The 57,671-nt window shown below is 40.6% G+C and carries 50 protein-coding genes and 1 pseudogene (2 of these 51 cut by a window edge); 12 read left to right on the top strand and 39 right to left on the bottom strand.

The annotated features are described in order from the left end of the window. The 3 genes and pseudogenes from LI288_RS11145 to LI288_RS11135 all read right to left on the bottom strand — a co-directional run. Positions 1 to 165, bottom strand: the start of a protein-coding gene (locus LI288_RS11145) for a low molecular weight protein-tyrosine-phosphatase (protein ID WP_227090449.1). The gene continues 402 nt to the left of window position 1, outside the view; 165 of the gene's 567 nt are visible here — the first part of the coding sequence; the start codon lies at positions 163 to 165; the stop codon falls past the left edge of the window. A 178-nt stretch (positions 166 to 343) separates the two neighbouring features. After that, entirely contained in the window at positions 344 to 1,954 is a 1,611-nt protein-coding gene (locus LI288_RS11140) for a DUF4435 domain-containing protein (protein ID WP_227090448.1), read from the bottom strand. Positions 1,955 to 2,071: 117 nt separating this feature from the next. Then, positions 2,072 to 2,470: pseudogene (locus LI288_RS11135) on the bottom strand (tyrosine-type recombinase/integrase); the annotation flags it as partial. A gap of 93 nt (positions 2,471 to 2,563) precedes the next feature. On the opposite strand from LI288_RS11135, the gene LI288_RS11130 reads away from it, so the two are divergent. Further along, positions 2,564 to 2,848 carry a helix-turn-helix domain-containing protein gene (locus LI288_RS11130; RefSeq protein WP_227090447.1) on the top strand — a complete coding sequence of 95 codons (285 nt, stop codon included), beginning with the start codon at positions 2,564 to 2,566 and terminating at the stop codon, positions 2,846 to 2,848. Then, entirely contained in the window at positions 2,845 to 3,723 is an 879-nt protein-coding gene (locus tag LI288_RS11125; protein ID WP_227090446.1) for an IS3 family transposase, read from the top strand. Before LI288_RS11130 ends, LI288_RS11125 begins: the two co-directional genes overlap by 4 nt. 446 nt (positions 3,724 to 4,169) lie before the next feature. Here LI288_RS11125 and LI288_RS11120 read toward each other — a convergent pair whose 3' ends face one another. Next, positions 4,170 to 4,469, bottom strand: coding sequence for a helix-turn-helix domain-containing protein (locus LI288_RS11120; protein WP_227090597.1), 300 nt, complete (start codon positions 4,467 to 4,469; stop codon positions 4,170 to 4,172). A gap of 178 nt (positions 4,470 to 4,647) precedes the next feature. On the opposite strand from LI288_RS11120, the gene LI288_RS11115 reads away from it, so the two are divergent. Further along, entirely contained in the window at positions 4,648 to 6,120 is a 1,473-nt protein-coding gene (locus LI288_RS11115) for a restriction endonuclease subunit S (protein ID WP_227090445.1), read from the top strand. A 46-nt stretch (positions 6,121 to 6,166) separates the two neighbouring features. Here LI288_RS11115 and LI288_RS11110 read toward each other — a convergent pair whose 3' ends face one another. The 19 genes from LI288_RS11110 to LI288_RS11020 all read right to left on the bottom strand — a co-directional run bounded on the left by LI288_RS11110 (position 6,167) and on the right by LI288_RS11020 (position 29,580). Further along, positions 6,167 to 6,976: a tyrosine-type recombinase/integrase gene (locus LI288_RS11110; protein WP_227090444.1), complete on the bottom strand. Its 810-nt coding sequence runs from the start codon at positions 6,974 to 6,976 to the stop codon at positions 6,167 to 6,169. 41 nt (positions 6,977 to 7,017) lie between these two features. Next, positions 7,018 to 8,622, bottom strand: a complete 1,605-nt coding sequence (locus LI288_RS11105; RefSeq protein ID WP_227090443.1) for a restriction endonuclease subunit S — start codon at positions 8,620 to 8,622, stop codon at positions 7,018 to 7,020. After that, positions 8,622 to 10,145 carry a class I SAM-dependent DNA methyltransferase gene (locus LI288_RS11100; protein ID WP_227090442.1) on the bottom strand — a complete coding sequence of 508 codons (1,524 nt, stop codon included), beginning with the start codon at positions 10,143 to 10,145 and terminating at the stop codon, positions 8,622 to 8,624. Before LI288_RS11100 ends, LI288_RS11105 begins: the two co-directional genes overlap by 1 nt. 36 nt (positions 10,146 to 10,181) lie before the next feature. Next, complete coding sequence (hsdR, locus tag LI288_RS11095) at positions 10,182 to 12,521, bottom strand: EcoAI/FtnUII family type I restriction enzme subunit R (protein WP_227090441.1); 2,340 nt, start codon at positions 12,519 to 12,521, stop codon at positions 10,182 to 10,184. Between the two features lie 145 nt (positions 12,522 to 12,666). Beyond that, positions 12,667 to 13,665: a PDDEXK nuclease domain-containing protein gene (locus LI288_RS11090; RefSeq protein ID WP_227090440.1), complete on the bottom strand. Its 999-nt coding sequence runs from the start codon at positions 13,663 to 13,665 to the stop codon at positions 12,667 to 12,669. Between the two features lie 51 nt (positions 13,666 to 13,716). Next, positions 13,717 to 14,607 carry a Fic family protein gene (locus LI288_RS11085; protein WP_227090439.1) on the bottom strand — a complete coding sequence of 297 codons (891 nt, stop codon included), beginning with the start codon at positions 14,605 to 14,607 and terminating at the stop codon, positions 13,717 to 13,719. Positions 14,608 to 14,832: 225 nt separating this feature from the next. Beyond that, positions 14,833 to 15,582, bottom strand: coding sequence for a restriction endonuclease (locus LI288_RS11080; protein WP_227090438.1), 750 nt, complete (start codon positions 15,580 to 15,582; stop codon positions 14,833 to 14,835). Between the two features lie 332 nt (positions 15,583 to 15,914). After that, positions 15,915 to 16,139, bottom strand: a complete 225-nt coding sequence (locus LI288_RS11075; RefSeq protein WP_227090437.1) for a hypothetical protein — start codon at positions 16,137 to 16,139, stop codon at positions 15,915 to 15,917. A gap of 480 nt (positions 16,140 to 16,619) precedes the next feature. Further along, positions 16,620 to 16,877 carry a hypothetical protein gene (locus tag LI288_RS11070; protein ID WP_227090436.1) on the bottom strand — a complete coding sequence of 86 codons (258 nt, stop codon included), beginning with the start codon at positions 16,875 to 16,877 and terminating at the stop codon, positions 16,620 to 16,622. 130 nt (positions 16,878 to 17,007) lie between these two features. Beyond that, positions 17,008 to 18,705 carry an acyl-CoA dehydratase activase gene (locus LI288_RS11065; protein ID WP_227090435.1) on the bottom strand — a complete coding sequence of 566 codons (1,698 nt, stop codon included), beginning with the start codon at positions 18,703 to 18,705 and terminating at the stop codon, positions 17,008 to 17,010. After that, positions 18,702 to 19,982 (bottom strand): 2-hydroxyacyl-CoA dehydratase subunit D, encoded by a 1,281-nt coding sequence (locus LI288_RS11060; protein WP_227090434.1) that lies wholly within the window; start codon positions 19,980 to 19,982, stop codon positions 18,702 to 18,704. Before LI288_RS11060 ends, LI288_RS11065 begins: the two co-directional genes overlap by 4 nt. A gap of 152 nt (positions 19,983 to 20,134) precedes the next feature. Next, complete coding sequence (locus LI288_RS11055; RefSeq protein WP_227090433.1) at positions 20,135 to 21,388, bottom strand: type II toxin-antitoxin system HipA family toxin; 1,254 nt, start codon at positions 21,386 to 21,388, stop codon at positions 20,135 to 20,137. Positions 21,389 to 21,392: 4 nt separating this feature from the next. Further along, on the bottom strand, positions 21,393 to 21,710 hold the full coding sequence (locus LI288_RS11050) for a helix-turn-helix domain-containing protein (RefSeq protein WP_227090432.1): 318 nt from the start codon (positions 21,708 to 21,710) through the stop codon (positions 21,393 to 21,395). A gap of 64 nt (positions 21,711 to 21,774) precedes the next feature. Then, a complete protein-coding gene (locus tag LI288_RS11045; RefSeq protein WP_227090431.1) occupies positions 21,775 to 22,572 on the bottom strand; it encodes a hypothetical protein in 798 nt (265 codons plus the stop codon). Positions 22,573 to 23,001: 429 nt separating this feature from the next. After that, entirely contained in the window at positions 23,002 to 24,690 is a 1,689-nt protein-coding gene (locus LI288_RS11040) for an NADH-dependent [FeFe] hydrogenase, group A6 (protein ID WP_227090430.1), read from the bottom strand. Beyond that, positions 24,684 to 26,519, bottom strand: coding sequence for an NAD(P)-binding protein (locus tag LI288_RS11035; protein WP_320055239.1), 1,836 nt, complete (start codon positions 26,517 to 26,519; stop codon positions 24,684 to 24,686). Before LI288_RS11035 ends, LI288_RS11040 begins: the two co-directional genes overlap by 7 nt. A gap of 248 nt (positions 26,520 to 26,767) precedes the next feature. Next, positions 26,768 to 28,525 (bottom strand): threonine--tRNA ligase, encoded by a 1,758-nt coding sequence (gene thrS, locus LI288_RS11030; protein WP_227090429.1) that lies wholly within the window; start codon positions 28,523 to 28,525, stop codon positions 26,768 to 26,770. Between the two features lie 107 nt (positions 28,526 to 28,632). Continuing rightward, positions 28,633 to 28,779, bottom strand: a complete 147-nt coding sequence (locus LI288_RS11025) for a hypothetical protein (RefSeq protein ID WP_227090428.1) — start codon at positions 28,777 to 28,779, stop codon at positions 28,633 to 28,635. 75 nt (positions 28,780 to 28,854) lie between these two features. After that, positions 28,855 to 29,580 (bottom strand): hypothetical protein, encoded by a 726-nt coding sequence (locus LI288_RS11020; protein ID WP_022432077.1) that lies wholly within the window; start codon positions 29,578 to 29,580, stop codon positions 28,855 to 28,857. Between the two features lie 178 nt (positions 29,581 to 29,758). Here LI288_RS11020 and LI288_RS11015 point away from each other — a divergent pair, with 178 nt between their 5' ends. Beyond that, the gene (locus LI288_RS11015; protein WP_227090427.1) at positions 29,759 to 31,162 is read left to right on the top strand and encodes an MATE family efflux transporter; all 1,404 of its coding nucleotides are present in this window, start codon (positions 29,759 to 29,761) and stop codon (positions 31,160 to 31,162) included. A 101-nt stretch (positions 31,163 to 31,263) separates the two neighbouring features. Here the strand turns inward: LI288_RS11015 and LI288_RS11010 are convergent, their stop codons facing one another. The 4 genes from LI288_RS11010 to LI288_RS10995 are packed head-to-tail and all read right to left on the bottom strand — an operon-like array spanning position 31,264 to position 32,712. Further along, on the bottom strand, positions 31,264 to 31,719 hold the full coding sequence (locus LI288_RS11010; RefSeq protein WP_227090426.1) for a GNAT family N-acetyltransferase: 456 nt from the start codon (positions 31,717 to 31,719) through the stop codon (positions 31,264 to 31,266). Between the two features lie 42 nt (positions 31,720 to 31,761). Further along, positions 31,762 to 31,992, bottom strand: a complete 231-nt coding sequence (locus LI288_RS11005; protein WP_022432080.1) for a hypothetical protein — start codon at positions 31,990 to 31,992, stop codon at positions 31,762 to 31,764. 1 nt (position 31,993) lies between these two features. Then, entirely contained in the window at positions 31,994 to 32,497 is a 504-nt protein-coding gene (locus tag LI288_RS11000; RefSeq protein ID WP_227090425.1) for a DUF3990 domain-containing protein, read from the bottom strand. Further along, positions 32,494 to 32,712: a DUF3791 domain-containing protein gene (locus LI288_RS10995; protein WP_022432082.1), complete on the bottom strand. Its 219-nt coding sequence runs from the start codon at positions 32,710 to 32,712 to the stop codon at positions 32,494 to 32,496. The genes LI288_RS11000 and LI288_RS10995 overlap by 4 nt, the downstream gene beginning before the upstream one ends. 188 nt (positions 32,713 to 32,900) lie before the next feature. Here LI288_RS10995 and LI288_RS10990 point away from each other — a divergent pair, with 188 nt between their 5' ends. Both LI288_RS10990 and LI288_RS10985 read left to right on the top strand, forming a co-directional pair. Next, positions 32,901 to 34,229, top strand: a complete 1,329-nt coding sequence (locus tag LI288_RS10990; protein ID WP_227090424.1) for an MATE family efflux transporter — start codon at positions 32,901 to 32,903, stop codon at positions 34,227 to 34,229. 40 nt (positions 34,230 to 34,269) lie between these two features. Continuing rightward, complete coding sequence (locus tag LI288_RS10985) at positions 34,270 to 35,148, top strand: YitT family protein (RefSeq protein WP_227090423.1); 879 nt, start codon at positions 34,270 to 34,272, stop codon at positions 35,146 to 35,148. A gap of 105 nt (positions 35,149 to 35,253) precedes the next feature. Here LI288_RS10985 and LI288_RS10980 read toward each other — a convergent pair whose 3' ends face one another. Beyond that, positions 35,254 to 35,553 (bottom strand): ATP-binding cassette domain-containing protein, encoded by a 300-nt coding sequence (locus tag LI288_RS10980; RefSeq protein WP_331464631.1) that lies wholly within the window; start codon positions 35,551 to 35,553, stop codon positions 35,254 to 35,256. Positions 35,554 to 35,878: 325 nt separating this feature from the next. On the opposite strand from LI288_RS10980, the gene LI288_RS10975 reads away from it, so the two are divergent. Next, on the top strand, positions 35,879 to 36,412 hold the full coding sequence (locus LI288_RS10975; RefSeq protein ID WP_227090422.1) for a substrate-binding domain-containing protein: 534 nt from the start codon (positions 35,879 to 35,881) through the stop codon (positions 36,410 to 36,412). Here LI288_RS10975 and LI288_RS10970 read toward each other — a convergent pair. After that, complete coding sequence (locus tag LI288_RS10970) at positions 36,403 to 37,194, bottom strand: AAC(3) family N-acetyltransferase (RefSeq protein WP_227090421.1); 792 nt, start codon at positions 37,192 to 37,194, stop codon at positions 36,403 to 36,405. The genes LI288_RS10975 and LI288_RS10970 overlap by 10 nt on opposite strands. Positions 37,195 to 37,593: 399 nt before the next feature. On the opposite strand from LI288_RS10970, the gene pckA reads away from it, so the two are divergent. Continuing rightward, positions 37,594 to 39,198, top strand: coding sequence for a phosphoenolpyruvate carboxykinase (ATP) (gene pckA / locus LI288_RS10965; RefSeq protein ID WP_022432088.1), 1,605 nt, complete (start codon positions 37,594 to 37,596; stop codon positions 39,196 to 39,198). A 180-nt stretch (positions 39,199 to 39,378) separates the two neighbouring features. Here pckA and LI288_RS10960 read toward each other — a convergent pair whose 3' ends face one another. Beyond that, the gene (locus tag LI288_RS10960) at positions 39,379 to 41,028 is read right to left on the bottom strand and encodes a SulP family inorganic anion transporter (RefSeq protein ID WP_227090420.1); all 1,650 of its coding nucleotides are present in this window, start codon (positions 41,026 to 41,028) and stop codon (positions 39,379 to 39,381) included. A 317-nt stretch (positions 41,029 to 41,345) separates the two neighbouring features. After that, complete coding sequence (gene tig / locus LI288_RS10955; protein WP_227090419.1) at positions 41,346 to 42,515, bottom strand: trigger factor; 1,170 nt, start codon at positions 42,513 to 42,515, stop codon at positions 41,346 to 41,348. A 205-nt stretch (positions 42,516 to 42,720) separates the two neighbouring features. Between tig and LI288_RS10950 the strand changes: the two genes are divergently transcribed. The 4 genes from LI288_RS10950 (at position 42,721) to LI288_RS10935 (ending at position 46,615) form a co-directional block, all read left to right on the top strand. Further along, complete coding sequence (locus LI288_RS10950; RefSeq protein ID WP_227090418.1) at positions 42,721 to 43,716, top strand: FAD:protein FMN transferase; 996 nt, start codon at positions 42,721 to 42,723, stop codon at positions 43,714 to 43,716. A 100-nt stretch (positions 43,717 to 43,816) separates the two neighbouring features. After that, on the top strand, positions 43,817 to 44,536 hold the full coding sequence (locus LI288_RS10945) for a lysophospholipid acyltransferase family protein (RefSeq protein ID WP_022432092.1): 720 nt from the start codon (positions 43,817 to 43,819) through the stop codon (positions 44,534 to 44,536). 73 nt (positions 44,537 to 44,609) lie between these two features. Further along, positions 44,610 to 45,062, top strand: a complete 453-nt coding sequence (locus LI288_RS10940; RefSeq protein ID WP_022432093.1) for a hypothetical protein — start codon at positions 44,610 to 44,612, stop codon at positions 45,060 to 45,062. Positions 45,063 to 45,166: 104 nt separating this feature from the next. Then, positions 45,167 to 46,615, top strand: a complete 1,449-nt coding sequence (locus LI288_RS10935) for a nicotinate phosphoribosyltransferase (protein WP_227090417.1) — start codon at positions 45,167 to 45,169, stop codon at positions 46,613 to 46,615. A 35-nt stretch (positions 46,616 to 46,650) separates the two neighbouring features. Here the strand turns inward: LI288_RS10935 and LI288_RS10930 are convergent, their stop codons facing one another. From LI288_RS10930 to LI288_RS10895, 8 genes are all read right to left on the bottom strand, one after another. Further along, positions 46,651 to 46,941, bottom strand: coding sequence for a transcriptional regulator, SarA/Rot family (locus LI288_RS10930; RefSeq protein ID WP_320055238.1), 291 nt, complete (start codon positions 46,939 to 46,941; stop codon positions 46,651 to 46,653). A 157-nt stretch (positions 46,942 to 47,098) separates the two neighbouring features. Further along, complete coding sequence (locus LI288_RS10925) at positions 47,099 to 47,653, bottom strand: coiled-coil domain-containing protein (protein ID WP_320055240.1); 555 nt, start codon at positions 47,651 to 47,653, stop codon at positions 47,099 to 47,101. A 487-nt stretch (positions 47,654 to 48,140) separates the two neighbouring features. Continuing rightward, positions 48,141 to 49,166 (bottom strand): branched-chain amino acid aminotransferase, encoded by a 1,026-nt coding sequence (locus LI288_RS10920; RefSeq protein WP_022432097.1) that lies wholly within the window; start codon positions 49,164 to 49,166, stop codon positions 48,141 to 48,143. 146 nt (positions 49,167 to 49,312) lie between these two features. Then, complete coding sequence (locus LI288_RS10915) at positions 49,313 to 50,287, bottom strand: aldolase catalytic domain-containing protein (RefSeq protein WP_022432098.1); 975 nt, start codon at positions 50,285 to 50,287, stop codon at positions 49,313 to 49,315. A gap of 134 nt (positions 50,288 to 50,421) precedes the next feature. Further along, positions 50,422 to 54,036 carry a transcription-repair coupling factor gene (gene mfd, locus LI288_RS10910; RefSeq protein ID WP_227090416.1) on the bottom strand — a complete coding sequence of 1,205 codons (3,615 nt, stop codon included), beginning with the start codon at positions 54,034 to 54,036 and terminating at the stop codon, positions 50,422 to 50,424. A gap of 26 nt (positions 54,037 to 54,062) precedes the next feature. Beyond that, entirely contained in the window at positions 54,063 to 54,623 is a 561-nt protein-coding gene (gene pth / locus LI288_RS10905; protein ID WP_022432100.1) for an aminoacyl-tRNA hydrolase, read from the bottom strand. 511 nt (positions 54,624 to 55,134) lie between these two features. Then, entirely contained in the window at positions 55,135 to 56,856 is a 1,722-nt protein-coding gene (locus LI288_RS10900) for a HAMP domain-containing methyl-accepting chemotaxis protein (RefSeq protein WP_227090415.1), read from the bottom strand. A gap of 214 nt (positions 56,857 to 57,070) precedes the next feature. Beyond that, positions 57,071 to 57,671: the 3' portion of a hypothetical protein gene (locus LI288_RS10895; protein ID WP_227090414.1), read on the bottom strand. The gene runs 4,199 nt beyond the window's last position; only the last 601 of its 4,800 coding nucleotides appear in the window; the start codon falls outside the window, past its right edge; the stop codon is at positions 57,071 to 57,073.

Raw genomic sequence — 57,671 nt, 5'->3', positions numbered from 1 at the left:
GATTGGATTTCCTTTGCCGTTCCAGATTTCCTCTGTGCTGGTCGCCGCCGAAGCGATTTCAAATTGTTCTGTCAAGCCACGCTGTTCCACCATGTCTTTTAATACGAATTCTGACATTGGGGAACGGCAGATGTTGCCGTGGCAGATGAAAAGTACTTTTATCATTATTTTATTTCTCCTTGTTTTGCCCCGAAATGCCCTGTTTTACAAGGGTTTCTAGGATTCTTTTAGTTTGCTCTGAAATTACAGATTGTGGCAAATTAGGGCAGAACCCTGCAAGTTGTTACTACCTGTTAGTAGTAAAAATGGTAGTAAAAGGGAAATTCTTACTACTAAGGCATTTTTAGTCTCCCACTGTAACATAATTTCTAAATATATTACACAACTCCTCTGAAGTACTATCTTGGATTCCAAGCAACCTAATTACATAATCAATATAATTTTGCTTTTTCCATCCAAACGCATTTGACACATTTGTAAAAGGCAAAAGGCCTTTATTATTTATCACTCTAAGCGCTGCAAGATAATCTTTATCATCTACAATTTTCTGTAATTCCTTACATGCCTTACTGTACTCTTCTTGCGGTTTTACCTTATCTACTAATTCATCTAAAGATGTTTTATAATCATCAATTGTTTGTGTTGATTGGTTACAAATATTATTAATTGTATTTTGGCACCTTTTCTTTGTAAACAATAACGCTTGTTCTTCTAAATGTAACTTCAAAAATTCTATTGTTTTTTCTTTCGTTTGTTCTAACAAAACATCTACATTCTCAATACTTTGCTTTCTAGCAACCAGTTCAATAACTTGTGGAATCAAAAATAAATTTTCAATCTCCGCAACAGAAGGTACATATATTTTATCCTGCAATAGCGAGTTTATCTCACCTTCAGTTCTTCTATCTCTATCAACAATTCCTTTTATTGTCTTGTAATGTAGCATTGGTAGTTTATTATACGACTTTGTTGCCTGAATAACAGATGCACAACCTTCCAATGGCATGATACTATACTTCGGAAACAACCTAGAATACAGTTTTCTATCAATACTTTTATCTGGTGTTCCTTCTATAAACAATACTCCTTGCCTATTTCCCAATATTTCAAGTAACAAATCATCTGAGAATTCATCTGAATTTAGTAATTCAAAATCCCATTTCTGTTTATCCAACATATTTTTAATCCATATAATTTGGGCATTATTTCTGCTTCTTGCAAAATACAAATTGTGTGTAATGTATAAATATACACAATCCTGTCTCTCAGCCTCTATTTCATTCCAAAGTTTTTCTAATATTGAATTATGCAAATGATTCTCAGGTTCATCTATAATAATTAAGGAGTTGTCTTTTGCCGAAACAACTTCACCAATATAATGAAAAATCGCTCTTTCTCCATCACTCATCAAATTTCCATTGTATTTTTCTGTGTTTTCCCCTATACTCTCAACTTCTATTTTTCCAGCACATATTTTCAATTTTCTATGTGTTATTACTTTTTCCCATATTTTTTTTATCTTTTCTAGCTTTGTTTCATTGTCAAACTCCGGATTACCATCTTTATGTTTTTCTCGATATTCAATACTTTTTTCAAAATTTTCTGTCATTAAAAACTCCATAAGTGATTGATAATCATTTAACATATGAATTTCCGGCTCATTTCCCCATCTATTATTTTTCTTTCCATACCTTTTTAACCAATCTCTATCATCATTTGTAGTTCCATACAAAAAATTATCTTCTGCTTTCTTTAATTCGGTTGGACTAACATATTCTGGCATATTAAGAGATTTTTGTGCAGAAATTCTGTGTATATTTAATTCAGGATTATTCTCATCAATCCATACACTCATTCTAGTTTTTCCAGCTCCATTAGCTCCTAATAAAACTATTGACTGCCTATCTTCAATGAAACTTTCTTTATCATCTATATTGGGTATTTTAATTTTCACAATTGTACCTCCATCAAAGATCTATTTTCTTTATTAATTATTATATCGTCATTTTCACTTCTTTTCCATAGAAAAAAAACGCCCTAGCCTAAGCCAGAGCGTCATCCCATTTCCATATTATACAACTTTAAACATTTTCTGCGACATCGGTTTCTCTTTCTTCTGCTCAACCTCCGCCTGTGCCTTTCTAAACTCTTCCATTCGTTTCAATTCTTCCTCAGCGTCATCGAATCCGATATGCGTGTACACATTCATTGTAACCGATATATCCGAATGCCCCATGAGGTACTGTAGTGTCTTAGGATTCATTCCCGATTTTGCCATATTGGAGCAATAGGTATGTCGGCATACATGAGGCGTGATATTTGGCATCTGCACCCGGTAGATGTCATTGTATCTGCCGACCATATGATTAAAACGATGTTGCCAGTGCATTGCCACAAGTGGCATTCCATTATCATCGTAAAACAGGAATCCGCTATATCCATCTATGGCTTTCTCCACTTTCGGTGCATTTGGTGCTAGAATATAAATAGTACAAGCCAAAATGAGAAATTCCAAATACACATAAGCATAGTACAATAGAGACATGCTGAAGGAGGATATCATATGGCAACGCAACATGACAAACAATTTAAACTTGATGCAGTCCAGTACTATCAGGATCATAAAGGCCTCGGGGTACGTGGATGTGCAGAAAATCTTGGCATTGGATACAGCACATTAACAAAGTGGCTGAAAAACTTTCGGGAAGCAGGTGATATTCCTGTCCGCGGTTCCGGTAATTACGCATCTGATGAGCAGAAGGAAATTGCCCGCCTCAGATGTGAATTACGTGATGCACAAGATTCACTTGATGTATTAAAAAAAGCAATCAACATTCGGGGAAAATGACGGAAGCCATTTATCTCGAAGTGTCTGAGAAAACGGAAGCTGCCAAAAAGGCTGGACGCCGGTTTTCCGTCTCCGGAATGTTGAAATTTTTAGGTGGCTCACGCTCAGGATATCATGAATGGCTCCACCGCGTGCCTTCTGATACAGAAAAACGCCGTAAAGCCGTAAAAACAAAAATACAGGATATTTATGATGATTCCAGGCAGAACTACGGTGCTCCAAAAATCACTGTAGAATTGCGTAAAACAGGTGAAGTCATTTCGGAAAGAACCGTTGGTACATATATGCACCAAATGGGAATCCGTGCCCAGTGGAGCAAGCCATGGACAATCACCACTAAAGATTCTGATTTCAGCATTGAATTACAAAATATCCTTGATGAGCAGTTTAATCCTGACCGCCCGAACACCGTCTGGTGTTCGGATATCACTTACATCTGGACAATAGACGGATTTGTCTATCTGACCAGTGTTATGGATTTATTTTCCAGAAAAATCATAGCATGGACACTTTCAAAAACGCTGGAAGTATCCTGTGTGATTGATACTATAAACAAAGCCAAAGCCCGCCGAAATATCGGTCATCCATTAATTATCCATTCGGATCGTGGCAGCCAGTATGTTGCAAAGGAATATAAAAAAGCAACTGAAAACATGCAGCGTAGTTACTCGAAGAAAGCGTTTCCATGGGATAATGCATGCATTGAATCTTTTCATTCTATAATCAAACGGGAATGGTTGAACCGCTTTAAAATTCGCGATTACAAGCAAGCATACCGACTGATCTTCGAATATGTGGAAGCTTTCTACAATACTAAACGAATTCACAGCCATTGCAACTATATGTCACCAGATGAATTCGAACGCATAGTATGAAAGGACACACACTGAGACGGAACTTCTGGCAGGTTAAAATGGGGAGAAATTTCTCATTTTAACTTGTACTAAATCTTGACATAGAACCACATTTTTTACCTATCTTTACTGCTGCAAGATAGGTAAAAAGAGATAGGCTTCAGCCGAAAAAGTCAACTCTTGCCCGGAATGCACTTCCGTAATCTGCGAATGTGTTCAGACACGAGCCGATACCTTCGGAGAACGCACATACTGGGACGAAAGAACTGGTATAGAAGTGCGCCCTTATTTCCTAAATGATTTTCTCTTGTTGAAACATTCACGTTTTCCTGTCCCTTATACTTCAAATTTTAATTGCTGAAATAAAAAAGCTATGGACCTGTAATGCGCCTGATGTGCGCCAACTGTCCATAGACTAAAAAATACCGCCGTATGCTTTTTCACACACTGCGGTACTTTCTACTATTTTAATCTAATTTTTCTTTCATTTGCAAAAGTTTTTTTCTTTTGTTTTGCAACAATTCCATCATCTGATCAATCTGCTTGATTGCTTCTTCTCTCTGCCGTTTTTTATCTGTGGCTTCTTCCGAAGTGCCTATTACAATATAATGGAGCGATGTTTCAAAAAACTCTGCTAGTTCAATCAGAAAATCTACGGATGGTCTGCGCAATCCGCATTCAATTTTGGCGATCATATTCTGGCTGACATTCAATTTTTCTGCAAGCTGTTCCTGCGATAGATTCATCTCCTGACGAAGCTGTTTGATACGCTTTCCGGAGGCTTTTGTATCATTGCATAATCATTTTCTCCTTAGCAACGAGCTGTGATCCATAAACCGTAATTTCTATCATGTTCTTATATATCTCTGATTTCTGCTGTTCGGCTTGTCTAATGCTATCATCTGAAGCAGATTCATTTAAACCGCCAGATACAGCTAATTTCTTTTGAATCTTTCTCTTTATTATACGGTTTTTATAAAAAACTTCAATCTATGCCACAGACAAATTTCTCAATTTGGGGAGGTTGCTGTCACTACCGATAACTTGCCTTATGAGAAAGTCGGCAAAAATGAGCCGGTGTGCATTGCGGATGAGGTGCCGTTTGAGATTCCGGAGAGCTGGGAGTGGGTGCGGTTAGGAGAACTTTTTCAACACAATACAGGTAAAGCTTTAAATTCGTCTAATCGTTCTGGTGAATTACTCACATATATTACAACATCTAATCTTTACTGGAATAGATTTGAAATTGATAATCTTAGAGAAATGTATTTTTCTGAGGCAGAAATTCAAAAATGTACTGCTACTAAGGGAGACTTACTTGTTTGTGAAGGCGGTGATATTGGACGAGCTGCAATATGGTCATATGACACAGATATTAGGATACAAAATCATATTCATAGATTACGTTCCTATTCTGAGGTATGTGTGGAATACTATTACTATATCTTTTTCCTTTATAAACACGCAGGTTGGATTGGTGGTAAAGGAATTGGTATTCAAGGACTTTCATCAAATGCCTTACATTCTTTACTTTTTCCACTGCCTCCGTTACAAGAACAATGTAGAATTGTCACTAAAATAAAAGAGATTGTCCCTTTCTTAGACAAATATGAACAAATAGAACAACATCTGAATGATTTGAATGTTAATTTTCCAGAAATGCTCAAAAAATCCATTCTGCAAGAAGCTGTGCAGGGAAAACTTGTTACTCAAGACCCATCAGATGAACCTGCTTCTGTCCTTCTGGAACGCATCCGTGCTGAGAAGGAGCGGCTGATTCAGGAAGGAAAAATTAAGCGTGACAAACACGAATCCATTATTTATAGACGGGATAATTCTCATTATGAAAAGTTGGACGGTATTGAACGTTGTCTTGATGATGAAATACCGTTTGAGATTCCGAGCAGCTGGGCATGGATTAGACTGGGATCGTTGTTTACTATCAATCCAAGAAATAATATAGCTGATGATACGGTTGTTGGATTTATGCCAATGCCACTTTTAAAAGATGGATTTAACGACAGTCATACCTATGAAAAAAGACTGTGGAAAGAAGTAAAATCCGGTTTTACACATTTTGCAAATAATGATGTTGTAATTGCCAAAATTACACCCTGTTTTCAAAACAGAAAATCAGCTGTGATTCATGACCTTCCAAGTGGCTATGGTGCAGGAACTACGGAGCTTCATGTTCTCCGTGATTACACCAAAATGTTATATATGCCTTACTTTTTAATAATTTGCAAAACCCATGCGTTTATTCAAAATGGTGTGAAAAATTTTAGTGGAACAGCCGGACAACAGCGTGTAGGAAAAGACTTTGTTTCCAATTATTTAGTCCCACTTCCACCGGTAAATGAACAAAAAAGAATTGTAGAAAAGGTAAATAATGTAATAAATTCTTGCGATATTTTATAAAATCAGGCATACACTTCAAAACAATCCGAAGTGTATGCCTTTACCATTACCAGTTTATGATCGTATCTACGATTTCACGTTGTTCAGTGGATGTTTTACGGAGGTAAATACGGGTAGTTTCAATGCTTTCATGCCCCATAAGATCAGCAAGAAACGCTATATCGTTACATCGTTCCAGAAAACTTTTTGCAAATCTGTGCCGGAATGAATGGGGATATACCACCGCAGGGTTAATATTGTATCTCACTGCTAATTTTTTCAGCTGTCCGGAAATGCCACGAGTAGTTATACGCTCGCCATACTTGTTCAAAAAAATGAAGCCGCTTTCTTGTTGCTTTTCGGCCAACCAAGAAAGGGCTTCATTTTGCAATTCTTTTGGAATATAAATTCTACGCAACTTCCCGCCTTTAGAGTATAAGTCAAGATGCCCCAATTTAACATGTTCAGCCTTGATCTGAATCAATTCACTGACTCTTGCTCCTGTGGCGGCAAGGAAACGAATTACGAAATACCAAAACATTTCATCATCTTTTTTCAGACAGGATTTAAAGTATTCATAATCCGCTTCACTAATCACATTTTCCAGATAGCTTTTCTGCTGTACTCGAACAAACGGCAGCTTCAAATTCTCTTTTCCAATGGATTCCAGATAACAGTTCAGTGCACGTAGTCTGAGATTTACGGTCTTGGGCTTATAATTTTCTATAAGCCATACCTTGTATTCTCGTAGCTTTTTCTGTGTGACATCATCGTACTGTTGTCCGTACTGCTTAATAGCAAACATATACGATGAGATTGTGTTTTCTGAGAGATTACTTTCTCTCAAGTGTCTTTCAAATTTTTCGTTTTCTATCATGACGAAAGACCTCCTTTCGCCAGATATTATACAATTCTATGCTAAATCAGCATAATCTTATCAAACAATTTTTTCTGCTGTTCAACGATGCGATGCTGTTCCGAAAGTGGAGGGACCGGTATTAGCATATTTTTAAGTTTGATTATTGTCAGTGCGTTGTATGCCGTTCCTGAAACAGTAGATTGAGCTTGTTCAATAAACAATGGGCTGTTAATAAACAACTGAATGTACTGTGATGACAAATACGGATTAGCACAAATTTGTGTTATATTTCCGTCTTTGTAATAAAATTCTCTACCGTCACAAATCCAAGAATTACCTATTGTGCCTACCGAAGTGATTAAAATATCTCCTGGCTTAGGTACACCATATTCCCTTTTTAAACGGTCATAATGTTCTTTTGTTATAAAAAGTTGCAAATGAATTTCTTCCCCTCGATATAAGTCGCCAATTTCCTTAGATCGAAAGAATGGGATACCTTCAGCAACGTAATCCTTTTCAAAAACTCGTTTACTTGACTGCACAGTAGCAATGCTTCCAAGTCTACGCCATGCCCAGCTGTTCGGAATCTCAAACGGTATTTCATCATCAATACAACGCTCAATACCGTCCAACTTTTCATAATGAGAATTATCCCGTCTATAAATAATGGATTCGTGTTTGTCACGCTTAATTTTTCCTTCTTGAATCAGCCGCTCTTTCTCAGCACGGATGCGTTCCAGAAGGACAGAAGCAGGTTCATCTGATGGGTCTTGAGTAACAAGTTTTCCTTGCACAGCTTCTTGCAGAATGGATTTTTTAAGTTGTGTTGGAAAGTCCGAGTTATATACTTGTAATTCCTTTTCTTTATCTCCGTATGCATTAACCATAGGGATAACTTCAAGAAGTTTTTCAATGATACGCTTCTGTTCCCCCATAGGCGGTATTGGAATAAATAATTCAGCCACGGTCGATGGACGTAATTCAGTTTGATTTGTTGAACCTTCTCCCAACTTTTCAAGATATGGCTGATAATATTTCAGCGTATGAAACAAATAGTTTTTTATCAAATATTTGCAAGCACGAATGATTGTGATATGAGAATCTGGAACAATGGTAAAGTCATTTATTCTGTCAGAATCATGAAACATACCAATTCGTCCAAGTGTGCCATTACCTGTTGAATTGATAATTATATCTTCATTGACCATATACTCATCAATTGGATATTTTTCAAATGCTTTCACATCTAAGCATTTGGCTAACGAAATATCTATTCCCCCAAGCTTTACATTGCATTTCTGCGCAAATACATAAACATTGCTACTGTCTGCATATTTCGGAGATTTACCACGTTTTATTTCTTTAACAGTAATATTTTTAAGTCGCACCCACTCCCAGCTCTCCGGAATCTCAAACGGCACCTCATCCGCAATGCACACCGGCTCATTTTTGCCGACTTTCTCATAAGGCAAGTTATCAGCACCACGGAAAATATAGGAAGGATTCTTTTCCTTTTTGATTTTTCCAGCTTTGATGAGCTGTTCTTTTTCTTTTCTTATTCTCTCAATCAATACAGAAGCTGGTTCATCATTTGAGTCTTGCGGAACAAGTTTTCCCTGAACAGCCATCTGTAATATTGAATTTTTCAACTGTTGTCCAGTCATTATTCTTCCTCCAAATCAATTTCCAATATCTCTGTAATCTGAGCTAAAATGCGGTCTATATCTGCATTCAGACTTGCTCTCTTTTCCTGATACTGCTGAATCAGTTCCTTAGGCGGCAGAATTTCTTCTTCCTCGTGTGGGTATCCGCAAAGGTCGATATTATAATTTCTCACAATGATCTCTTCTGCCGTGTACTTCTTTGCCTTATCAAAACCATCTACATTAATTTCTTCTCTGTTGTTCCACCATTCGATAGCCGGTTCAAAATGTTTGAGTTCCATTGCCTTCGTCTTAGAAAAGTTCTTGTATCCTTCCGGCATGTCCAAACGGTAGAACCATGTTTCTTCTGTCGGCTTTGTATGATCGAAGAACAGAATATTTGTAGTAATAGATGTATACGGGGCAAATACACTGTGCGGCATACGAATTACCGTATGCAGATTAAATTCTGACAGAAGTTTTTTCTTAATAGCAACCTTGGCATTATCTGTACCGAACAGGAATCCGTCCGGTAAAATAACTGCCGCACGACCGTTCTTTTTCAGTCGATACATAATAACAGACATAAACAGGTCGGCGGTCTCACTGCTTGCCATATCTGCCGGAAAATGATTTTTCACTTCTGTTTTCTCATTGCCACCGTAGGGAGGATTCATCAGAATAACATCAAATTGATCATCCTCGGTGTAATCCAGAACATCTTTCAGCAGAGAATTATCATGGTAAATCTTCGGCACATCAATCCCATGCAACAACATATTGGTGATACACAGCATACACGGAAACTGTTTTTTCTCAATACCGTAAATGGAATTATCATAGGCTTCCTGATCTTCCGTTGTTTTCACCTTTTTAGCAAGTTCTTTCAGCCAGCTTGTAAGAAAACCACCGGTGCCGCAGGCAAAATCGGCAACCTGTTCGCCAATCTGAGGATTGATCATCTTTGCCATAAAATCCGTCACAGCACGAGGCGTATAAAATTCTCCGGAAGAACCGGCACTTTGCAGTTCCTTCAAAATAGTTTCATAAATCTCGCCAAAAGCATGACTTTCTTCATAGTCTCCAAGGTCGAGATCGTCTATCACATTGATAACCTGACGAAGCAAAACGCCATCTTTCATATACTGATTTGCATCAGCAAACGTAGTTTGTACGATGGCTTTCTTTATTGGAGTGGACGAATCAACTTTGACACCCGGAATGATTATTTTTCCAGTGGCATCCTTGATGTCATTTCCCTTTAATACAGGAAACAATGTGTTATTCACAAAATTTAACAGTTTATCACCTGTTAAAGCAGTTCCCGTATGATCGTCAACAGCCCAGTTCTGCCAGCGACACTCTTCTGGAATAATGGAAACATACTCCTCATCATCCCATTCCCAATCCTGCTCTTTTGCATCATACACTTTCAAAAAAAGCATCCATGCAATCTGCTCAATACGCTGGGCATCACCATTGATACCGGCGTCATTTCGCATAATATCACGAAGTCTTTTTACAAATCCAGATAAATTACTCATCTTCTATACCGCCTTAATTTTTTGTTTTCCTATAACTTATACAGCTTCATCCGCATAAATCGCTTCTTCAAGTTCTTTGACTGCCTGCATATAACCGGCTTTTCCTCCAAAATATCCGGCAATTTTTGCAGGTTTTCCAAGTTTCTGGAATGGATCAAGTTTTAAAATCTCTGTTTTCTCAATTTCGTAAATTCCAGTATTCATATACTTATCAAGAAGGCTTTCCAGCACTTCTCTTGCAATACCACTATATTTGCTAAGAAAATCCTTTTTCTTCACATTGTTAGCTCGCTCTCTACGGGTCAACGGCTTCTTGTCAAACGCCACATGGCAGATAAAATCAAAATCATCCATATCTGACATATTCTGCTCTGATTTCATCAATTCCAGATCAATACCACGCTCCAGTAGCATTTCCCTGATTTTTTCTTTCTTTTCTTCCTTTGACCATTGACGAATGAAATTATCCAAAGAGGCATATTCACCACGGATATTTTCTTTTGTGTAATCCACAATACTTTCCTGTCGGAGCAATTTTCCATTTGCATCATATACCGATACCGTTTTATGGATAATTTCTACCTTGCAACCATCACGGCTGACAATAGGTTTGGGATTTTTCGGTCCCGGTGGGTCAATCGGAACAGGTGGATCATCTGGTTCCGGAGTGGGTGGTGTTGTCTGCCCTCTCGGCGTGAACCCAGGATCAATCATAATTGGACCGTCCCAGTCAGGATCAGCAAATAATCTGGTAACATTGCGAAAATCCATAACAACAAAATGTGTTTTTCCTTCTTTTTCACGCAGTCTGGTGCCACGACCGATAATTTGCTTAAATTCTGTCATGGAACCAATCATTTCATCCAAAACAATCAGCTTTGTCATCTTGCAGTCTGCACCGGTAGACAAAAGTTTTGATGTAGTTGCAATCACCGGATACGGTGCGGAGACGGAAATAAAATAGTCCAATTTCTTTTTTCCATAATCATCACTGCCGGTAATACGCACAACATAATCTGGATTTTCCTTTACCATATCAGAGTTCAGATTTACCAATGCCTGACGCATACGCTCAGCTGCATCTTCCGTTGCACAAAATACAATCGTTTTTGCCATTCTGTCCGTACTTTTCAGATAGCGGGTAATCTCGGCTGCCACCTGTTGAATACGATCTTCGATGATAATATTGTAATCATAATCGCTGTTGGTATAAATGCGATCTTCTATTTCATTGCCATAAATGTCTCTCTGTCCCTTACGAGGTCTCCATCCGTCCCCAATATCTGTCATAATGTTGATAACCTTGAACGGTGCAAGGAAACCATCTTCGATTCCTTCTTTCAGGCTATACATATAAATCGGTTCGCCAAAATAGCTTAGATTGGAAATATACTTCGTTTCCTTCGGAGTTGCAGTCATACCAATCTGAGTGGCAGAACTGAAATATTCCAAAATCCTGCGCCAGCGGCTTTCCTCTTTTGCCGAACCACGATGGCATTCATCTACAATGATGAGATCAAAGAAATCCGGTGTAAAAAGCTCGCTGAAATGTTCCTTATCATCGTCACCAACCAACTGCTGATACAGCGAAAAATACACCTCATGAGAAGTAATGGTGCTTTTATCATCTTTGGATACGTTGATCTTGTGAATCACTTTTTCCAACGGGGCAAAATCTTGCTGAATAGACTGATCCACAAGAATATTACGGTCAGCAAGATATAAAATTTTCCGTTTTAATCCACTTTGCAGCATACGATAAACAATCTGGAAAGCCGTATATGTTTTTCCTGTACCGGTAGCCATAACGAGCAACAAACGATTCTGCCCTCTTGCAATAGCATCTACGGTTCGGTTAATAGCAATTCTCTGATAGTAGCGAGGTGGATATGTATTTTGACTGCTGTAATAAGGCTGCTCAATTACCGCTTCCTGTGTTGGTGTCATTCCAGATTCCTCTTTAAATCGTGAAACCAATTCCACCTCTGTCGGAAATTCATCCATTTTCAGCTGACGTTCTTTGCCCGTAAGGAAATCATGCTCTGCGAATCCATCTCCATTTGAACTATATGCAAACGGAAGGTCAAGCATCTTAGCATAAGTCATAGCCTGTTGCAAACCATGAGAAATGCTGTGCTTATTATCTTTCGCTTCAATAATGGCAATCGGATTGTTTGCGTTCAGATATAAAATATAATCTGCACGCTTCGGTTTTTCACGGAATACAAAATTTCCCTTCAAGTTGATTTTACCATCTGTAACCTGTGTCTCCATGGTAATCTTACTTCTGTCCCATTTAGAGGTAATTGCAGGGGTAATATACTGTAATTTCACATCTTCTTCTGACATTTTACTTTTAGGTAGAACAGTGCTCATTTGTGCATCCTCCTTCCATATCATCGTCTTACATGAAAGCTTCTCATAATCCGAACTTATCGGAAGTCGTATCTTAAAAAAATATACTACTCTGATATAAAGTCACCAAAATTCCGGCAGATTTATTCAAATTTTAAAATCAAGTTTACTTAATCCGTTTCTGAATATCCTCAACTGATGGCAGCTGCTTTTCCAGATCATCCGGCAGACTGCTGGTTATTTTATACTCGCTTACACCAATCGGCTTTGATATATCCTTAAGCGAATATTCTGCAACCACATTGTTTTTGCTTTTACACAGAAGCAAACCAATGGACGGATTATCCTGCTCTTTTTTCAAAATACCGTCCACGGCTGACAAATAAAAGTTTAGCTGACCGGCATATTCCGGCTTGAAGTCGCCAGTTTTCAGTTCGATAACCACATAACAGCGAAGGTTCAGGTTATAGAACAACAAATCAATGTAAAAATCATCCCCACCTACATTCAAGTGATACTGATTGCCCAAAAAAGCAAATCCTGTTCCAAGCTCCAAAAGGAGCTTTGTGACATCCCGAACCAGTGCCTGCTCAATATCCCGTTCGAGCATATCTTCCCGAAAAGGAATAAAATCAAATACATATGGATCTTTCATAGTCTGTACTGCCAGCTCACTTTGTGGAGACGGTAAGCGGTGCTCAAAATTTGTAACTTTATCTGCCAGAACCTGCCGCTGATACAAACCACTTTCGATTTGATGAATCAAAACATTGTGAGACCATCCATTCTCAGCCGTTTTTTCAATGTACCATACACGCTGTTGTGGGTCTTTGACTTTTTCCAAAATTGCAATATTATGGGACCACGGAATTTGTGCAGACACCGTCTGCACAAATTCCCGATCAGGATAAGTCTCAGCAAATTTTGCCATATATTTTAGATTACGAACAGAATATCCCTTACTCTCTGGAAAAGAAATCCTAATATCAGTGGCAAGATTGTCAATAAACTTGTTACCCCATGATTTATGTTCATTAATCACACAACCTATATCATGGTAAAGGAGTAGCATATCTGCATTCGCATGAACTGCTGTACGGTATTGTGCAGCCCTGATTTCACTCTTGATATTTTCAATAATGGAAAGATACTCAGCTGTATTCATTAGCACACTCATCGCCCCGCTTTCATGTAATTCTTATCATTATTTTTTCTCTTAATATGCAATTCTAAAATAATCCAAGTATGCTTTATATCTATCTTGCGCTGTCAGGCAAGTATCAGTCAAATACCCTTTTTCATTGTTCCATTCTTTCAATCCTCGATAATAAAACATTTTCAAATTATCCTCGATAATGAATGGAACAATATTATATTTCAGGCATTCCTTGAACATAATCAATCGTCCCACACGACCATTGCCATCCTGAAATGGATGAATACGTTCAAACTTCACATGAAAATCCAGAATATCGTCAAAGGTCTTTTCTTCCTTGTTGTTGTACTCCGACAGCAATTTCTTCATCCTGTCTGCAACTTCTTCTGGAAGTGCAGTCTCCATACCTCCGACTTCATTTGGCAGTTTCTTGTAATCACCGACAGCAAACCAATCCTTTCTGGAATCACTGGTGCCATTTTTCAGAATCAAATGCAGCTCCTTGATAAATTTTTCCGTCAATGCCGATTTTGCGTGATCAATAATCATATCAATACACCGGAAATGGTTTGCTGTTTCAATCACATCATCTACATTGAGCACTTCTTTTTCTATACCAATGGTATTTGTCTCGAAGATATATCGGGTCTGATCGTGAGTCAGCAGACTGCCTTCCATGTGGTTTGAATTATATGTTAAATCAATCTGTGTCTTATGATAAATGCCTCCAGAATATTTATTTACCTTCTCATCCTGCAAAATATCCAGTAAAGTCGTTGGTTTTTCTTTCTTCTTGTTAGTGCGCTCTGGCTTTTGGACATTTTCTGGAATATTCCATGTCTTTCCGATAAGAAATGCTCCCGACACACGACCATGGGCACAATAATTTCTTACACTACGTTCAGATACATCCCATTTTTTCGCCATTTCAGCAACCGAAAGATATCGCATCTGCCGCCCTCCTTTCACACGATAAAAAGCATATTCTGTGAGCCTTTTATTATCATGATTTCAAAAATCACGTTTACTATGGTTAGTATACCACATCATCGGCAATAAATCCATGTTTTACACTCGTTCCCCTATTATTTTTGCCGAAGCAGGAAACTTTAATTAAAAAAACTGGATGCCACTTCCTTACAAAGCAACATCTAGTCTCACTTATTTTAGTATAATTTATATGTATACATATTCCTCTTTCAATTTTTCAATTGGAATAATTGCAAATGGTATATCTATTTCATCTTCGTTCCAAAAAGGAACATAATATATTGCTGCTTGTACACCTAATACTTCCATTTGAGCAATAAATCCCTTTAATTGATACTGGGAAACTCCTCTCACTTCATAACAATATCCATCGGGTAATTTCTTACGTAACTTTTCTGCTATAACCTGCGAATAAAAGAAAGGGACTATTGTTTTCTCCTTGTCAGCTAAAGCATAATATGTTCCTGTTGTTTCTCCATTTTGTATTTCCATCAGTGTCCAAAAAGGATCGCCTTTAACTTTTTTATCCGGAAGAAAAGCTTTTTTTACCACTCCAGCAATTATATCTGTAAAAGAGGGTAAGTCTTTTTCTTCCATTAATTGAATACCATTTGCTTCCGCAAACTGTCTTGCCCCTGATTGGTATCCTGATTTAGCCACCATCACACCTGAAATATTATTTAAATCATTAAGTTTTGCAACAAACTCTCCTACTTCACCTTTAGTAACTGGGGTATTCCACTCTTTACATTCTATAGCTATACGATGTTTAATATTCAAATGCTGAAATTCATAATATACGTCAAATTCATGTTTTACTCCTGATTTTCCTTGTATTAATAAATTAGTTGATACTGATGCGCCTTCATCTAAAAACTCTAACAATTTTTGATATACAAATTGTACGTAACTTTCTAAAAATTTTCCTGATTTCATACACTCATCTCCTTCTTACCAAATTTTTTATCATATCGGAACATCTCTCAAAAGTTGCAAAATTATTGTAAAATCTTGTCCTGCTATGTTAAACCCTTTATAAAATAAGGAAACTTAACAAGAATGAGAACACCTACCGTAGCGGATAAATACTACCTTTATCATATATCTAAAACTTCTCTAATATAAAACAGCCATAGGCATATCATTCTTATCCTTATCTGCCTCATATCCATTACTGAAAAATTTCTTTACCTTGTCATAATACTGTGGGTTATTTTCATCTTTTTTCAATGAAGTATATGAATGGTGCAGTATCAACAAATGCTTTCTTATAATCTGTCATTTTCACGCATCTCCTTCATATATTCATCTACATGCTGTCCTCTTTCGCTTGGAGTAACAAAACTGTCCCAGTCAACAGGTGCTTTCTCTACTTTTCTCTGTGGATAATTTAACAGCGTAACAATAACCTCCGTTCCGTTATAATCTCTAATATCTTCATCTTCAATAACAACTGTGTTGCCTTGTACAATTCCCTTTACTGCCGCTAACATAGGTTATACCTCTTTTAAATTTTCGTCAATGTGCTTTGTATCCTCAAAACTTTTTGCCTTATAACCTAAGTAGTTATACCTTTATTATCTAACTTCTTAATCGACTTATAATAATTTATCATTAACATTATCTGTTTAAACAATATACTTTATTTTCTATATATATCATAACATTTCTTCCCCTAATTTTCAACCAGTATTAGAAAAATCATTACACCTCAACCAATACCGAGTTCTCTTATATCATCTTAATTTAATATTTTATGCACAATTCGCCATAATAACCGCTTACAATAGTATAATTGCAGACTTACCACATCTTATAGACTTAGAGCCGTAAATACATAATAGAATACATAAAACATAAATAGAGCATATCAGACAATCTAATATCCGACATGCCCATAATTTCTAATCCTACAACGAATAAGATCATTTAGAAAACAGTTCTAATGCTTGATTTTTGCAATTTCACCTATACTACCTTAATACTCTCTCTTCTGTATAATACTTATCCTCAATGTCCTTGTACTCTGGTATTTCACTTGGAAAGTGTACTACTCTGCCAAGTTTATTTTTCTTTCCTTCTTCAAGTTTTTCACCAAATATTCCATATTTTATTTGAAATTCTTGCAACGTATCCTCATATTCTTTCTGATATGGATTTTCCTTCCGGCATGTTTCCTCACTCATTTCTCTAAATAGAAATATCATCTTATCCAAAAGCCATTTATACATTTATAGACCGCCTGTAGATTTTCAAATCCCATTACTCCTTGAATATCTTTTACTGAATACCCACGCTTCAACAAAAGTTCTCTGATTCTTTCTCCTGTTGCTTTTTGTTGATATGCTGTTTAACGCTCGCCTATTCCCCCTGCTTGCACTTCTCATACGCAAACAGCGCCGCTCCCAGCGCACCGCAAAGCTGTGCCTCATCGCAGATATACAGCTTTGCGCCGAGCTTTTCTTCGAGGGCATTGGTGATTCCTTTGTTTTTGGCAACGCCGCCGGTCATCATATATTCTCCCGGATTGTTCTTTCCGAGGCGGGCGGCAAGCGCCCCTACTTTTGAAGCGACAGAAACATTTAAGCCGTGGATAATGTCTGCCACATTTTTATTCTGGGCAACGAGGGATACCACTTCCGATTCCGCGAAAACCGTGCACATACTGGAAATTACAACATTTTCCTTCCACTCCAGTCCCTTTGTGCTCATTTCCTCCAGTGAAAGTCCGAGCGTTCTTGCCATCATTTCAAGAAAACGTCCCGTTCCCGCCGCGCACTTATCATTCATCAGGAAATTCTTTACAGCGCCGTTTTCATCAATGCTGATTGCCTTAATGTCCTGTCCGCCGATATCAATGACCGTGCGTACCCGCGGGTTCAGATAATGTGCTCCTTTTGCATGGCAGGTAATCTCTGTGATGCTGTCATCGCCGCTGTCAATATAAGCGCGTCCGTATCCCGTCGTCACGATTCTTACGATTTCTTCCTTTTGAATACCGGCTTTTTCCACCGCCAGTTCCAGACTCTTTTCCGCACTCATCATTGCCCCGCCACCGGTCGGGATAATCATTGTCGACTTAATTTTTCCGTTCTGATCCAAAATGACCACATCTGTACTGGTTGAACCGCTGTCAATTCCGGCTGTATAGTAAACTCCTGATTCCATTCTTTTCTTTGCCTCCTCGCTGATTTCCTTTCCCGGATTAGTGTCCTCCGCACCTTCTATCGTTTCTGAAAATGCCTGGATTCTCGTCAGTAACTGTCCTGCGCTCTGGCTTGTAAAATCCGTTTCTATTTTAAGCATCGGAACTTTGATGTTCTTTTTAATACTTGCATATTCAAATCCGTAATAATCACAAAACTTAATTGTATGATAAATGATTCCTTTTAAATACGGATCCAGATACAGCCGATTTCTGCGGGTGCTGTTGTTCATTCTGAAACACGGCATCTGACAAAGCAGTGTATCTGCATACGCAAGAAACATTGCTTCTTCCTCCATTTTCTGCAAATCTTCTGGAATCACCGCCAGCCTGCGCCCGCCTGTACAGGTCAGATTTTCTACGTTCATCTGGATATTTTCGCGAATCATCTGCTCTAGCACGCCGCTCACACGCACGCCCAGCACACCAATATACGGTTTATTTTCGGTATCCTTTTGTTCAAATGCTTTCAAAAACAGTGATTTATCAAATTTTTTTCTGGAATATTCTTCATAAGCTTCTTTCAACCGGCAAATTGAAACGGCAAATTTCACTTTTTCACATTCCTCATCGTCATGCGGAATATCCAGCATATAAAGAAATTTACATTTTCCGGTGCTTTCTACAATATCATACACGCGCCGCATGGAATCACAGCAGTTGACAAGCACCAGTTCCTCTGCCTTTCCTTCCAGCACCGCCTGAATCACGGATTTTCCGAAGCCGCACAGATTTGCATGGGCAATCTGGTCCGACATTTCAAAATTTTCCGGCATTTCTTCCAAAACCGCACATTTTTCTCCAAAGCCCTGAAACAGTTCTGTCGGGGTATATTTACAGACATAATGAATCATGAATGTTTTTCCTCCTTGTTCTTTTCCAGCATTTCCGCAAATGCCTGAAGTCTGGTGGACACCTGTCCGTCACTGGTATTTGCCGGATTGCAACCGTCACCGTCCAAAATCATTGTCGGAAGTCCTGCCGTTTCCAAAACATTTTTAATCAGTCCGGATGCGCCGATTGTCCCTTTACATCCCCAGTGTGCAAACAGGATTCCACCCTCTGCATCTGTCTGCTTTGCAAGTTTTTCCGCCATCTGGATTCTTTCTTTAACACTTCCGTTATAAATACAATGAACCATTTTCTCTGCCATTGCCTCATACGGATCTGCCGCCTGCATTTCGCGGAATCCGTCTGCTACAAAATCGCAGGCGCTAATGTGCATGGTTTTGCTGTAATTAAATGTCTCTTTCACCGGCTGCTGTAAAAACGGCATAATATGCATCCAAAGGACATGAAGCCCGTCTCCCTTCGGTGCATTTTTTACATCTTCAAGAAGCAGCTCGGTGTATTTAAGCGATGTTTCCGACCCCGCCAGCAGATGACACATAAAAATCGCATATAATTCATTGGTGAGAGATGTCACCGGGTCATGGTCTTTGCGCAAATCAAGCTGGCTCTTAAAATGTGCCGCTGCTTTTCTGCTGTTTGTAACGGCATTTTCCACCGCTTCTTCTGTAATTTTCTTTTCGGTAATGTCTTCCAAAAAATGTTTCAGTTCTTTTAACTGATTTGCAACATATTTGATTGAAGACTGCGTTTTTTCATATGGAACATCAATATAGAAGCCCGGACAGCTGTATTTTTCCTTTAAATAAGGAAATGTCATCATATTTCCGTCACAGGCAAGATTGGTATAAATCATACATTTCGGCGCCGGTAAAATGCCGGTCAGCGCCGCGCCCAGAAAAACTCTGTGATATGAGCACATGGTTTCCGGAAATCCTTCTTCCTCGGTTTTGCGTAAAAATATCTGCTCACATTTTGTACCTGCTATAAAACAGGACAGCGCTTCCACGGAATACGGTGTCAGTCCTGCCGCCGTTAGAAGTTCTCCCGGAACGAAAATGCTCATCATTGCCGAATTTTGCGGTTTTGCAAGTGCCTGAATTATATTTTTCATGACCACCCGCGCCGCATACTGCCCGGACAGCGGAAGCTCCCGGTCCGGAAAAAGCTGTAGTTTTTTCTCCTGAAGCCGGTATCCGGCAAGCAGAAGACGGCGGGCTTTGTCATGGTCTTTTAACGCTTCGTTTCCCACCACATTTCCAAATTTTTCTATAATATCCATTTGTGTTCATTCCTACCTTTTTGTCCTGATTTTCAGCAATATCTGTTCTGCATGTTTTTGAACAAATCAATGTTTATTATAGCAAGTTGTGGGGAATTGTAAATGTTTTGTTTAGTGATGAGTGCTGTATTTATCAAAGAATTTCTCCCTATCTACTTATCACATTCCCCAAACGCAGGGCTCATTCTTTCTATCTCACCGCGGCTGATGCCGTATTTCTTAGCCAGTTGTTTCCAATGATCCCCGACCACATTTTTTATTTTATCAACCTCCTGCACTGCATACTTTTTCTCTATTCCATAATATGAAGCTGCTTGTACTGCCAACTCAAAATCAATGCTGGAATCATCTGCATCTACATTTAATGATAAATATTCACCATATATATCTGGATTTACATCGTATAACGGCGACAACTCCCAGCCTTCATCAGATAATATGAATCCATGATTTTTAAAATGGTCATCGGTATTGGATACAGCCATGCTAAATACGATACGTTTCCAGAGTTCTTCCAAGTCCCGCTTCGGTTTTGCACCGTCCGCTTTTAAAAATGATACAATCTCAAGATAACTGCTTCCATCTGTCGCATTTGCGCCATCTTTCTTTCCCAGTACTGTCATGGCTGATGAAAAATGAATTCTCTGCTCTCCATCTCTGTCAAAGCGCTTTACTAAAAATGTTGTTCCCAATTTGGAAAACTTTTCAATCTTTGCCTCTGGTACATTTAATCCACACTTCTCCGCCAAATCATGTACAACCATTTCCCATGCACCTGAATTAAAATCATCATGTTTTGATGGGAATTTAGCAATCCACAACGAACCGTCCGGTGCCATTACTGAAGCTTTAGGTCTGGCTCCGCCAAGTGAAGAACCAGGGGCAATTAATTGTTTTAACCATTTTCCTTCCAAATCTGTATCATCATTTTCAAAAGCAAAAGAGGCTTGTTCAAGTTCTCTTAAAGAAGTCCATGGTGGTGTTGCATATTCTTTATCGTTTGAAAGAAATGCCCCCTCTGAATCCGTTTTAAAACGCAATCCTCCCATTCTTGCTTCATCATATACACCCAAAAGATAATCGCTCTCTAACAGCTTTCGCGGTTTCTCCCCGGCTTTTTTTGCACGAAGTTCTTCTCTGCGCTTCATCAACCGTTTTCCCCACCTGTCCGGGCAGGAATCGGCAAATACTCCAAAGATATTTTTATCATCATTTATATATTGTCTGCCTTTATATAACTGCAAATCCGGGTCTAATATTCTATTTCCTTTTTCCAGCCAGCTTTCCACATATTCAAACGAATAGAACTCTTTTCCCCTTGTCTGCGATACATAAATTGTCCCAATTAATTCATTTTGAAAAGGTAAAAAATCCGCAAATACATATATTTTCTTTTCTTTCTCCATATAACTACCCCTTCTTTGACACCCGTTTTCTTACAGGCAAATCCAAATCCTGCAATTTACGTCCCAATTCATCATCTTTGGCAATCAGCAGTAAATCCTTATCCATATAATTAAGCGCATGTAATACCGCCGCATAACATCCAATCGCTACCGATGATGCCCCTTTCTCGATTGAAACCAAAGTTGCCCTACTGATACCCGCACGTTCTGCCACTAATTCTGCTGAAAGCTTTCTCCGCAGTCTTGCATATTTTATCTGCATCCCCATTTGTTCAAGTATTTCCTCTGTTTCAGGTAATAATACAATTGATTTCTTAGGCATAAAGTCATCTCCTTATGTTAATAATATTATACAAATAAATATTATTTGTCAATTTTTATTTATTTTACTCTTTTTCTAACACAAGTAATCTTGAATCCTTTAATTTGCATTTATATGAATACATACCCTTTTGTAAAATACCTGAAAAACAGATATAATAGTTTAGTGCCTCCTTTTTATTCTGAGGAATTTGTGACAATTCATCAGCTAGATAATTGTAAACATACGTAGAAATAGCTATTTCACAAATTTGTTTTTTGTTATTTCTATCTAAAACTTTTAGATAATACATTTTTATTTCTTCTTCCTCTAAAGGTATATATTGGTACAGCCATAATGCACATCTTCCATAATATATTTTTTGTTCATCTATATCCTCATCTAAATTACTTGCATTTAAATTTTTATGCGGTAAATATTTACGCTGTCCTCTATCTCCTTGTATATCGAGAAAATTGTTATTACGATTTTTTTCAGACTGTTTTGATGTCGATTTTATTTTATTTTCATTTTGAGACGGTCCTTTTAACATTCTATTCATGCAGCTTACTAATCGATTTCTAATATCTGTTTCATCTAATTCCTTATAAAATTTATATGTTTCTTTTTGGGTTGCTTTATTATATCGATAAGAACAATTTACAGCATGCTTATTCATATTAGAATTAATCACTCTAAAATATCTTCTTTGATATCCTCTTGCTACACTAAGCGGTGCTAACTTACAAAGTGGGCAAAACATATGGTCATCATATTTTTGAATCGCCTCCCTAGGATTTTTATCATATAATTCCCAATACTCGCTTGCTGGGTGATTCTTTGCATCATTCTCATAATAAAATTCATCAAATTTACTCTTCATGCTAAATTCTCCTTTTTATAAAAATGCTTTTTTTTAATTCTAACGATAAAGTCATTTTTTTCTCACGTATTATTCAATCAGTTACTTTACTATATATCATCCTTTCAAATCAATGTCAATGTTATAGTAATAATTTTTAGTTATATTTTAAAATTTATCTTTTTTATTTTTATCTATTGCCATCTATTCTAATTATTTATTATAATAGTTTTGCATTTTAAACTTTAATATTCTGATGTATTGAAATATGTTTTAGTATTAATTTAATATTAACATTATTTCATAAACCCTAACATGTGATGTATTTTTTTACTGACAACTACAATTTTTCACATTCAACTACAAAATGAGCCAAAAACTCCCCGGCACAAAATGCCGGGGAGTTTCCTTTTCCATTATAAATTATTCATTTGTGTTAAGTGCCGCCACTTATTCCTCTACGTGCAGCAGCTCGTGCGCGCGATGTGATAATGGTTTTTCAAAATATTCCCTGTAGCAGGCCTGAACGGAAGGATTTTCGTGTGAAAATCTGATACTGTTATGACGGTCAAGACCATAAAGCACATTTTTGCGGGCTTCAACGTCTGAGGCATCTTCTTTGTATGGCTGTCCGCCGCCATTGATACAGCCGCCCGGACAGGACATGATTTCCACAAAATCGTAATGCACTTCTTTGTTTCTGATGGCATTCATCAGGCGGCGTGCGTTGCCAAGTCCGCTGGCAACCGCCACACGGATATCCGTTCCCGCAAGATTAAACTTCGCTTCTTTCCAGCCGTCCAGACCACGCACGGACTGGAATGCATCTGCCTCCGGATTTTTACCGGTTACCAGAAAATAAGCGCTTCTAAGCGCAGCCTCCATAACACCGCCTGTTGCACCAAATATAACACCTGCACCGGTACCACTGCCTAATGGGTCGTCAAATTCGTCCTCACCCAGTTCCTCCGGTTTGATGAAAAATGCTTTAAACATTCGCTCAACTTCTCTTGTTGTAAGCACTGCATCAACATCTTTTCCGCCGTCCCATGTACATTCATCTTTTTTCGCGATACACGGCATAATTGATACGCAGAATATCTTTTCCGGGTCCACACCGAGTTTTTCAGCATAATAAGACTTTGTTACCGCACCAAACATCTGCTGTGGTGACTTTGCGCTTGAAAGTCTGCCTGCCATATCCGGGAACTGGCTCTTTATGAACTTTACCCAGCCCGGACAGCAGGAGGTAAACATCGGAAGCCCCGACTCCTTAATCTCCGGAAGCCGTTCAAGGAACTCGCTTCCTTCTTCCATGATGGTCATATCGGCGGCAAAGGTTGTGTCAAATATGTAGTCAAAACCAATTCTTCTAAGTCCTGCAACCAGTCTTTGTGCTGTTGCAAAATCTTTTGAAAGTCCGAAGCTTTCGCCCCATGCTGTTCTTACGGCAGGTGCTACCTGTACCACCGTTATGATATCCTCATTTTCCACAGCATCAAGCACGATACCTACATCGTCACGCTCTGTCAGCGCACCGACAGGACAACTGCTCACACATTGTCCGCACAATGTGCAGGCAGTTTCATGGATTTTGTGGTTTCCACGCACATTTACAGTTGTACGGGAACCTGTATTTACAACGTCCCACACGTGCATACCCTGAATATTGTCGCATACCTGCACACAGCGCATACACTTGATACATTTTCTTGCATCACGGATTAGCGGAAATGTTTTATCCCAGTTGTCCTTTTCTAATATTGAATCATACGGCATTTCTGAAATGTTCAGCTCATTTGCCAGTGACTGCAATGTACAATTTCCGCTTCTGATACAGGTACCGCATTTATAATCATGCTGGGAAAGTATCAACTTTACATTGGTCTTTCTGGTTGTACGCACCTTCCTGGAGTTTGTGTATACTACCATGCCCTCCTCAACGAAATTATTACAGGCTGTAACACAGCGTTCTGTACCCTCAACCTCTACAACACAGACTCTGCACGCACCAATCTCATTGATGTCTTTCAGATAACACAAGGTTGGTATCGTTTCACCAATGGATTTGGCAGCATCAAGGATTGTCGTACCTTCTTTTACGGATACATCACGTCCATTAATCTTTAAATTTACCATTTTTCTTCTCTGCCTCCTCTGAATGAACCGAAACCAAAATGGTCACATCGTAAACAGCGTCCTGATTCCTGACACGCTTCTTCACATGAAAAACCATATTCGATTGGCTCAAAGTCTTTCTTTCTGTCTGCGGCATCACGGAGTGCTACCTCAACCCGTCCGCAAGCCTCTTTGTCTTCATAACCGGCATAAGGTATCTCGACATCACTTGTAATCTGATGGTGGAAGCCTAAATATTCATCAATATTGGCTGCTGCCACCTTTCCTGCCGCAATTGCCCTGATAACGGTTGCCGGGCCGGTAACGCAGTCTCCGCCTGCAAATATTCCTTTGTGATCCTTGATTTCACTGGTATCAAGTGCCTCAATCGTACCACGCTTCACCGTAACACCATGCTCCTCAAAATATCTTGTTTCGATACCCTGTCCGATTGCCACAACAATCAGGTCACACGGAATCAGCACCTCAGCCTTTTGTGCTGTCTTCGGGGCTGGTCTGCCACCTCTTATTTTACTGATCATCTGCGGCTGTACCCAAAGACCAACAGCTCTGTCATGCTCGTCTTTTTCTATTCTTACCGGTGACATCAGTTCAAGGATATCGCAGCCTTCTGCTTCTGCGCCCTCAACTTCTTCTTCAAGCGCCGTCATGTCTGCCTTACGTCTTCTGTATACAATGCTTACCTTTTCTGCCCCCAGTCTGACAGAAGAACGGGCAACGTCCATTGCTACATTACCGCCGCCGATAACAACGACTTTCTTGCCTGTATAATCCGGCATTTCATCATCGCCGATGACACGAAGCATTTCAACTGCTGAAGTCACACCTTCTTTTGCGTCCTCACCTTCAATGCCCATTTTTTTGTCTGCATGGGCACCGATTGAAATGTACATCGCATCGTATTCTTTATGTAACTCCTCAATTGTCACATCGACACCGACACTGACATTTTTCCGAACCTCAATGCCTGTAGAAAGAATGGAGGCAATCTCATCATCTAACTTCTTTCGCGGCAGTCTGTAATTCGGGATTCCGTATCTTAACATACCGCCAAGCTGTTTTCTCTGTTCAAAGATTGTAACCTTATGTCCCATCAGTGCCAGATAATACCCAGCACTCAGTCCGCCCGGACCGCCGCCGATAATTGCAACCTTCTTTCCGGTGGCTTCACCACATTCCGGCACCGGAACATTTCCTGCATTATCCACAGCCATTTTCTTCAAACCTCTGATATTGACAGGTGCGTCAATCAGTGTTCTCTTACATCTGTTTTCACATGGATGTTCACAAATATAAGCACAGGTTGTCGGCAGCGGATTATCCCTTCTGATTAAGCGCACTGCATCGGCATATCTTTTTTCATGCACAAGTGCAATATATCCCGGAATATCCACACCTGCCGGACAAGACTTCACACAGGACACCGGCTGGCTGCTGTTACATGAACAAAAACCTCTCTCAATATGGGATTTAAAATCATCTTCACAGCCATCAATACATTTTAATACCAGCTTTGCCGCCTCATATCCAATCGCACAGTCCGCTGAGTAATAGATGCCCTCTGCCGTAAGCCTGATGACATCAAGCGTTTCCTGTGTTGCATTGCCGTCCAGCACATCATCAAAAAGTCTGGCAAGCTGTCTTAAACCCACACGGCATGGGACACATTTGCCACATGACTGTGCAAGACACATTTTTATAAATGATCTGGTAAGGTCAATCGTACACAATCCCGGCGGACTTGCGACAATTCTGCGTTCCAGATCCTGATACAAAGACTCCATTGTTACCTGAGCCTTATCCTTTGTTATAATTGTTAATCTGCTCAAAATCTGCTCCATTCCTGCGTGTGAAACATTTATTTATATTATGTGTCGTATTAATATAGTCATACATTTCACCGCAAAACATTCTTACGTAATATTGTACACAATAATTTACTAAAAATAAAGCAAAGTTATTTTTTTTACATAGTTATGGTGTTAGTATGAACGAAAATACAAAACAGCCGGCAGTCCCGTTTTATCAGGTCTGCCGGCTGTCTGCCGTTATTATCCCATCACAAAGCCCAATGGAATTATCTTAACTTATTCTTGATTTCATTTTCAATCTTTTCTACAAATTCATTCAGCGGCAGGACTGTTGTGTTGGCTTCGCCGTGAAGTCTGTAGGATACGGTCTTGTTTTCCTGTTCGTTGAAACCGATGACGAGCAGATACGGTACTTTCTGAATCTGACCTTCACGCATACGGTAGCCGAGCTTTTCGGCACGGTCGTCTAATTCCACTCTGACGTTCTTTTCTTCAAGTGCGTCACAGATTTCGTGTGCGTATGCCATAATTTCTTCGTTATCGGTCTTAACCGGCATTACCTTGACCTGAACCGGTGCAAGCCATGTCGGAAGATTTCCCTTTGTTTCCTCTAAGATGTAAGCCATAAATCTGTCGAGTGAACCAAGGATTGCTCTGTGAAGAACAACCGGTGTCTTCTTTTCGCCGTCCTTATCAATGTATGACAGGTTGAATTTTGCCGGAAGACAGAAGTCAAGCTGGCATGTTGATAAAGTGTATTCATTGCCGACAGCCGGTTTTACATTCACATCAAGCTTCGGACCGTAGAAAGCGGCTTCGCCGATTTCTTCTGTATATTCGATACCGAGGTCGTTCATAACTTCTCTTAATCCATTTTCTGCCTTGTTCCACATTTCATCATCATCGTGGTACTTTTCCTTATTTTCAGGGTCACGTAAGGACAGTACACAGCGGTAATCTGTAATACCGAAATCCTTGTATGTGCTGAAAATCAAATCTACAACCTTTGTAAATTCATCCTTAATCTGTTCCGGTGTAACAAACAGATGCGCATCGTTCTGACAGAAATGTCTTCCTCTTTCGATACCCTTTAATGTTCCGCTGGCTTCAAAACGGAAATCGTGTGCAATTTCACCGATACGGATTGGTAAATCCTTGTAAGAGTGCATTCTGTTTGCATAAATCATCATGTGGTGCGGGCAGTTCATCGGTCTTAATACGAAAGATTCGCCTTCTACTTCCATTGCCGGGAACATATTTTCCTTGTAGTGGTCCCAGTGACCGGATGTCTTGTAGAGGTTTACTGTACCGACACAAGGTGTCATGACATGAAGGTAGCCGAGTTTTCTTTCCTTATCTTTAATGTAGTTTTCCAGTTCCTGCCAGATTGTGTAACCCTTTGGTAAGAACATCGGAAGTCCGCGTCCGATAAGGTCGTCCACCATGAACAGTCCCATGTCTTTACCGATTTTTCTGTGATCTCTTTCCTTTGCTTCTTCAAGCAGTCTTAAATGGTCTTCGAGTTCTTCCGGTGTCGGGAAACATACGCCGTAGATTCTCTGTAATACTTTATTCTTGCTGTCACCCTTCCAGTATGCGCCGGAATGTCTGATTAACTTAAAGTTGCGGCATAATTTTACGTTGTCTACGTGCGGTCCGCGGCAGAGGTCTGTGAAATCACCCTGCTCGTAGCATGAAATTGTACCGTCTTCCAGATTGGAAATGAGGTCTAATTTATATTCATCATTTTTGAACATTTCCATAGCTTCTTCTTTGGAAATTTCTTTTCTGATAATCTTCTTGCCAGATTTTGCAATCTTTTTCATTTCCTTTTCGATTGCTGTAATATCCTCGTCACGGATTACGTCATCTCCCAGATCGACATCATAGTAGAAGCCTTCTGCTACAACCGGTCCTACCCAGAACTTTGCCTGTGGGAAAAGATGCTTGATTGCCTGTGCCATTAAATGTGCGCAGGAATGGTTTAATGTGCTTAACTGTTCATCTTCTTTAAAATTTACCATTGTGATTTCTCCTTTTCTTGATTTATATTGAAAAAAAGCACCCTTAGATACTGTAACAATATCTAAGGGTGCTTACACACGGTTCCACCTTACATTTCACTCTTTGCTTATAACGCAGCTACACGGTAACGCTTCAAAACCTTGATTTCTTCTACGCACAGCTCGGGAATGGTCTTCATGTACCTTTTGCATAAACAGCTTCCACCAAATGCTGTTCTCTCTGTATGTTCCGGATACACTACTGTTTCTGTCATCGCTTTTTCAATATAGTTTTTTGTTTTTCTGAGTGCTATTGTAGCACAATGCGTTTTTTTTCACAATAGGTTATTTTATGGAATTGATTCTTTTACAAAATCAACTACTTCCATATTCTTTTTTTCAATATTCTCATCGTGTTCCATTTCTTCCAGTGTCATCCAGTAGTAATGCCTGCCGTTTAAAACAAAATCCGTCTGTCTGGTCTGCTCCGGAAAATGGTGTATCTTTAATTCATATAATCTGTGATTATAAACTCTATTCTCTCCATGGCTGACAGAATATTTTTCCTGTACTCTTGATGTAATGTAATGACATTCCATATCTTCCCTATTCAATGCCAAATCTGCTGCAACTCTGTCCAGAATAGAATTTTCATTATCTCTATCCATTGTCTTATAATTCAGAAAAAGTTTGCAGTCCCATTTTTCATCATAATAGACAAGGAATTTCTGCTTGTTTTCTGTAAACAAATTTCTTATTACTACCAGTGAATGATTATGCTGTATCATGTCTAACCCTGTTATATCTTTCATTAAATCGTTATAGTCGTATTTATCCTTATACATATGAAAAATATCTTTTGCTATCTTCATACAATATAAAATACCTATCATACAAAAAATCGTTTTTAATACAATACCGGGAATCCCCAAAATATCATCATAACTAGCTGTAAACACTGAAAGCAAAAATGAAACTCCTGCAATAATTGTATCTATTGCGACTTTATTTCCGATAAATTCTCTTTTCTTTTCCAGAAGTAATTCTAAGTCCTTTTTATCTATTAATAACCTCATTATCCCACCTTATGTAACCTTTTAACAAATTATAACTGAATTTATCGAATAGCACAAGAAATTTTGACTTTTATCTCTATTTATACTATACTTTTTGCGCAGATAATGAATTACATTATTTTCGTGCTTCTGACATATTACAGCAGCATTTTAAAGACATTTGAAAGGATACCGATTTATGAAATCATCAGATACAACACTGGAAACTTCACAAGAAAATCCTTTAGGATATGAAAAAGAATCCAAGCTTTTAGTCGGATTTGCGATTCCGTGCATTATTTCCATGCTGGTAACGGCACTTTACAACATTGTCGACCAGATTTTTATCGGACAGGGTGTCGGAATGCTCGGAAATGCGGCAACCAATATTGCCTTTCCGCTTTCGACCACCTGCACGGCGATTTCCCTTTTACTCGGAATCGGCAGTGCCACCAACTTTTCACTCCACCTCGGTGCCGGTGAAAAAGACGAATCCGCAAAATACGCAGGAAATGGCATGTGCCTTATGGCAGTTTTCGGAATCAGCCTTTTCCTTCTGACAACGATTTTTCTGACACCGATGCTGAAATTTTTCGGCGCAACCACAGACGTGCTTCCGTATGCAGAAGCTTATACGCGCATTACTGCAATCGGCTTTCCGTTTCTAATTGCCAACACCGGCATGAGCAAATTGATTTTAGCTGACGGTAGTCCGCGCTACTCTATGATTTCCATGCTGATTGGCGCTGTCGTGAATACGATTTTAGACCCTGTTTTTATTTTTGTCCTGAATATGGGCATGACCGGTGCGGCGCTTGCAACGATTATCGGACAGATGATTTCATTTTGCATCAGCCTGCGCTATATGTTTCATTTTAAAACAATACGGCTGACAAAAGACAGCTTTCATGTTACCGGAAGACACTGCCGCAATATTTTTATGCTGGGTGCGAGTGCCTGCTTTAACCAGATTGCCATGACCGTTGTACAGATTGTCATGAATAACACGCTTGCACACTACGGCGCGCAGTCCGTGTACGGCGGTGATATTCCGCTTGCCTGCTCCGGCATTATTACAAAGGTCAATATGATTTTCATGTCCTTTGTCATTGGCATTTCACAGGGGACACAGCCGGTTATCGGTTTTAATTACGGTGCTAAAAAATACCGCCGCGTAAGCAATACCTACCTGCTGGCACTTAGTGCCGCTTCGGTGTTGTCCGTGATTGCATTTATCTGTTTTCAGGTTTTTCCGCGACAGATTATCAGCGCTTTCGGGAACGGAAGCGAGCTGTATTTCCAGTTTTCGGAGCGTTACTTTAGAATTTATATGTTCCTTACAATTATCAACGGAATCCAGCCGGTAACGTCAAACTTTTTCAACTCTATCGGCAAATCGCGGCTGGGTGTCTTTATGTCACTGACAAGACAGATTTTGTTCCTGCTTCCGTTGATTGTCATTTTCCCGATTTTTATGGGAATTGACGGCGTGATGTATGCCGGTCCGATTGCGGACGGGGCGGCAGCGGTTGTCTGCGGTTATTTTACCGTGCGGGAACTGCGGGAATTAAAACAGCTTGAAAATAATGCTGCTGTAAATTAAAAATCAGGGGAAAGTCTTCGTCAGAAACTTCTTTCCCCTGATTTTCTTATTGATCTGTATTACATTGTCTACGGCTGTCAAAACTTCTTTTACAAATTTTTCTAATCGTTGGTTATCATTTCCATGTAAGGCAATACGTGAAATCCGTTCTTTTCATAAACTTTTACTGCCCGTTCATTTTCTTCTTCCACTTCCAGACGAATGACACAGCCTGCATAGGTCTTTTTGACATGCTCTATAAAGCGGCTTCCGATTCCAAGTCCTCTGTAGGAATCTTTGATATAAATGTCTTCAATCCATGCACACGGCTTGCCAAATTCCGTTGAAAAGCTTTTTGCCACCATGCCATAGCCCTGTATTTCGCCTGAATCCGGTGCGGCAAATATATATCCGTCCAGATACGGATTTTCTCCCGTACACGCCTCTATATCTTGTAAAAATATATTTTCCGAACCGTTGCTAAATACCGCCGGAGATGTATAAAACACCCGCATCATTTCAATCACGGCTTGCTTGTCCCCTGCGGTCATCTTTCTGATATTTGTATTATTGCTCATGTTTTTCCTTTCTGCTTTACTGTTGTAAAGATTTTTTACTTTCTATATTTCTGCTTGTATGATGTGTCCGAAGTTCATTTCATCTTTAAAAAGGTCATATACATATGCTGAACTTTCCTTATATAAACCGGTTTCTTCATCCTGGAGCTTTTCAAATACTTCTGAATTATAAAACTTATTCATTGCTTCATCATATTCCATTTCCTGCTGGACAGTAAGCATTTCAATAATGTCCTGAATGATATACTCCATTAACTGCTGTTGTAAACTCAACTCAATCTTCCACCTTTCTTAAAAGTCTGATACTTTTTTCTGTATGAAACGAATATTGTGAAGATGTTTTCTTATATACCATGCCTTTTAATAATGTTTGAAAATCTATTATTTCATTTTCATACTGACGAAATAACAATGCCATGTTATCGTCTGCTACCGGTCCGATAACAATATCATATTTATTATCCTGATTGCATAATATATCCTCTATGTTGTCAAAGGAATGATTTCTGTTATTCATAACAAATCTTGCCCATTCCTCTGTTGTCTGTTCTCCAAAATCTTTTATTTTAATCCCCGGCAGTTCTCTAAAATCATCTTGTATATCAAAAACATTTAAAACCGGACTACCACCATAAATTTTAGCTACCCTCACTGCCATTCTTTCTGCCTGCTCTCTTATATCCGTCAGATAAAATCCTATTCCGAAATCTTTATACGGTCTGCACATTGCAAGATTAATACTGTTGATACCTGTATTGCTTCCATGATATAATCTCATAATTTTCCCCCGTTTCTCCTACACAAAATTCCTAAGTCCTCTAATACCGTATCAAACGACAATGTATGCTCTGCTTCATAATTTTCCTTTATAAATTCAATGCCTTTAAACTGAAATAAATACTGAAATGCTTCTTTTACGCTGAGATTATTTTTTTGAGCAAATTCATCTACACAGGCAACTGTGAAATTAATTTTATTTTTCAACTCACTCATATCAACCCTCGCTCTCATTTTTATAAGTTCATTATACCCTGTATCCCGCCGTTTTTCCACTCCTGTTTGTTTCTACATTTTTAATGCATTTTTTGACACAAAACTTGCTCCGGAACTCTTATCAAATAAAAGAAAGTGTGCTAAAATAGCCCTGCAAAAAGATACTGCTTATTGAAATGGAGTTTTTTATGGAAAAGGATTTAACGACCGGAAAAATAACACCACAGCTTATCAGCTTTACAATACCGCTTGTGCTGGGAAATCTCTTTCAGCTCACCTACAATGCCGTTGACAGTATTATTGTCGGACGGTACGTCGGAAAAGAGGCGCTTGCCGCCGTGGGTATCTGTAACCCGATATCGACTTTATTTATACTGTTTTTAAACGGACTGTGTATGGGCGCCAGTATTTTAATGGGCAACCAGTTCGGTGCAAAAGACTACGACCGCCTACACCGCCAGATTAGTACCACCATGCTGTCTGGTATTGCATTTTCACTGATTTTGTCGGTGCTGTGCATTGTCTTTGCCCGCCCGATTCTGCTTTTAATGCAGGTCGACGCGTCTATCATGGGTATGACAATCAATTATCTGCGCATTATATTTGCAGGACTTTTATTTACCTTTATGTATAACTGCTTTGCAAGCACCCTGCGCGCGCTCGGTGACAGCCAGTCGCCGCTGTACTTTCTGATTACCAGTGCCGTTATCAATATTCTCGGCGATTTGTTTTTTGTCCTATTTTTAAATATGGGCAGTGAGGGCTGTGCGGTTTCTACCGTTTTAAGTGAAGCACTTTCCTGCCTGCTGTGTATTATTTATATTCAGAAAAAAGTGCCGATTTTGCAGTTAGGGAAAAAATGGCTGGTATTTGATAAGGCTCTGCTTGGCAAAACGATTTCCTACGGCTGGGCATCTGCCATGCAGCAGGCAACCGTCCAGCTTGGAAAGCTTGGGATTCAGGCAATTGTCAATTCCATGGGTGTTGCCATTGCCGCCGCATTTGCCGTTGTAAACCGTATTGACGACTTTGCCTATACACCGGAGCAGAATATCGGACACGCTATGACGGCGCTTATGGCTCAGAGCAAGGGTGCCGGAAAAAAGAGCCGTTTAAAAGAAGCTTTCCGGTGCGGCATGCGCATTGAAATGGTGTACGGTGTCATCATTTTTATCATCTGCTTTGTATTTGCCAATCCGCTGATGCGGCTGTTTACAAGTGATACAGATGTCTGCCGCCACGGTGTCACCTACCTGCGGCTGATTTCCATTATGTATCTGCTGCCTGCGGCAACCAACGGTATTCAGGGATATTTCCGCGGTATCGGCGATTTAAAAATCACTTTAATCAGCAGTTTTGTCAACATGGGCGTGCGTGTCATTGCCGCCGCCATTCTTGTATTTGCATTTTCATTGCAGATTGAAGCCCTGCCGTATTCGTACCTTGCAGGCTGGATTGGCATGCTGATTGCGGAACTGCCGTTATTAATAAGAAGCTATCGGAACTACGATAAATAAAACACTTGCGACAAAGTCGCTTATCAGAAAGGAGAATTGTATGTTTCAATCTTTAGAGGCAAAACACCCGAAATTTTATCAGGTGTTTCGGTTTTTTGTGGTGATTGCCGCATCGATTTTTTATGCTTGGAATTTACGCTGCTTTGCTAAGACTGCCGGACTGTTTCCGGGGGGATTTTCGGGACTTTCCCTGTTGTTACAGGAAATCGGACTGGCCTTTTTCGGGATTAGTATTCCATATACCTTATTAAACATCCTGTTAAACCTGTTTCCGACCTATATCGCTTATAAATACATCGGAAAACGGTTTACGCTGTATTCAATTGTTGTCATTGTACTGTCGAGTATTTTTGTCGATATTCTGCCACCGTATATGTTTACGGACGACATTTTACTGCTGAGCGTGTTCGGCGGTATTTTAAACGGCTTTGCCACCAGTCTGTGCTTAAATGTCGGAACGACAACCGGCGGAACGGACTTTATCAGCATTTTCTTTGCACATGAAAAGGGCATTGATGCATGGAATTATATTTTAATCGGAAATGTGATTATGCTTGTCATTGCGGGTGCGCTGTTTGGCTGGTCGAGTGCGCTGTATTCGATTATTTTCCAGTTTTGCAGCACACAGGTTATTCAGGTACTGTATAAACGATATAAAAAAGAAACACTATTTATTATTTCCGATAAATCCGATGAGGTTTATCACGCTATCCGTGAAATGACAAATCACGATGCCACGCTGTTTAAGGGTATCGGCTGTTATGAAGGAAAGGAAAAGACACTGATTTATTCGGTTATTAATTCCGAAGCCAAGCGGGAACTGCTTCCGCTCATCCGCTCGATTGATGAGCATGCGTTTATCAATGTGGTAAAAACAGAAGAATTAGACGGTCGTTTCCACGACATTCCGCACGATTGAGAATGTTTGGCATGTTGAGAATGTGATGAATGTTGAAAGCATTGAGAATGTTGAATTTCTTTCTGCATCTGGATTCTTGTCAGGGCATCCAGCGCTCCGAACGGTTCATCCAATAAAAGAATCTTCGGATTGTTGACAAGCCCTCTTGCGATTGCCGCACTGCGGTCCCGGTCCTTCGACCTTATGTCCGTTGCGCTCCACAATGCCGTCCTCATATTCTGCCAGCCCCGATATAATACGAAGCAGTGTGCTTTTTCCGCAGCCGCTGTGTCCCACAATTGTAACGAACTCGCCTTCCTTGATTTCAAGCGATATATCCTTTAATACATCTACCGGTTTCTTATCGACAATGTATTGTTTGTTTAAATGTTCTATCCGAATAATAGCCTGCTTTTCCTCTCTCATTTTTCCAGTCCTTTCTTTTGCGCTTTGCATTTCCTACTTTTGTTATATGGATTATATGAATTAATGCCTCATTTTTCCAGTCTAATCTGTGAAACCGTTTTCATTCCTGTGGGATTTTTCACTGTTTTCATGAAATATAGGGGGATTTTTTAGAAAAAAAGACTTTTTTTTATAAATCAAGCCGTTTTATACAACTTATCGTGAAATCGTTTTCACTTTTTATTCTTCTGCGTTTGCGGCAAATGTGATGCAATACCGATAGACTTACTAGACTATTAACTTTGATTTTCAGGAATTTTCGAAGATTTTCAGAAAGGAGCTGCTTATGTCTATTAAAAAAATTGCAGAAATAACCGGAACTTCCCCCGCAACCGTTTCGCGGGTTTTAAATAATCCTTCTTATAAATGTGCCGTACCGGGACTGTGCGATAAAATATGGAGGGCGGCAATGAATTTTTTTTACACGGAATATGTGATTGAAACACATCAGACCGAAAAAGAAGGGTTTCAGACCATGCAGAAGTTTTTGAAATTAAAAGAACCGCCGACCGGCATTTACTGTGCCAATGACATTACCGCAATCGGCATGTTAAAATGCCTGAACCGGTACAGCAGCATTTTATACCGCCCTTCGATTATTTCCTGTGATGATATTGAAGAAGGACAGTTTATCAAGCCGATGCTTTCAACCGTCCAGCTTCCGAAAGAAAATATGGCGCGTTTCGCATTATTTGTCCTGCTCGACAGAATCCGCGGCGGACATAAAGAAGTGATTCGCATTGAACTGGAAGGAAAACTGCTGCTTAGAAGCAGCTGCTGCCGCGTGGAAGACGTCAGCCAGCCGGAGTATTATATATAATCCGCCCACCGTTCCTTCTCAATCCGCTCCCGCGTCACCAGACACTCCGGCTCCGGCGCAAGCACATGGCGCGTGACATCAAACACCTTTGCCGCATCACACAAAATGCAGTCCGCACTGCCAAGCACCGTGTTTTTTGCCGCGCCGCAGTCTGTAAATGCCTGCGTTAATTTCACAAAATCCTCTGAAATATGCGGCTGGTCGGGATTATAATGCTTTCTCATATAAACGTCCCTCTGCCCCTGCGGCCAAACCACCGTCAGCTTCACAGGCTTATCTGACAGGCGGTTTGGCACATTCAGCACTTCTTCCACACTGTGAATATACGTATTTCGTTCATGTCCCACCCCGACAAGCAGAATTTTTCCGCCTGTGTCTTTTAACCTGTCGTAACAACCGCCCGGCGTACACGGTGTATTGCGGTATTCTTCTCCTGCAAGGTATTCTGCCGCATGTTTACCAAAGCCCGCCATGCTGTGGGTCGGGTGCAGGGAGCGCACAACACCTTCCCGCTTCATAAACAGATTGGTTAAAACGCCGACGCAGGACGGCTCTTTTTGGCTGTCAAAAACCGGGTGGCTTTCATTAACCGTTTTCCATGTATGCGTCGGAAGCAATAACAGACCTTCCTTAAAATACTCCATCCACGCATCCAGCACGGTTTCCGCACCGCCCTCTACATCGCCGATTGCTTTCATGGACGAATGAATCAGTATGGTTTCCGTTCCGTTAAGCCCCATTTGATAAAGCTGTTCTTTTAAATGCTTTTTTGTATACTGCATACATGTACCCTTTCCACTCTGAAAAAATCTCCAAATAACACCAGACACAGGCTGTATCTGCCGTGTAAACTATCCCCTCTGTTTCTATTATTTCTACTATACCGTACTTCTCTTCACATTGCAAATGTCCTGTTCCAAATACAAACCTGCATGCAGTCCCGGCACATTTTCATATACCGGAAGTTTTCCGGGTCAGTTTTGTCTAACCTCGTTATAACATATTGAGATCTGAAATGAAATTACAAAATTTAATGTTTTTTTATTGATTTTGCCAGTGAATTATGTATAATTATGGTAAGGCATGTGAAATTTTTCACTTATTGCATATGAATATTGTAAGTTCCGCACTTTGCGGCTTCTTACATATTACAATTATGAAGGAAAGAGGTTAAATTCAAGATGGCAGGAATTGATTTAAGCAAGTATGGTATTACAGGTTCAACTGAAATCATTCATAACCCTTCTTACGAATTATTATTCGAAGAAGAAACATCTTCTAAAAACGAAGGTTATGAAGTCGGTAAGGAAAGCGAACTTGGCGCAGTAAACGTTATGACAGGTATCTATACAGGACGTTCTCCTAAGGATAAGTATATCGTTGTTGATGAAAATTCTAAGGACACTGTATGGTGGACATCTGACGAATACAAGAACGATAACCACCCAATGTCAGAAGATGTATGGGCTAAGGTTAAGGATATTGCAAAGAGCGAACTTTCTAACAAGAGACTTTTCGTAGTTGATGCATTCTGCGGTGCCAATAAGGATACAAGAATGGCTGTCCGTTTCATCGTTGAAGTAGCTTGGCAGGCACATTTCGTAACAAATATGTTCATCAAGCCTACAGCAGAAGAACTTGAAAACTTCGAGCCTGATTTCGTTGTATACAACGCTTCTAAGGCTAAAGTTTCTAATTATGCAGAATTAGGTTTAAATTCTGAAACTTGTGTAGCATTCAACATCACAAGCCACGAACAGGTTATCATCAATACATGGTACGGCGGAGAAATGAAGAAGGGTATGTTCTCTATGATGAACTACTACCTTCCATTAAAGGGTATGGCTTCAATGCACTGCTCAGCTAACACAGATATGAACGGTGAAAACACAGCAATCTTCTTCGGTCTTTCAGGTACAGGTAAGACTACACTTTCAACAGACCCTAAGAGACTTCTCATCGGTGATGACGAACACGGCTGGGATGACAACGGTGTATTCAACTTTGAAGGCGGCTGCTACGCTAAGGTTATCAACCTTGATAAGGAATCTGAACCGGATATCTACAACGCAATTAAGAGAAACGCTCTCCTTGAAAACGTTACTCTTGATGCAGACGGTAAGATTGACTTCGCTGATAAGAGCGTAACAGAAAACACCCGTGTTTCTTACCCAATCGACCACATTAAGAATATTGTACGTCCGATTTCTTCAGCTCCTGCTGCTAAGAACGTTATCTTCCTTTCAGCTGATGCTTTCGGTGTACTGCCTCCAGTATCTATCCTGACACCGGAACAGACACAGTACTACTTCCTTTCAGGATTTACAGCTAAGCTTGCAGGTACAGAACGTGGTATCACAGAACCTACCCCTACATTCTCAGCTTGCTTCGGACAGGCATTCCTTGAGTTACATCCTACAAAGTATGCTGCTGAACTTGTTAAGAAGATGGAAAAGAGCGGAGCTAAGGCTTACTTAGTTAATACAGGTTGGAACGGAACAGGTAAGAGAATCTCTATTAAGGATACTCGTGGTATCATCGACGCTATCCTTTCAGGTGCTATTAAGACAGCTCCTACAAAGCAGATTCCAATGTTCAACTTTGAAGTACCTACAGAACTTCCGGGCGTTGACTCAGGTATCCTTGATCCTAGAGATACATACGCTGATGCTTCTGAATGGGAAACAAAGGCTAAGGATTTAGCTGAAAGATTCAACAAGAACTTCGTTAAGTACACAGGCAACGAAGCTGGTAAGGCTTTAGTAGCTGCCGGTCCTCAGCTTTAATCTGAAACTTCAATTAAATACTATAGGTCTTTGCCTATGATTTACAGCGGCTGTTGCTTTTTAAAGGAACAGCCGCTGTATTTATCTGAATCTATAAATAAAAACACCGAATATCTCTTATTGTAGAGATACTCGGCATTTTGGTCTGACTTTTGTTGAATTTTCGTATTTTGCGGGTTTTTACCGGTCAATTTCCGCTGCGTGTGCAAGTGCCGCATCAATATTGGCACAGAAGTTTTCTTCTCCGACCAGTTCCACAAAGCCTGCTTTTTCCATCATCGCACGCGGCTGTTCCTGTACATGGGAAAGCACCAGCGTAATGCCCTTCTTTTTGCAGATTTCATGAATATTCGTTAATGAGCGCAATGCGGTTACGTCCATTGCCGGTACACCGCGCATACGGATAATAACTACCTTAATGCCCGGTTCTGCCGAAATTTCCAGAAATTTATCTGCGGCGGCAAAGAACATCGGTCCGATAATTTCGTAAACCAGTGTATGCTTTGGCACAACCTTTAAAGAAATCTTATCCGGGTCATTATTTTCATCAATCTCACTTCCAAGGTACTTCCAGCTCTTTACCGCTGTAACATCGGACATTCTCTTTAAGAATAAAAGCGCTGCCAGTACGATACCGACTTCGATTGCCATAACAAGGTCAAATACAACAGTCAGTACAAAGGTAACAAGTAGCACGGCAACATCACTCTTTGGGGATTTGCGCACTAATTTAACAAATTCTCTCCAGCCGCTCATGTTATATGCAACCATAAACAAAATGGCGGCAATCGCAGGCATTGGAATCCATGCGGCATACGGCATTAATACAACAAGTACTAAAAGCAGTGTCACGGAATGAACCATTCCCGCAACCGGTGTTCGTCCACCGTTTTTTACATTGGCTGCGGTTCTTGCAATCGCACCTGTCGCCGGGATACCGCCAAACAGCGCTGATACAATGTTTCCGGCGCCCTGCGCAACCAGTTCCATATTCGGCTTGTGGCGACTGCCAATCATACCGTCGGATACGACACAGGATAACAGGGATTCAATTCCTGCAAGCACCGCAATTGTCAGTGCATCCGGGAATAAATCACGAATCATGCCAAGACTTATTTTCGGCATGGAAATGCCCGGTACTTTATTGGATATTGTATACAAATCGCCAATCGTCTTTACATTCATGTGAAGCAGCTTTACCATTAAAATTGCTACGATAACTGCAATCAGTGACGGCGGAATTTTTTCCGTGACCTTTGGAAACACAATCAGAATCGCAAGGGATACCAGTCCGACAATTAATGCCTGCACCTGAATTGTTCCGATACACGCAACACATTCTTTAACCTTGTCCATGGTTTCCACCGGTGAATATGTAAATGTCAGTCCCAAAAAGTCCTTGACCTGTCCGATAACAATCGTTACGGCAATACCAAAGGTAAAGCCCGATGTAATCGTATACGGAATAAAACGGATTAAATTTCCGAACTTTAAAAGTCCCATTATAATAAGAAGGATTCCCGCCATAACGGTTGCCACAACAAGACCTTCCATCTGGTGTTCTGCGACAATTCCGGCTACAATCGTTGCAAATGCGGCGGTCGGTCCTGCAATCTGCACACGGCTTCCGCCCAGAAACGAAATGACAAATCCGGCAAAAATTGCCGTGTAAATACCCTGTTCCGGTCCGACACCGGAAGCAAGGGCTAACGCAATCGACAGCGGAAGCGCAATAATCGCCACAATAATACCGGCAATCACGTCTTTTACAAACTGCTCTTTTGAATATCCTTTCATGCAGTCAAACAACTTTGGTACAAACTGATTCATTTTTCTAACCTTTCTCTTTCTTTTCTTTGAAACACGCTGTTATACACCACATCCACGCGTGACAGCATTTCCTCTTACAGGCATGTCCAATTATAAATTTAATGTAAAAATTTTATAAACAAAAAACGTTTCTATTATAGCACACCTGCATAAATTTGCAAGCAAAAAAAACAGGCCGGAATGTGCCGTCCCTCAAAGGATAAACCTTTTGGGAAACGGTCATTCCGACCCGCTTTATATGTCATACCTTACAAGTCCTGTCTTATATACTATGGCTTTATGTGTTTATAAATCAATACAAATGCACTGCGAGCTGTTTATGACTCAGATTCTACCGCATTATCATTTAAGAAATTCTGTACCTTCTGATACAGCACTTCGTAACCGACTTCTGAATTCATCTCATTGCCGTAGTTGTCTAAGATTTCCTGATAATTTGTGTATCCGTAGTAATCTGCAAGCTGTGCACCCATGTCGTTAATTTCATCGGCAGAAACCGTGATTTTTTCATTCGATGCAATCAGTGTCAGCACCATTTTTTCAAGAAGGTACTGCTGTGCATATTCTACTGCATAATCATTAAAAGCATCCTGTGATTCAAATCCGTATACCTGTGAAAGATATGAATCTAAATCAGAAATGCCGTAAGATGAACCGTATGAGTTAAACTCTGATTCAACATTAGACTTTAATGTATTTACAAGGCTGTCTAATTCTTCCTGCGGATAACCGCTTGGTGTCAGATTTTCGCTGAGCTTGGAATAAACTGCCTGATATTTGTCACTTGCAAATGTAGATTCTGCCTGTGATGTCAGGTAATCCTTTACATAGCTTCTTAATTCAGCAACTGTTGTTGCTTCTACGCCGAGTGTAGACGCATTTTCAGCAACCCATGCATCTGTCAAATCCGGCACAGTGCTTTTCTGGATAGACTTTACGGTTACAACGAAAATAACATCTTTTCCCGCAAGGTCAGAGCTTGAGTAGTCTGAAGGGAACGTACACGGAATATTATATTCCTGACCGACTGTCAGACCGATAAGTCCCTGGTCTAAATCGGTAATAAACTTGCCTGAACCGATGGTATAGCTGGCATCCGTTGCTGTACCGCCTGAGAACGCTTCTCCGTTTAACAGACCGCTGTAATCAAGCTTTACCGTATCGCCGGAAGCCGTCACGCCTTCTGTAACCGTTTCTGTTGTAGCTGTCTGTGATAATAACTTTGAAATGTAGCTTTCTACGTCATCATCAGATACCGTAAGAGATGAACGGTCTACAGATACTTCAATGCCCTTGTAATCCGGCAGTGTTACATACTGCTTGTAAACATCTGCATTGGATGTAATTGTTCCTGCATATTCTTCTGCTGTAACCTCTTTATTCACTGTAGATGCCGCATTATCCTGTGATGTCTTCTTGCCTCCGCAGGCTGTCAGGGACACTGCTAAAGATGCGGCAAGCATAACACCGAAAAATCTTTTTTTCATAAATCAAATTTCCTTTCGTTTCATCATTCCTATATTTTGATGTGTCACAATTTTACATGACTATATTGTTATAGCATAAATCATGATAAAAAAAAAGCCGTTTCACATTTTTTTCATGATTCCGGCGCAATTCTTCTTAATTTTTATAGATTTTATACGAAATATCCGCTATAATCATTTTGTTATGAAAATATTTTTTAGAAAATTGAAAACGGCTTTTTTTACACCGCTGCTGATACTCTGCATGCTTTCGGCCTGCGGCTGCCAGACACAGCTCTCTGACCCGGTCACCGTCACCGGATATAAGCTCAATACTTATGTACAGATTTCTTCCTATATAAATGTATCCAAATCCGTTTTAAACGGCTGTCTGGATTTGTGCGATACGTATGAACAGCTCTGCTCCCGTACTTTAGAGAGCAGTACGCTTTATGCCGTGAACCACCACCAGACCGATGAAATTCCGGCAGAGCTTGGTGAGCTGATTGCCACCGGCTTAGACTACTGCCGCATTTCCGGCGGTGCGTTTGATATCACTATCGGAAGTGTCTCACAACTCTGGGATTTTACCGCAGAACAGCCGTCCGTTCCGGATGCTGCCGCCATTGCCAATGCATTGCAATATGTCGATTATACAAAAGTGGAACTTACACCGCTTGAAAACGGCAATTACCGCATTACCATGCCGGAGGGTACGATATTGGATCTCGGTGCGATTGCAAAGGGCTATATTGCGGATAAGATCAAAGATTATCTGTTAGCACACGATGTCACAAGTGCCATGATTAATCTGGGCGGCAATGTGCTGTGTGTCGGCGGAAAAAGTGACTCGAAGGATTTTACGGTCGGTGTAAAAAAGCCATTTACACAAAGCAATGAACTTTTGCTGACGTTAAATCTGCGGGACTGCTCTGTGGTGTCTTCCGGCACGTATGAACGGTATTTCTATGAAAATGATACCTTTTATCATCACATTTTAAATCCCGCAACCGGTTATCCTTACGACAACCGGCTGACAGATGTCACCATACTCTCTGCCGTTTCGCTGGACGGCGACTGTTTAAGCACCACGTGTTTTGCACTGGGGTTAGACGACGGTCTGGCACTCATTGAATCGCTGGACAATATCGAAGCCGTCTTTGTCACCACGGATGGAAGCATTTACTATTCCAGCGGCATGAGCCGGTATCTGAATGAGTGATACCGCAAATAAAAATTTGGAGGAGAAATCCTCTCCTCGCTTTAGGAGAAATGTGAGTAAACTCACATAGGATTTTCCTTCGGAAAACATGGAGGATTATATGATTCGTTCTTTTCTTGTTATTGTGTTCCTGATCCTGTTCTTTATCTTCAGCCTGATTGCGCTGCCGGTTGAATGGGTTATCGGAAAATTCAATCCCGATGTAAAGGCAGTTTCTTCCCTGCGGATTGTGCAGGGCGCTTTTCACATCATTTTATTTTTAGCCGGTGTGCATACAACTGTGACCGGACTGGAAAATATCCCGGACGATGAGCCGGTTTTATTTATCGGAAACCACCGCGGATTTTTTGATGTGATTATTTCTTACACGTATATGAAACGTCCGACCGGATTTGTTGCCAAAAAGGAAATGAAAAAGGCACTGATTATCCGCCGCTGGATGGACAATTTATTCTGTCTGTTCTTAGACCGTGAAAATATGAAGGAAGGCTTAAAAACCATTTTAAAGGGAATTGACTACATTAAAGACGGCAAATCCATTGTTATTTTTCCGGAAGGCACACGCAATAAAGGCGAAGGTGTTCAGGATTTCCACGCCGGAAGCTTTAAATTTGCAGAAAAAACAGGCTGTAAGATTATTCCGATGGTACAGACCAATACCGACTGCATTTTTGAACGTCAGTTTCCGCGCTTAAAGGCAACACACACCACGCTCGCCTTCGGCAAACCGATTGATATTAATTCTTTCCCAAAGGAAGAACGCAAAAAAATTGCTGCCTATACGCATGATGTCATTGTAGAAATGTATGAAAAAGAATAACTTTTTTCTTTTCAAATACGGGCATATATGCTATACTTTTATAGATATTTTAATAATTTAGGAGGACGATACTATGCCAGTCTGGGGAATCGTTTTATTAGTAATTTTCGTCATTTTACTTGCCGTATTTATCGGTTTAATGATTTTTGGAAACAAGCTCCGTAAACAGCAGGACGAACAGCAGGCGCAGATTGATGCGGCAAAGCAGGTGATGTCCATGTTAATCATTGATAAAAAGAAGATGAAGCTTAAAGATGCCAATCTTCCAAAGATGGTTTTAGAGCAGACACCAAAGTATCTGCGCGGCAGTAAGATGCCTATTGTAAAAGCTAAAATCGGACCGAGAATCATGACACTTATGGCAGACCCGAAGGTTTTTGACCAGCTTCCGGTTAAGGCCGAAGTCAAAGCTGAAGTCAGCGGTATTTACATTACAGGAATCAAATCTGTACGCGGCGGTAAAGTCGTTGCAGAACCGGCTCCGAAGAAAAAAGGACTTAAAAAATTTTTCAGTAAGAACAAATAATTGATTTACATAAGGGCTGTTGCAGAAAGTATTCCTATTTTTTGCACAGCCCTTTCATCTAATTGAGTGCCATGTATCCGATGATACATAAGAATGGAGGATTTATGCGTAATCTCACACTTTTAACAGATTTATATGAACTGACTATGATGCAGGGATATTTTAAAACCGACAATAACCGCACGGTTATTTTCGATGCCTTTCACAGAAAAAATCCATGTGACGGCGCTTATGCGATTTCCTGCGGCTTAGAACAGGTCATTGACTACATTAAGAATCTTCATTTTACAGAAGATGATATTGCATACCTGCGTAGTCTGTCTATCTTTGATGAAGACTTTCTGGAATATTTAAGTAACTTCCACTTCACAGGTGATATTTATGCCATTCCGGAAGGTACGGTCATTTTCCCGCGTGAACCGATTGTCAAGGTCATCGCACCGATTATGGAAGCACAGCTTGTTGAAACGGCTATTTTAAATATTATCAACCACCAGAGTTTAATTGCCACAAAGGCCGCCCGTGTCTGCTACGCCGCAAAGGGTGACGGTATTATGGAATTCGGTCTGCGCCGCGCACAGGGACCGGACGCCGGTATTTACGGTGCAAGGGCCGCTGTTATTGCAGGCTGTGTCGGTACGAGCAACGTCCTGACCGGTCAGATGTTTGGTGTGCCGGTAAAGGGAACACACGCCCACAGCTGGATTATGAGCTTTCCGGATGAATATACTGCATTTAAAACCTATGCCGATTTGTATCCGGATGCGTGTATCCTGCTTGTCGATACGTATGACACCCTGCGTTCCGGTGTACCGAATGCGATTCGCGTATTTAAGGAAATGCGTGAAAAAGGCATTGATTTAAAGGGCTACGGTATCCGTCTCGATTCCGGCGATTTAGCTTATCTGACAAAGAAAGCGCGTAAAATGTTAGACGATGCCGGATTTGAAGATGCCATTATTTCCGCTTCCAGCGACTTAGACGAATATCTGATTGACTCCTTAAAGACACAGGGTGCGGCGATTACTTCATGGGGTGTCGGAACCAATCTGATTACTTCTAAGGACAACCCGGCATTCGGCGGTGTTTATAAGCTTGCCGCAGTGATGGGCGATGACGGCACATTTATTCCGAAAATCAAGCTGTCCGAAAATTCAGAGAAAATCACAAATCCGGGCAACAAGACGGTTTACCGTGTCTACGATGCCGACGGCATGATTAAGGCGGATTTAATCGCGCTGGCCGATGAAACGTATGATGAATCACAGCCTCTGCTTTTATTTGACCCTGTGGAAACGTGGAAAAAGACACTGATGGAGCCGGGCGAGTATTCTATGCGTGAGATTATGGTGAAAGTATTTGATAAGGGCGAGTGTGTTTACGATTCGCCAAATGTCATGGACATTCAGAAATATTGCAAACAGGAGCAGGCAACGCTTTGGGATGAATCCAAGCGGCTGATTAATCCTCAGGTTGTTCATGTCGATTTATCACAGAAGCTTTATGATTTAAAGCAGGAACTCCTGCACAATTACGGACGGGAAAAGCTGTAGCAATACGGCTTCCCGCCCTTTTTTAATTTGCTTTTCTATTTTTCCAGTGTATTTAACAGTTCATACAGAAGCGTATACAACTGTGCAGCTTTTTCCTGCGGAAGTGCCGCGCATGCCATCATTTTCTGCGGAATCAGCACCGCTTCGTCTTTTAAGTCTTCTCCCTTTGGCGTAATGGCGGCAATTAACACCCGCTCGTCTTCTTCGCTTCGGGTATGTGTCACATAGCCTTTCTGCTCTAATTTTTTTAAGAGCGGCGTGAGTGTTCCGGAATCTAAAAACAGGCATTTGCCCAGTTCCTTGACACTGATTTGCTTTTTTTCCACAGCACCATCATGGCGATGTACTGTGTATAGGTTAAATCTATTTTTTCAAGAAATGGTGTATACCGCTTGATAATCTCTCTGGAGCAGGCATACAGCGGAAAACACAGCCCGCCGGACATTTCATGATTATCTGACGGACTGTGTTTTAACTCATTTTTTACTTTTGATTCTGCTCAAGCTGTTCCAGCTTTTCCGCCATTTCCCGTAACCGGTGTCTGACTGCTTCCAGTTCTTCTTTTTGTGTGTCAATGGTTGCTTTCTGTGAATCAATCGTTTCCTGCTTTGCTTCCAATTCTTCCTTCTGCGTGTCAATCTTTTCCTTCTGAACATCAATCGTATCCTGCATTTCATCTATCATGTACTGCACCGTATTTCTATCCAGTTGAATCAATTCCTTTGAAAACATTTCCATCACCTTTTCCACATTCTGGCACATGACATAAATTTCTTCGTACATTTCTTTAAACTCCGGGTACTGACTGATTAGTTCAATGATAATCTCCGGTTCATCTGTACTTAGAAATGTGAGCCACGCTTCTGTCTTATTCCTAAGATTATTGTGGTAGATTCCACGGAAAATGTCAAGCGGTATGAACACATATTTTTGCAGTAATTCCAGTTCCAGACCTGTGTCTGACTGCTGTTTGAATTTGTGAATGTAGTTTTGTGGATATTCATGAAATTCTTTGATACTTGTTTCAAAGAATACTATCGTATAGACGGATTTTATATCCTTATAACTGAAGGCTTTTTTCTTTTCGCCTTTGACCCCGGTGCAGTAGTCTAAAAATTCTTCCTGCTGTTCTTCGTCCCATTCCCGATATTTTCTAAAAGTTTTGGATTCTCGCGGATTTCTCTTTTAATATCCTCCCGCTCACGAATCATCGGAAAATACTGTTTTAATTTTGTTGTGCTTTTTGGCAATCGCATCGCCCCTTTCTTTCGCATTTTATTCATCATTCAACAATATTTATAAATATTGTTGATGTATATAATATACTTCATATAATAAACCTTGTCAATATATTTTTTACACTATACAAATAGCATTTAAAACCATTTTCCTCCGTCCTGACAAAGCCACTTTGATACAAAAAGAGCAGACACAAAAATTCCTTCTGTATCTGCTCTCTATCTGCTTTTTAACACTTTATCACAAAACCGTATCAACAAAATTCATGATAAAATCATTAGACGAATTATTCTACTGTATAAATCCAGCCCTTAGGTGCTTCTAGCTTGCCCATTTGAATACCTGTTAAAGTATCGTACAGCTTCTGGATTGTAGGACCCATCTTTTCCATACCGCTTGGCATGCAGATTTCCTTGCCGTGGTCAACAATCTTACCAACCGGTGAGATAACAGCTGCTGTACCGCAAAGACCACATTCTGCAAAATCCTTTACTTCTTCCAGTGTAACTTCACGTTCTTCAACCTTCAGTCCTAAAATTTCCTTCGCAACATATACGAGTGAACGACGTGTAATAGAAGGAAGAATACTGCTTGACTTTGGTGTTACAACTGTACCGTCTTTTGTAACGAACAGGAAGTTTGCACCGCCTGTTTCTTCTACCTTTGTTCTTGTTGCCGGGTCTAAGTACATATTTTCTGCGTAGCCTTCTTTATGTGCTGTTACGATTGCATGTAAGCTCATGGCATAATTTAAACCGGCCTTGATATGACCTGTTCCGTGAGGTGCTGCTCTATCGAAATCAGATACCTTAATTGTAAGAGGCTTTGCGCCGCCCTTGAAATACGGACCAACCGGTGTTGTAAGAATTCTGAACTGATATTCATCAGCCGGTTTTACACCGATAACCGGATTGCTGCCGAACATATATGGACGGATGTATAATGTAGCGCCTGAACCAAATGGCGGTACCCATGCTGCATTTGCCTTTACTGTATCTGTAACAGCCTGTACAAACTTGTCTACAGGGAATGGCGGCATTTCCAGTCTTTCGCAGGAATCATGCATTCTCTGTGCATTGAGGTCCGGACGGAACATAACAATATGACCGTCTTCTGTTGTATAAGCCTTTAAACCTTCAAAACAAGTCTGTGCATACTGAAGTACACCTGCACACTCATTTAACACGACCTTATCATCATCTGTAATGACTCCGTCATCCCACGCTCCGTCTTTATAATTTGCTACAAATCTTTTATCTGTCTTTACATAACCGAATCCAAGATTTGCCCAGTCAAGATTTTTCTTTTCCATCTTCATTACTCCCTTTCGCGTCTAGTCGGATTGTTACGAAATGATATCTTTTACTTCATTCCACGCAATTCTTAACAGTTATTTTACTGCGATACCTTGTGAAAGTCAATATCCCAGTTTCTGCATTTTTAGGAAGTTTCATCATTTTATTCCCGATCTAATAATGACTGATAAAATGCCGCATAATCTTCACGTTGTTCTGCCGTAAACGCAATGGCAGTTCTTGGGTGCTGGTTCTGCTGTCCTGTCAGCATATACTGTACATCACAGCCCCATACAAGCCCTGTCTTCTTTAACGGAAGCATCTGGTTCTGTAAAAATTTTAATACCGGATTCAAACTGTACTTCGGATTTCTAAGGAAGCCTAACAGCAGTTCCATGTTGCAGTTTCCTGCACCGCGTCCCATGCCGCTCATCGTTGCATCCAGATAGCTGACACCTACGGTGCAGGCTTCAATCGTATTTGCAAATGCAAGCTGCTGGTTGTTGTGTGCATGGATACCGACCTTCTTGCCGTATTTTTCTGCAACCTTCAAATACTTATCCGCCAGTCTGCGGATCTGTTCCGGATATAAAGAACCATAGCTGTCAACCAGATAAATCGTGCCGACCTCGCTCTGTGCCAGTAAATCCAGTGCCAGATCCAGCTCAGATTCTGCCGCTGTGGAAACTGCCATAATATTAATCGTGGTTTCATAGCCCATCTCCGCACAGTAATGAATCATCTCGATTGCCGCCGGAATTGTATTAATATAAGTAGCAATACGAATCATGTCAATCACGCTGTCTGTCTTTGGAATAATATCTTTTTTATAATCGGTACGTCCGACATCTGCCATAACGGAAATCTTTAAATCGGTGTTGTTATCACCGACAATATCACGGATATCCTGCTCATCACAGAACTTCCACTTGCCGAATTCCTTAACGTCAAAAATTTCCTTTGAAGCCTTATAACCAAACTCCATGTATTCTACACCTGCTGCCACGTTGGCGGTATATAAATTTCTTACAAATTCATCGTCAAAATAAAAATTGTTGACCAATCCTCCGTCTCTGATTGTACAATCAACGACCTTAATATCCGGTCTGTAAGAAATTAATTCGCCCTTCTGTTCCATTTCCTTTTCCTCCAATATCTGCTTTTGTTTTATTTTTCACTTTAAAGCGTTAAACTTTAACGTATTATAGCACACTTTTTTCAAAATGCAAACCCCTTTCAGAAGAATCCTTTCCAAAATGCTTTATAACCGATTTACGTCAGCTGCTGCATATCCTTTACCAGGGCTTTTAATCCTGCCAGATATTCCTGTGCATTGCTGAATTTCTTCTTTGTCACCCTCCAGACAAATTTCGGTTCCGGACTGCTGATAAACCGCACCGCACCGCCGTATCCGGCTACGAAATTCTCGATTTTATCCCCCTGAATGTCCGCTTTCGGATAAATCTTCATGACCGTCCGCCACTGCGATGCACCCGGTGTTTCGTCCGTTCCGCCCTGAATCTCGGTAATGCCGATTTTGTGTGCCATAGACTTAACCAGTGCAATATTTAAAAGATTGGCGGCACTTGCCGGCAGACTGCCGTAACGGTCACCGAGTTCGTCGCACATATCCGACAGTTCCTCCTCGCTTTCAATACCCGCAATCCGCTTGTAGACATCCAGCTTCTGATATTCGCTCTTAATATAAGAAGACGGAATAAATGCATCTACATTCAAATCCACATTTGTTTCAAAACCGTATTCATTTTTAATGCCCTTCAAATCATTCACCGCCTGATTGAGCATTTTACAGTACAAATCATATCCAACCGCCGCCATATGCCCATGCTGTGAGCGTCCAAGCACATTTCCTGCGCCACGGATTTCAAGGTCTTTCATCGCAATCTTAAAACCGGAGCCGAAATCCGAAAATTCACGAATCGCACTTAAACGTTTCTCTGCCACTTCCGTGAGCATTCTGTCCCTGCGGTACAATAAAAATGCATAGGACGTTCTGCTGCTTCGTCCGACACGCCCGCGTAACTGGTAAAGCTGAGAAAGCCCGAATTTATCCGCATCTTCGATAATCATGGTATTGACATTTGAAATGTCCACACCGGTTTCGATAATCGTGGTTGAAATTAAGACATCAATTTCTCCGTTGATAAATTCGTACATGATTTTTTCAAGCATACGTTTTTCCATCTGACCGTGTGCATAGGCGACATTGGCCTCCGGCACCAGTTCCTCAATGTGTGCCGCCACCTCATCAATGCTGCGGACACGATTGTATACATAATACACCTGTCCGTTTCTTGCCAGCTCTCTGTGAATCGCCTCCCGGATCATTTCATCGTTATGTTCCGTTACAAAGGTCTGTATCGGCACGCGGTCTGTCGGCGGTTCTTCCAGTACACTCATATCACGGATACCGACAAGGCTCATATGCAGTGTTCTAGGAATCGGGGTCGCACTGAGCGTCATGACATCCACATCATTTTTTAATTTCTTAATCTTTTCCTTATGGGTTACACCAAAACGCTGTTCCTCATCAATAATCAACAGTCCCAGGTCCTTAAACTCCACATCCTTGGATAACAGTCTGTGTGTACCGATTACAATATCTACAAAACCTTTTTTTAACTCGGAAATACTTTCCTTGATTTCCTTGCTTGTACGGAAGCTTGACAGCTGTGCCACCGTCACCGGAAAATTTTTCATCCGCTGTTCAAAGGTGTTGTAAATCTGCTGGGCAAGAATGGTTGTCGGCACAAGATATGCCACCTGCTTGCCCTCCTGTACCGCTTTAAATGCCGCACGGATTGCGACTTCAGTCTTGCCATAGCCGACATCACCGCAGATTAAACGGTCCATAATGCGGGTACTTTCCATATCACGCTTGGTGTCTTCTATCGCCGTCAGCTGATCCTGCGTTTCCTCATACGGAAACATTTCTTCAAATTCCCTCTGCCATACGGTATCCGGTCCAAACTGATAACCCTTTTCCTTCTGCCGCGCCGCATACAGCGCAACCAGATCCTTTGCCACTTCTTCAACCGCGCCGTGTACCTTGGATTTTGTTTTATTCCACTCCTGTGTCCCCAGCTTATTGAGTTTCGGCTTCTTTTCGGTATCCGCCGCCGCATATTTCTGTAAACGGTCAAGCTGTGTCGCCAGCACATAAAGGTTACTGTTTCCGGCGTATTCAATCTTGATATAATCCTTTTCCACGCCCTCGACCGTAATTTTTTCAATACCCTTATACACACCCAGTCCGTGACTTTCATGCACGACAAAATCGCCGATATTCAGTTCGTTAAAACCGGCTATCGACTTTCCGTCATACTTTTTCTTCTTTTCACGTTTTTTGTGCCTGCTTGCAAAAATATCATTTTCCGCAATCACGACAAACTGCAGAAGCGGATACTCAAAGCCCTTGTGCAGACTGCCGTAAGTGACCATAATCGTGCCTTCAAGCATTTCATTTTCAAAATCTTCACTGAAATACGCCGTCAGCCCCAGATCCGCCAGATCCTGCACAATTCTTGCCGCACGCGTTCTCGAATTGCACACCAGGATACTCTTATACCCCGAACGCTTATATTTTTTTAAATCGTCCGCAAGATACTCAAAGCTGTTGTGGTACGGACTGATACTGCGGGTATCAATGCGCACATATTCCGCCACGGCAAATTTTTCCGGCTTGTAATCCAGCGCCGACAACAGCAGGGTACGTTTCTTATCAAGTCCCACATAAATGCTTTCAATCCCGTGAATCATATCGGTCTGTCCCGGCAGAATATATCCGCCCTCCAGACGGTTTTTCATACTTTCCGTATATTCATATAAAATAAGTTCCATCCGCTCATTTAAGCGGTTCGGCTCATCTAATACAAACAGCGTGTCTTCCTTTGGAAAATAGCTTAAAAATCCGGTCAGTTCCTCTGCAAACATCCGCAGCGCCTTACTGTAATCACCGGTACGCTCCATATCTGCCACATTTCTGCGGATACGGTTGCATTTCTCAATATCCTCTGCCGTCTTTTTCTTCTTATCATTACCAAAGGCGGTCAGCTGTCCTGCCAGTTCTTCCTGTAACTTTTCCCTGCCGCGCGCAATTTCTTCTTCGCTTAACAGGCATTCTGTCGCCGGAAAAGCTTCAAACCGCTCAATCTTTTCAATGGAACGCTGGCTCTCCACGTCAAACAAACGGATTGAATCCACCTCATCGTCCCACAACTCAATGCGCACCGGTGTTTCTTCCGTATACGGGAAAATGTCGATAATACCGCCGCGCACCGCAAATTTGCCCTGTCCGTCCACAATCGCACATCGCTCATAGCCAATCTGTACCAGTTCTTTTGAAAGTGCTTCTAAATCAAGAACCTGTCCTTTTTCAAATGAAATCGTGGCATTTTTATATTTTTCAAGCGGAACGAGCAAATCAGCACAGCCGTCAATCGTTGTCACAACCGTAAGTCCCGCCGCATTTTTGTTTTCCGGCTGTATGCCGTCTGTTTTACCGTTTGAAATACTGTCTTCACTGATATGCTTCTGCGCCTGAATGATTTTGTAAATGCATGCAAGCCGCTCTCCCGCAAGCTGGTTGCCATGCACATCGGCGCTGTAAAAGATAAAATCCTTGGCAGGATAGTAAATACTGCTCTTATCAAAAAAAAGACAATCCTCACGAAGCTGTCTTGCCTTGACCTCATCGCTAGTAATCACGACCCGGATTGGATACTGCTCCCCGAGTGCTTCCAGCAGATGTGCTTTCTGCGTGTCAATGCAGCCGCTGACCATTACCGCATGCCCCAGCCGGCTAAAAGACTTTTTAATTTCTTCTATCCCTGCCATCCCCTGCACAGGCTCAAAAAATGTTTTCATACTTCCTCTATTCTACAATTTTTATTTCATCCATTAAATTTATTCATCGCACCGGTAATACCCTCTGTCATGATACAGGCAACCGCTTCGCAGGCTCTCTGATTGGCATCCCGCAGTGTATCGTATAAATCTGCCGGGAATTTTCCGAGTACCCAGTCTGCAAGGTCCCAGCCCTTCGGTTTGTCACCGACACCGAACTTAACACGCTTGAACCGGTCACTGCCAAGCTGCGCGATAATACTTTTAATACCGTTGTGTCCGCCTGCGCTTCCCTTTGCCCGCAGACGCAGTTTGCCCGGTTCTAAGCTGATGTCGTCAAAAATAACGATTAAATCATCGATATCCGCCTTATAATAATCCATGACTTCACGGATACATTCCCCGGACAGATTCATATACGTCATCGGCTTTACAAGAATGACCTTCTCTCCCTCAATCATACCCTTGCCAATCATCCCTTTGTGTTTTTGTGTGTCTACGCTGATATTATATTGATCTGCCAGCGCATCTATCACAGAAAATCCTGCATTGTGTCTTGTTCCCATATACTGTGTGCCGGGATTTCCCAGCCCCGCTATAATATACATACAATTCTCCTTTTCTGAGCAACTTGTTGCGAAGCGGCGATGAGAAATTCGCGCAGGCGATTTCTCATTTGCCATCCTGGGTATTTGCTTTCGCCCGGAAGCAAATACCCGTGTGAACAAGCTTTCGTTTATGGCTTGTTCACACTTCTCTTTTTCCGCAGGCATTTTAATGCCGGAGGAACCGCGAGCCAAATGTCAGATTTGGCTCTGCGATAAAAGCTATTTTGTGACGCCTGCGGCACAAAATGCTGTGTGAAAAATCAGCACATCAGTGTGATTTTTCACACTTATCTCCATTTCTGAGCAACTTGTTGCAAAGTGGCGATGAGAAATTCGCATAGGCGATTTCTTATCTGTCATTATAGATGTTTGCTTTCGCTCAGAAGCAAACATCTGTGCAAAAAAGCGCGAAGTCCATTTTTCATGACTTCACGCTTATCTGTTCTGTATGCTTTCACTGCGTGTCTACGCATTTTTAAATTCTAGCATATTCTGATATCAGTGTCAAAAATTACTTTTTCAGCTTAAACTGCTGTACAAGTTCGTTCAGTGAAATAGATTCTGCTGAAAGCTCTTCACTTGTTGCAGAAGATTCTTCCGCAATAGCGGCATTGCTCTGTACAACCTCTGAAATCTGGTTAACACCGGCTTCAGCCTGCTTCATCTGTTCTGTCTGTGTTTCTGAAAGCTCCTCTAGCTCTTTAGACTTTTCTGCGACTTCATTAATACCCTGAACCAGTTCAATAATCGTCTTAGAAGTCTTCTCTACGGCACGGTTACCATTTTCAATTTCCTGAATAGAATTCATAATGAGTTCTCTTGTATTCACTGCAGACTGAGCACTTTCGTCAGCAAGCTTGCCAATCTGTGTTGCAACAACAGCGAATCCGCGTCCGGCTTCTCCGGCCCTTGCGGCTTCAATAGAAGCATTTAATGCAAGCAGATTGGTCTGTTCAGCAATTTCTTCGATTTCACCGATAATGCTTTCAATCTTCTGAGACATTTCACTCATACGCTGCATAGCTTCCGTAACCGCCTGCATCTCCTGCTGGCTTCTGTCTGCTTCTTTTGCATATTTCACAGATAAATCATACGAAACGCTTGCACTGTCATGTGTATGTTCTACACCTTCTGTAATACTTGCAAAAGAGGCAAGTAATTCTTCAACTGCACCGGCCTGGTCTGTAGAACCTTCTGCAAGACTCTGTGACCCCTCTGCAAGGTTGCCTGCACCGATAGATACCTGAGCGGCAGCTTCTTCAATGTGGCGCATTGTATCGTTCATATCTTCGTTCATCTGATGGATTGCATCATTCATGGCTGCAAAATCACCCAGATACTTTTCAGGAATTGCAGACGAGCCTGTATAATCATTCTTTGCCATCAGTTCCATACGGTAATTAACATCCTCAATAACTGCTGACAGATTCTCTGCCATATCCTTTGCAACAGTAACCATATCAGATACTTCATCTTCTGATTCCATTACCGGAAATTCACTTGTCAAATCACCCTGTGCAAAGGCCTTAAAACGTTCTGCCAATGCATCGAGCGGATTTACAATATTTAACGCAAGCGCATCGCCCAGCTTTCTTGCGATTAAAATCGCCGCAATAATAATAAAAATAACTATTGCCAGTAAGACAAATGTTAATACCTTTAAAATATTTTCCAATTTGTTACCTTCGCTGGTATTCACGTCCAGCAGCTGTACCATATTCTCATAAATTGCTTCGTACTTCGGTGCCACTTCATCTTTTGCCAGTCGCTGTGCCTGATTTCTCTGATCGATATTCGTTACATCTTTACCCATCTGTACTACCTTATCAGCTGATGTAAAATAATCTTCCATACCGCTCATGATCTGATCATACAATTTACGTTCTTCAGCGGAAGCAACTGTTTCTTCTACTATAGCTGCATAATCCTTACATGCCTGCTTCTTTGTTTCATACGCTTCGTAGGTTTCCTGTACCAGTGTCTTATCCTGATAACCGATTGCCGCCCGCAGGTTACTTCTGGTGTCTGCAAATGTAATCATCATCTTACCGATATCACCCTGTGAAAAACCATAATTGGTTAATGCGTGATTGTACTGGACACCCATTACTAACATGGCAGCTCCTCCAAGAATACCAGAAAAACTTACCAATATTGCAACTATTAAAATTGCAGATGAAATACGCTGCCGCAGTCTTTTCCCATTCAATTTTTTGACCATTGCCTGAATCATATGTTGTTCCTCCTTACTGCTGTTTTCTCGTGTCGTCTATGTCACTTTTTTCATATCTAATTATTTTTATTATACCATTGTATCCAACCTGTTTCAATAAAATATTACATGGTTTTTTGTTAAGGTTTTTGTTAAATAGAAAAACCGGCAGAGATGCTGCAATGCGCTACATCTCTGCCGGTCTTTTTATAAATTCAATCTTAGTTTGTCAGATTTATGCTTTTACAGCATATCCATTGGTTACGGTATAATCCTGTCCGCCAAAGCTAATTGTACCTGAATAATCAAAAGCGATTGTTCCGTCTTTAAAGTACCAGTCGCCGTATTCATTACTGCCGACACCCGTAAATGTTAAATCAAGCAGACCATTGTTAAAATACCACCAGCCGTATTCATTTAATGCCATTCCGGTATAGCTTAAATCCAGAACACCATTGTTAAAGTACCACCAGCCATAGTCATTTAATGCCATTCCGGTATAGGTATTACTGATATAACCATCTGTAACATATACCCATGTATCGCCATTTAATATCATACCTGTAAAGCCTGCATTTAAAATACCGTCTGTAAACAGCCATGTACCATATTCATTTGTGGCAAATCCGTTATAGCCAAAATCAATCTGTCCATTGCTGAAATACCACCAGCCATATTCATTCACTGCCATTCCGGTATAGGTAAAGTCAACCTTACCATCCTTGAAATACCACCAGCCATAGTCATTTAATGCCATTCCGGTGTAATCTGTCAGTACCTGTCCGTTCTGAACATAAAGCCACTCGTTCTCTGGAATAATCATTCCTGTAAAGTCG

It is taken from the genome of Lachnospira pectinoschiza (assembly GCF_020564355.1).
Classification (GTDB): domain Bacteria; phylum Bacillota; class Clostridia; order Lachnospirales; family Lachnospiraceae; genus Lachnospira; species Lachnospira intestinalis.
The sequence above is the reverse complement of the archived record's forward strand: the minus strand, read 5'-3'. Positions and strand labels throughout refer to the sequence as shown.

Excerpts from the sequence above, each read along its gene's own strand:
- LI288_RS11110 (WP_227090444.1), bottom strand. The coding sequence starts at position 6,976 with ATGATAGAAAACGAAAAATTTGAAAGACACTTGAGAGAAAGTAATCTC.
- LI288_RS11090 (WP_227090440.1), bottom strand. The coding sequence starts at position 13,665 with ATGAATACAGCTGAGTATCTTTCCATTATTGAAAATATCAAGAGTGAA.
- LI288_RS10915 (WP_022432098.1), bottom strand. The coding sequence starts at position 50,287 with ATGGAACAGAAGGGCGAATTAATTTCTTACAGACCGGATATTAAGGTC.
- LI288_RS11080 (WP_227090438.1), bottom strand. The coding sequence starts at position 15,582 with ATGAAATCAGGAAAATTTTTAGAAAGTTACGTACAATTTGTATATCAA.
- LI288_RS11100 (WP_227090442.1), bottom strand. The coding sequence starts at position 10,145 with ATGAGTAATTTATCTGGATTTGTAAAAAGACTTCGTGATATTATGCGA.
- LI288_RS10935 (WP_227090417.1), top strand. The coding sequence starts at position 45,167 with ATGCGTAATCTCACACTTTTAACAGATTTATATGAACTGACTATGATG.
- LI288_RS11070 (WP_227090436.1), bottom strand. The coding sequence starts at position 16,877 with ATGTATAAATGGCTTTTGGATAAGATGATATTTCTATTTAGAGAAATG.
- LI288_RS10900 (WP_227090415.1), bottom strand. The coding sequence starts at position 56,856 with ATGATTCAGGCAATGGTCAAAAAATTGAATGGGAAAAGACTGCGGCAG.
- LI288_RS10980 (WP_331464631.1), bottom strand. The coding sequence starts at position 35,553 with ATGAGAGAGGAAAAGCAGGCTATTATTCGGATAGAACATTTAAACAAA.
- LI288_RS10920 (WP_022432097.1), bottom strand. The coding sequence starts at position 49,166 with ATGGAAAAGAAAAATCTTGACTGGGCAAATCTTGGATTCGGTTATGTA.
- LI288_RS11040 (WP_227090430.1), bottom strand. The coding sequence starts at position 24,690 with ATGGTAAATTTAAAGATTAATGGACGTGATGTATCCGTAAAAGAAGGT.
- pth (WP_022432100.1), bottom strand. The coding sequence starts at position 54,623 with ATGTATATTATAGCGGGGCTGGGAAATCCCGGCACACAGTATATGGGA.
- LI288_RS10990 (WP_227090424.1), top strand. The coding sequence starts at position 32,901 with ATGGAAAAGGATTTAACGACCGGAAAAATAACACCACAGCTTATCAGC.
- LI288_RS11000 (WP_227090425.1), bottom strand. The coding sequence starts at position 32,497 with ATGAGATTATATCATGGAAGCAATACAGGTATCAACAGTATTAATCTT.
- LI288_RS11045 (WP_227090431.1), bottom strand. The coding sequence starts at position 22,572 with ATGAAGAGTAAATTTGATGAATTTTATTATGAGAATGATGCAAAGAAT.
- LI288_RS11085 (WP_227090439.1), bottom strand. The coding sequence starts at position 14,607 with ATGCGATATCTTTCGGTTGCTGAAATGGCGAAAAAATGGGATGTATCT.
- LI288_RS11075 (WP_227090437.1), bottom strand. The coding sequence starts at position 16,139 with ATGTTAGCGGCAGTAAAGGGAATTGTACAAGGCAACACAGTTGTTATT.
- LI288_RS11025 (WP_227090428.1), bottom strand. The coding sequence starts at position 28,779 with ATGACAGAAACAGTAGTGTATCCGGAACATACAGAGAGAACAGCATTT.
- LI288_RS11130 (WP_227090447.1), top strand. The coding sequence starts at position 2,564 with ATGGCAACGCAACATGACAAACAATTTAAACTTGATGCAGTCCAGTAC.
- LI288_RS11060 (WP_227090434.1), bottom strand. The coding sequence starts at position 19,982 with ATGGATATTATAGAAAAATTTGGAAATGTGGTGGGAAACGAAGCGTTA.
- LI288_RS10975 (WP_227090422.1), top strand. The coding sequence starts at position 35,879 with ATGTCTATTAAAAAAATTGCAGAAATAACCGGAACTTCCCCCGCAACC.
- LI288_RS11020 (WP_022432077.1), bottom strand. The coding sequence starts at position 29,580 with ATGAGGTTATTAATAGATAAAAAGGACTTAGAATTACTTCTGGAAAAG.
- LI288_RS10995 (WP_022432082.1), bottom strand. The coding sequence starts at position 32,712 with ATGAGTGAGTTGAAAAATAAAATTAATTTCACAGTTGCCTGTGTAGAT.
- LI288_RS11015 (WP_227090427.1), top strand. The coding sequence starts at position 29,759 with ATGAAATCATCAGATACAACACTGGAAACTTCACAAGAAAATCCTTTA.
- LI288_RS11065 (WP_227090435.1), bottom strand. The coding sequence starts at position 18,705 with ATGATTCATTATGTCTGTAAATATACCCCGACAGAACTGTTTCAGGGC.
- mfd (WP_227090416.1), bottom strand. The coding sequence starts at position 54,036 with ATGAAAACATTTTTTGAGCCTGTGCAGGGGATGGCAGGGATAGAAGAA.
- tig (WP_227090419.1), bottom strand. The coding sequence starts at position 42,515 with ATGAAAAAAAGATTTTTCGGTGTTATGCTTGCCGCATCTTTAGCAGTG.
- LI288_RS10985 (WP_227090423.1), top strand. The coding sequence starts at position 34,270 with ATGTTTCAATCTTTAGAGGCAAAACACCCGAAATTTTATCAGGTGTTT.
- LI288_RS11055 (WP_227090433.1), bottom strand. The coding sequence starts at position 21,388 with ATGGAGAAAGAAAAGAAAATATATGTATTTGCGGATTTTTTACCTTTT.
- hsdR (WP_227090441.1), bottom strand. The coding sequence starts at position 12,521 with ATGAGCACTGTTCTACCTAAAAGTAAAATGTCAGAAGAAGATGTGAAA.
- LI288_RS11105 (WP_227090443.1), bottom strand. The coding sequence starts at position 8,622 with ATGACTGGACAACAGTTGAAAAATTCAATATTACAGATGGCTGTTCAG.
- LI288_RS11050 (WP_227090432.1), bottom strand. The coding sequence starts at position 21,710 with ATGCCTAAGAAATCAATTGTATTATTACCTGAAACAGAGGAAATACTT.
- LI288_RS10940 (WP_022432093.1), top strand. The coding sequence starts at position 44,610 with ATGCCAGTCTGGGGAATCGTTTTATTAGTAATTTTCGTCATTTTACTT.
- LI288_RS11125 (WP_227090446.1), top strand. The coding sequence starts at position 2,845 with ATGACGGAAGCCATTTATCTCGAAGTGTCTGAGAAAACGGAAGCTGCC.
- LI288_RS10945 (WP_022432092.1), top strand. The coding sequence starts at position 43,817 with ATGATTCGTTCTTTTCTTGTTATTGTGTTCCTGATCCTGTTCTTTATC.
- LI288_RS10970 (WP_227090421.1), bottom strand. The coding sequence starts at position 37,194 with ATGCAGTATACAAAAAAGCATTTAAAAGAACAGCTTTATCAAATGGGG.
- pckA (WP_022432088.1), top strand. The coding sequence starts at position 37,594 with ATGGCAGGAATTGATTTAAGCAAGTATGGTATTACAGGTTCAACTGAA.
- thrS (WP_227090429.1), bottom strand. The coding sequence starts at position 28,525 with ATGGTAAATTTTAAAGAAGATGAACAGTTAAGCACATTAAACCATTCC.
- LI288_RS11010 (WP_227090426.1), bottom strand. The coding sequence starts at position 31,719 with ATGAGCAATAATACAAATATCAGAAAGATGACCGCAGGGGACAAGCAA.
- LI288_RS10960 (WP_227090420.1), bottom strand. The coding sequence starts at position 41,028 with ATGAATCAGTTTGTACCAAAGTTGTTTGACTGCATGAAAGGATATTCA.